Source organism: Nostoc sp. ChiSLP03a, assembly GCF_034531215.2.
In the GTDB taxonomy this organism is placed as follows: Bacteria; Cyanobacteriota; Cyanobacteriia; order Cyanobacteriales; family Nostocaceae; genus Nostoc.
In genome coordinates this window covers 57,672-104,170 of sequence record NZ_JAVRBQ020000140.1, presented here as the reverse complement: position 1 = coordinate 104,170, position 46,499 = coordinate 57,672, and the positions used below count along the sequence as shown (strand labels likewise).

The window sequence follows — 46,499 nt, the reverse complement described above, 5'->3', positions numbered from 1 at the left end:
TAATGTGAAGTTACACATATCTAGATCCCCCTAAATCCCCCTTTTTAAGGGGGACTTTGATATGTTTTTCTGGTTCCTCCCTTTATAAGGGGGGCTAGGGGGGATCGAATTCTATGCAGCTTTATAAAAAATTGGTATTAGGAGTAAAGAGTTATGAATTAAGAATTAGGAGTTAGGAGTGAAGAGTTATGAGTTATAAGTGAAACATTACGAACTCTTAACTTCTAACTCATAACTCCTAACTCTTAACTTTTAAAGCCCACTGAAGTTGTAACCAACTCCTAATAACAAGCCCACATCAGTTTGATCGAAAAATCCGGCATTGATAGCAGCTGTTGCCGTAAATTGAGAAGTTAGAGGCACATCAATACCACCAGACACCAAAAAGGCAAACTGCGAATCATCACCAGTTTTATAAGCTGCACCTACTCCGACGTAAGGTGCGATCGCTAATGGTTCGCTAAAAGCATCTGCTGGTTTAAAGGTAAAATCGTAGGTGATCGGAAGTAGAACTGTGGTGTTATCCCCAAATATGGCTGAGGGTCGTATTGATATAGAATTTGTCAGTCCGATTTTGCTAACTACCGCAAAGTTACCGTCGCCCAAAGACGTGTCACCACCACTCAAACCAATGTTAGCAGCGACGCCAAGATAGCTACTACCACCACGGGTAGTTCTACCTAAATCAATATCAGATTGCGCCACTTTGGTAGCAGATGGTTGAGCAGGAGTTTGAGAAGTCGGTTGTACGGGTTCAGAGGTTAGCGTTGCAGATGAGGTCGCCACTGTGCCTGGAATAGGTATCGGTGTTACATTGGCATTTTCTTGTATCGCACTGTTGGGCAATTGCTCTACCTTCGTTAAATTTGTGACTGCAAAAGTTTCAGTTGTTTCTGTAGAGAGATTTTGCCTAAACTCTTTGGGAGACGCTACGGTTGCGGAAGGTTCAGTTAATGCCCGATCGCTCAACTTGTTTACTGTCTGGGCGCTTGCAGATAAACCGCTACTCACGAATGCAAGAGTAGCTAAACTTGGCAACCAAAAAACACCTTGACGAAGAAAAATAGTATTCACGTTCACTCCTAAAACAATGTTGCCACGAAAAATAAAGGTTTTTGTTGATTTAAATCAACAAATTCGGGCAATATTCAAAATTTAACATCAAAAAATCGGTTTTACATCCTGAATTTCCTTGATTTCTCTAGTTAATATTTACTAGCAAAAAATTAAATTCTATAGTAATCCTGAATCACTCGCGAAAAACAGGATACCCAACAACTTTTACAAAATCGGGGATTTGTGGGTTGTAATTTTCACAAATTAAATAGAATTGATATATTTATTTGAAATATCCTGAATTTGATAGATGACAAATAGTCTTTTTGCTTAAAATCAAGATAGTGTTTATTAAGGAGGCGATGCCTACGGAGGGCTGCGCCAACGCGATTGCCATCTATTCCATGAACGAAAGAAGTTTGTTAGCAATAACTGCTTTGTTGCCAAAGGCAGTTAGATTGTGAAGTGATATTACAAAGCTTGCAAAAATATTTAGAAATTGCCTACAAGGCAAACATAGTTCTAACGTAGAACCTATTAGGAGAGACTTGAGGCAAATGTGATGAGCGAAAATAATATTCAAAAGTACCGGTTTGTCTGTACCCTGACTTTCGGTGATATCTACGGTCAAATAATTGTTTGGTTGATTACAATTACCCTAAGTTTGGCATCAGCTTTGGCGTTGATGGGTGCTAAACGGCCCGTGTACGCTTTAGCAACAGCGGGTCTCGTTGTTCTGCTATCGCTACCTTTCTTGTTGTTCGCGTTTGTCACTACCTTGTTAAATCATATTGAAGTCAGTCCTGTAGGGCCAGGAACTAAAATGGAACCCATACCAGGTAATGTCTCTCAGCAACAACCTGTACAAGCAACTAGTTAAAGAGTTAGGAGTTATGAGTAGAGACGCGATTAATCGCGTCTGTACAGGAGTTATGAGTCACTCTACCTGTGCCATAACTCTTTGTTTTTAACTTTTCACTCCTAATTTCAAAATTTGTTACAACCTCCCTGTATAGAAGCAGGGATTTTTTGTACAGATGTTATTGTTACAACGCACTAGCTGATTAATCACGTCTCTACAATAGAACAGCAGTGGTTTGCTATCAAAGGGCTAATTATGCTGGAACACGATGTGATTCTTGTCGGGGGCGGATTGGCGGGATGTCGCGCTGCTGTAGAAATTGCCCGCACTGACCCTAGTTTAAATATTGCTGTGGTTGCCAAAACCCACCCAATTCGTTCTCACTCAGTGGCGGCTCAAGGTGGTATGGCTGCATCGCTGAAAAATGTTGATTCCGAAGATAGTTGGGAAGCACACGCCTTTGATACTGTCAAGGGTTCTGATTACTTGGCAGACCAAGATGCTGTAGCGATTCTCGCCCAAGAAGCGCCAGATGTGGTAATTGACTTAGAACATCTCGGCGTTTTGTTCTCTCGCTTACCCGATGGGCGTATTGCCCAAAGAGCTTTTGGCGGACATTCTCACAACCGCACTTGTTACGCCGCTGACAAAACCGGTCACGCGATTTTGCACGAATTGGTTAACAATTTGCGGCGTTATGGGGTGCAAGTTTATGAAGAGTGGTACGTGATGCGTCTCATTTTAGAAGAAAATGAGGCCAAGGGTGTGGTCATGTTCCATCTTTTGGATGGACACATACAGGTGGTGCGGGCTAAGGCGGTGATGTTTGCCACCGGGGGCTATGGTCGCGTTTATAACACTACCTCCAATGATTACGCTTCTTCGGGTGATGGTTTGGCAATGACTGCGATCGCAGGTTTGCCCCTGGAAGATATGGAATTTGTGCAGTTTCATCCCACTGGCTTATATCCGGTAGGAGTGCTGATTTCGGAAGCGGTACGGGGTGAAGGGGCGTATCTAATTAACAGTGAAGGCGATCGCTTTATGGCGAACTATGCGCCCAGTCGGATGGAACTAGCTCCTCGTGATATCACCTCACGAGCGATCGCTTACGAAATTCGCGCCGGACGTGGTATTCATCTCAATGGCAGTGCTGGTGGCCCCTTTGTCTATCTGGATCTACGCCATCTGGGCAAAGAAAAAATTATGAGTCGCGTTCCCTTCTGTTGGGAAGAAGCTCATCGTTTGGTAGGCGTTGATGCCGTAACTCAACCGATGCCAGTCCGTCCGACAATTCACTATTGTATGGGTGGTATACCAGTTAACACCGATGGTCAAGTTCGCAGTAGTGGTGATGGTTTAGTTGACGCTTTCTTTGCTGCGGGTGAAACATCTTGTGTTTCCGTACATGGGGCGAATCGTTTGGGGAGTAATTCACTATTGGAATGTGTAGTTTATGGTAAAAGAACTGGGGCTGCGATCGCCAAATTTGTGCAAAAACGTAAGTTACCTTCTGTAGATGAGCAACGGTATCTAACAGAAGCCCAGCAACAAATTCAAGCTTTGCTAGAACAACCAGGACACTACCGCATTAACCAAGTCCGTGAAGCTTTTCAGGATTGTATGACTGAGTATTGTGGTGTTTTCCGCACTAAGGCATTAATGACTGAAGGTTTGCAGAAATTAGAAGAAATACAACAAAAATACCCACAAATTTATTTAGATGACAAAGGTAGTTGCTGGAATACAGAACTCGTGGAAGCTTTAGAATTGCGAAGTTTGATGGTAGTAGGGCAGACCATTTTGGCATCAGCCCTAAATCGCCAAGAAAGTCGTGGCGCTCATTTCCGCGAAGATTATTCCGAACGAGATGATACTAACTTTCTCAAACACACAATGGCTTACTATTCACCAGCGGGAATTGATATTCAATATCGACCGGTGGCGATTACTATGTTTGAGCCAAAAGAGCGGAAGTATTAGTAAAGGTAAATTTATATGAGAAATCGAGGTGATTACAAAAATTTTGTTCACCTCGATTAAAAATATGAAATTATTAAGTTATCAATCAGAACCTAATTGTTTCTGAATCACAGCAATTATTTTTTCTTCCCAAGCCGGATCGTTTAATTGTATTGCAGCATCACGATGACGAGATTTTCGTCTATCCATGTAAGCATAAAAGGCTTCCTTATCATCCTTGTGCGTGATAAAGTAACTTTTTAGCTCTTGGTCGCTCATTGCTGCATAGTTTACCTTATTCATAGTTCTACACTACATTCATGGTTCTATACTACCATCTAGCCTAATTTCTAGCTCTATTCCTTCATTTTGCCCAGCTAATATAAATATATTAAGCGATCGTTCATCTAATCGCACGATATAAATTGGCTGAAACATTACATTTGTAAGTTGATGGCAAAGTCTATACAAGGATTGTAGCTGTTCTACTCTTGGTTGTAGCTCGTCCATGAATTTTCCTCTTTATAAATGTATATGTAACAAAATTAGTAATATAAACATTAAGTGATGCTCTCATAGTTGTGATTTTCACATCCTATTTAGCATTCCAAATGAACTTCCCTTTCTCACCGGGATACGCTGCTCCCTCTTTGTCGCGCCACTCGAAGTATATTTCAATTGGCATTTTCAAATTCTTCATTAAGTGCAAAGTGTTACGCCATGCTAGATTTGAATCTACACCCTGTATCGAAATGTTTACCTCTGGCAAGTAGTGAAAACCAGAATTTATTTTTTCACCCTTAACGATATGAGATAGAGTTAGTTTGATCAGATACTCTACAGAAAATCCTTGTTGAATAGCAATTTCGTGCGCTGCATCAACGATTTTGTTCCAGTTCGGTTGATAAATTTCCTGACCACCAATGACGGCTCGAAGCACTCTGGTATGGTGCAAATTGCTTACAGCATCAGGTTCAAGAACTCTATAATTTTCAGTTTCAGAAACTTGCTGAGGCTGATAACGTGCCTCATATTCATTCAATAACTTCTCAATAACAGTGATGGGTGTATCCTCGAAAGGGACAGCCAGGGCTTGGAGCCTTTTGTAAATGGGATCGGGTATTCTGATAACTGGCATCATATATCCTTGTGTATTTACTTCTTTTTATACAGTTGTAACATATATATATAATGCCAACTACTTTTTAATCTGTATCAGTCCATCCAGATTTTCTGCTACGGCCAAAAGATAGCGAATTAACAGAGAAAATCTTTTCAGTGTAGAGTTAGCTAAAGAAACGATCCTCAAGCATCTAAGATATTATTGATCCGTAAAAAACTGATTATACGATTACACTTGCTAAATCCCAGATTCAGCAAGTGCGAAGATATTTTCTGTATGGCGTAAAATTCTTACTATAAAAACAAGATTTTTATTTAAAATATGAGCAATTCACAAACTTGGTACATTGTCAAGCGTTCTGCTGGAAACTGTGAAATTATCCCCAGCGACCAAGTTGGCGACGATAATTTAGAAATTATAGAACAGTGGGGGCCTTTTAGTTCGCAAGAAGAAGCGATCGCTCGACGTGTCGGACTCATTAGGGCTGGGAAGTGCCAACCGGTTTAAGTTAGGAGTTAGAAGTTATAAGTTGACAATGATAGTTTTTATTTTTAACTCCTCACTATTCACTCCTAACTTTATTCCTAACTCTTCATTTTTCTGCTGTAGATGTGCCCTGAACAGCAATTTTTTTACCTATCACTTCCACCGCTTTAGCAAATTGAGGGTCTGCAAGAGTCGCGAGTTTGTCACGTTCATGCAGCCACAAATCCTCCATCTGCTTTTTGCTCAAATCCACTTTCACATCTGGCGAAATGCCTTTGTGATTGATATCTGTACCATTAGGGGTATAGTAATGAGCAATTGTCACCGCTAATCCTGAACCATCTTCTAGGGGACGCACCGATTGCACTAGTCCCTTACCAAAGGTTTGAGTACCGACCAAAGTAGCACGCTTATTATCCTGCAAAGCCCCTGAGAGGATTTCACTGGCACTAGCGGAACCTTTATCTACCAGCACCACCAACGGTTTATTTGTCAAGGCTTTTCCGTTTGCCTCTTCCTTTTCTGCCTCTCCTTGGCGTTCAACAGTGGAGACAATCTTACCTTTATCTATCCACATCCGAGCAATATCGACACTGGAGAAGAGTAAGCCGCCTGGATTTCCACGCAGATCGAGAATATATCCAGCTACCTTTTTGTTTTCTAAATTTTTGATAGCGGTTTGCATTTCTTTACCAGCATTGGCACTGAACTGGTTCAAGCGAATGTAACCAAGATTGCCTGCTGGAGTTTTCTTTTCAGAAAACTTAACTGGATGGATTTCAATTCGCGCCCGTGTAATATCAAATTGTTTTATTTGCTTGTCGCGTTGAATAGTCAAGCTGACTTTCGATCCTGCTTCACCTCTAATCAAAGACACTGCCTGATTAGTATCCATCCCCTTAGTATCTTTGCCGTCAATTTTGAGGATGATATCTTTTGCTAAAACACCAGCTTTAAAGGCTGGTGTATCTTCGATTGGCGCAATTACAACCAATTGCTTGGTTTTTTCATCCTGACTAATGGTGATCCCAATCCCTGTCAATTCTCCAGAGGTATCCACCTGCATATTCTTGAATTCCTCTGGACTCATAAACCGGGTGTATGGGTCATCTAGCTTTTTCAGCATTTCCCGAATGGACTTATATGCATCCTGCGGATTACTGTAGGACTTGCTCAAGTATTCCTTACGAACAGCTTGCCAATCTACCTGATTAAAAGTACCGTCGACATATTGGCGCTGAACAATTTGCCAAACTTCATCTACTAATTCTTTAGGACTTGCTTTAAATAAAGCCTGACCTCGCGAATGAATGCCAAGGCTAGTAACAGCGATCGTGGAGAGTGTAACTGCCGTAGCACCCAAAACAAGCCTATTTTTTGTAATCACCATAATGACAGCTGCGTCAGAGGGAAAATAATATAGTCAGTATGCTCAATCTAACACAGGCTACCACTGTACAGACCGAGTATGTATCCTTAATTTAAACAAAATACTTGACAATCCGGCGACCTTGATGGTTAAAAGATACAAAGTTTTTGGGGATTGGGTATGGGGCATTGGGCATTGGGCATTGGGCATTGAGAAGAGACAAGGTAGACAAGGAAGAAGGGGAAGATAAGGAGAGACTTGTTCAATAATTCCCCGTTGTCCCCCCTTGCCTCCCCTGCTCCTCTGCTCCCCTGCTCCCTTTAAGGTTCTACCCAGCGTTCATCTGCCTTAATGAGGTTAATTAATTCCTCTACACCTTTATCTTCTGGGACTTTTTTAATTTCTTCTCGACCACGATACAAAGAAATATAACCAGGTGTTTTGCCAACATACCCATAGTCGGCATCTGCCATTTCTCCGGGGCCATTGACAATACAACCCATCACTGCAATATCTAGTCCAGTTAAGTGTTTAGTGGCTTCCCGGACTTTGTGCAGTACTTCCTCTAGATTAAACAAAGTGCGTCCACAGGAAGGACAAGCGACGTACTCCACCATCGTTTTTCGCAATCCCAAAGCTTGGAGAATGCTGTAACAGACGGGAATTTCTTTTTCCGGTGCTTCTGTTAGTGAGACACGAATTGTATCGCCAATGCCATCAGCAAGTAAGGTAGCAATACCAGCAGTAGATTTAATTCGCCCGTATTCGCCATCACCGGCTTCCGTAACGCCTAAATGTAACGGGTAATCCATACCCAGTTCATCCATGCGCTTGGCGATGAGGCGATAGGCGGCCACCATCACCGGGACTCGTGAGGCTTTCATGGAAACTACCAAGTTGCGGAAATCCAAAGATTCACAGATGCGGATGAATTCTATGGCAGATTCCACCATTCCTTCGGGGGTATCACCGTAAGTAAATAGCATTCTTTCAGCCAGAGAACCGTGATTTACCCCAATCCGCATCGATTTTCCTTGATCGCGCAAAGAAACTACTAGAGGTTCTAAGGTTTCGCGGATTTTATCGCCAATTTCGTCAAATTCGCTTTTAGTATACTCAGTGCGATTAATGTTTGGCTTTTCAAACACATACAAGCCTGGATTAATCCGTACTTTCTCTATGTGCTTGGCAACTTCCACGGCGATTTTCAGTCCGTTGTGATGGACATCAGCCACAATCGGTACGTCTTGGTAAGTTTTAATTAATTTTTGTTTAATTTCTCCTAAAGCTTTAGCATGAGCCATACTTGGCACTGTGACGCGGACAATTTCGCAGCCTATTTCGTGCAGACGACGAATAGCAGCCACGGAACCATCAATATCAAGAGTGTCTTCGTTAATCATTGACTGCACTACAATGGGGTAGCCACCGCCAATAGTGACATTTCCCACCTTTACAGGGCGGGTTTTACGCCGCTTGATTGTTGTATCAAAGGTGGCTTGAGGTGATGTGATGCTTGAAGTGTTTACTGTGGGCAGAGTTTGCATAACCTGATTAGGTAAATTTGCTGTTGCTCAAATATCAGATTTAATAAATCTCTGTTTCCCAGATTGCCACAGCTAGCGCTTTTTTGGACGATTAATATAGAAAAAAATGGAGAATCAAAAAGGTGAAGAAATAAACAGCAATTGAGGAGTTTTGCTCTTTTGTAAAGATATATTGCCTAAAAATCTTTTTAACTACTGAGTAGCTTGAGTGCAATCGCTTTAACCCGCCTAAGTTGCGTTGCTCCTAAATTTACACACACCAGATACTATTCGCTTTGACTATACCTCCGTATTCATGGAAAACATATTGACCAGATTCTAAACCAGTGGCATATTCCTCTAGCCAGTTCTGAAAACTTGAAGCGACGGTTGGTGATGTTGCGAAGTTGGGATGAGAGCGATCGCTAAATTTATGTTTTTATAATACAAATATACTATTTAATTTAGATTTGAGAAAATTTGGGGATTGAAATTGTAGATGTTATTACAGAATAAAAGCGGCTGTAATTATGAACACTCAAATAACACCCCAACTACCAATTCCCCCACACTTTAAGCTTGAAGAAGTGGGCAAAGTCTGGCGCGTACCTTACCAAGAACGTGCTGCTGAAGCTGAAATCTGGGCAAAACAACACGATATCAAACCTACATCTTTAGATAAAACTCATATTTGCTTACTGTTAATTGATGTCCAAAACACCTTCTGTATCCCTGGCTTTGAACTATTTGTAGGTGGAAAATCTGGTAATGCGGCGGTGGATGATAACGTCAGATTGTGTGAGTTTATCTATCGAAACTTGGGAATAATCACGAAAATTGTACCAACTCTAGATACCCACACAGCAACGCAAATTTTCCATCCGATCTTTTGGGTGAACGCTGCGGGAGAACATCCCATTACAGCCGCGACTAGCATTACACCAGCAGATGTTGAACAAGGTATCTGGAAAGTTAACCCAGCAGTTGCTAACAGTGTTACCAATGGGGATTATGAATTATTAGAAAAACACGCTTACCATTACCTTAAAAAACTCAGTCAAGACGGTAAATATCCCCTTACTGTTTGGCCTTATCATTCTATGTTGGGTGGTATTGGTCATGCTCTAGTTTCATCAGTAGAAGAAGCGATATTTTTCCACGGCATTGCGCGTCAGAGTCAGACGCAATTTGAAATTAAAGGTGAAAATCCCTTAACAGAAAACTATTCTATTTTGCGTCCAGAGGTGTTGGAAGATTTTGATCAACGTCCACTCGCTCAAAAGAACATGCGCCTGATTAAACAACTTTTAGAATATGATGCAGTAATTATTGGTGGTCAAGCTAAAAGTCACTGCGTCGCTTGGACAATTGACGATTTATTAACAGAAATTAAACAGGTAGATGCCACCCTGGCGAAAAAAATTTATTTGCTAGAAGATTGCACTTCCCCCGTTGTTGTCCCCAATGTTGTGGACTACACAGAACAGGCAGATGCAGCATTTGCAAGATTTGCAGAGGCAGGAATGCACATTGTAAAATCTAGTGAATTTGGGAATTGGGCATAGGGCATGGGGCATTGGGTTTAGTAGTTTCCTGTTTCCTCATCCTTTATTCGCTATTCCCTGCTCTCCATTCTCTCATTTCTTCAAATAGCCCTTTGGATCTTGCGCTACCCAACCCAGAGATGAGCTAGAACGCACTTCAAAATGGAGATGCGGTTGAGCGGAACTTGGTTTTCCACTAGTGCCTACTGTTCCCAGTAAGTCTCCTTTTTTTACTTGCTGACCGACAGCAACTTTGATGCTGTCAAGTTGGGCGTAGCGGCTTTGAAGTCCGCCACTGTGGTTAATAATGACCAATTTGCCATAAGAACCTTGATCGCTGGCAAAGGCTACAGTTCCAGAGGCGATCGCTAGCACATTACTACCAACTGGTGCTAATAAGTCAACACCACTATGGAAGAAAACTTCACCTGTGGCAGGATTTATTTGCCAGCCGTAAGCTAATCCGACATTTGCTACTTGTGCTAAGGGATATCCAGACAAAGATGCACGGTTTGGTGTACCTGCATCAGTAGGTAAAGGGGACTTAGTTACAACACCATTAGGCGACCAATTTACCCCCGGAACAAACACGATTCTGGGGTTTTGTTGGCAGCCATTAACCTCAAACAGGCTATCAGCGCGAACTTTGTATTGTGCCGCCACTTGTCGCCAAGTTTGACCGCGAGGCACTTCGACTACAATCCCATTGTAGGGAGGAATCTGAAGCACACTGCCAACAGCGGCAGTTGCACCATTCTGTAAAGCTGGATTCATACCAATAATAGTTGTCGGAATGAGATTATAGCGCTGCGCTATGCTCTCCAAAGTTTCGCCACGAACAACTTTATGGCGTTGGAAGCGAGATAGGGCTGGAGTTGAGCAACCATTTACAGCAGCGTTAGCACTGTTTGAGTATGGCAGTATGCTTACTAGGCCCAAGGCGCTTAAGCTACAGAGAAATAGTTGACGAAAGGGTAAAGTCATGTATAAAGGTCAATAGCGCATTAACTTTAGATTTTAGATGGGAAGAATGGGAATTGGGGAGCAGGGGAGACTTGGGGGGCAAGGGGGACAAGGGGGAATTATTGAAAATCTCTCCCAAGTCTCCCCTTCTTTCTTGTCTTTTTTGTCTCTTGTCCATGCTCAATGCCCAATCCCCAATGCCCAATGCTCAATCCCCAATGCTCAATCCCCAATGCTTAATCCCCAATGCTTAATCCCCAATGACAAATGCCCAATCCCTAATTTCTCGTAAATTGATCTGTCCACTTGCCGTTCGCTTGACTACACTTAGAAATTAGCAACTGCATTGCTGTTCTTGAGCAAAACAATTATGAAGTTATCCTTAAAGCAACTGGCGGTTTATGTGTTTTTACTGGTAATTGGCGGTGGTGCAGGTTTGTTTGGCAGTCGCTATTTCATTCCCCAAAATCGCTCGTTCCAACAGCTAAAAAATGTAACAATGGCTTCGCCTCCAGAATCCGTAGTTCCGAATTCTCCTAACGGAGCTATTGGGCTTACTGGTGGCGACAACGTGAATTTTATTGCGACGGCAGTGCAAAAAGTTGGCCCGGCTGTAGTACGAATTAATGCGACTCGCAAAGTAGCCAATCCTATCTCTGACGCTTTGAAAAATCCCATCTTGCGGCGATTCTTCGGAGAGGATGACCAACCAATTCCTCAAGAACGCATTGAGCGCGGTACAGGATCGGGATTTATTTTGAGCGATGATGGAGAATTACTCACCAACGCTCATGTAGTAGCAGATACAGATACAGTGCAAGTTACCCTCAAAGATGGTCGCAGTTTAGAGGGGAAAGTGGTAGGAGTTGATTCTGTGACAGATGTGGCGGTAGTGAAAATAAAAGCGAATGATTTGCCGACGGTAAAACTGGGCAATTCGCAAAACCTGATCCCAGGGCAATGGGCGATCGCTATTGGCAATCCTCTAGGTTTAGATAATACTGTCACTATCGGTATCATCAGCGCTACCGATCGCACTAGTACTCAAGTTGGTGTCCCCGATAAGCGAGTCAGCTTTATCCAAACTGATGCCGCAATTAACCCTGGTAATTCTGGTGGCCCCTTATTAAACGCTCAAGGCGAAGTCATTGGGATTAACACAGCCATCCGCGCTGATGCTCAAGGACTCGGTTTCGCCATCCCCATTGAAACCGCCGCCCGCATCGCTAATGAACTTTTTACTAAAGGGCGTGTTGAACATCCTTTCTTGGGTGTTGAAATGGCAGACCTTTCTCCCATCAGAAAACAGCAGATTAATCAAGAAAATCAACTGAATATTCAGCAGGATGCTGGAATTGTGATTAAGGGAGTTACAGATGATTCCCCAGCCAAGCGTGGAGGACTGCTTCCTGGAGACGTGATTCAAAAAATTAACGGGAAACCAGTCAAAACTTCAGCCCAAGTTCAGAGGCTGGTAGAATCGAGCAAAGTTGGAGACATAATAGCGATCGAAGTCAATCGCAGCGGTAAAGTTCAAACCTTCAAAGTACAATCAGGAGCTTATCCTGAAAAGAAGTAGTCAAAATAATTCGTAATTCATAGAGAACGTCATTTTGAATTACGAATTAGTCATTATTTGGTCGATAGTCCCAGAATCTTTGACTACTGACTATTAATTATTGACCATTAGACAAATGCTCTAACTGCATTCTTTGTTCCATCTGGCGCAGAAAATACCCCGTCATCATTGCCGACGCTAGAAGTCCAGCTAAATTCTCCCGATCTGTTGTGATTTGCACATTGAAATTTTCTGCCGGGAGCATTCCCACTAGCCCTTGGACATTTTGCGAGATGATTTGTTTAATTTCGGGGCTGGCGGACTGAGCAACCCTAGCTAAAACATCAGGAGACTGATGCTGTAGATATTTGAGTAACTGATTAGGGTATTCCTCAGAGTGGTCGGAAAGAAGTTGATTAGGGTGTTCCTCGGAGTTGTCATTCAAAAAATCAGGATTAAACACCATTGGCAGTTTTATTTAGCTTAATTGCTAACTCTACTCTAAACCATAGTACAAGAGTAGCGCATTCACCACGGGTATAAGTCTAGAGGAGGGGAGTAGGGTAGAGGAGGCAGGGGGTAGGGGGAAAAGAGGTTATTTTTATTCTTCCCCGTGCTTCCTATTCTCTACTTGCCACTGCCTTTAGTTCTAGTTCTAGTTCTAGTTGTTCTTCCTTCTGACTTGTAGAAAGTATTTGTGGAAGTTGTTCGATTTGGAAATACTGATGGAATTTTGGGGTTACTTGGAGTGAGTAAGAGCGAGAATCGCTGTCTCGGCGTTTGCGGATGAAACCAAGTTCAACGAGTTCTGGGACGTGCTGATATACTCCTGAACCGCGTAGGTTAATCAAGTCGCTTTGGAGTATGGGACTATTAAGGGCGATCGCTGCCAAAGTTCGCAATGCACCTACACCCAATTCTACTGGTATCATCGTTTGCACTAAATCATGAAAGTCAGACCGGAGTTGCAAACTGTAACCATCTGGAGTTTCTACTACCTCTAGGGCACTATCTCGGTGGGCATAGTTGTCCATTAGTTCAATTATGCCTTCTTTGACAGTGGCGCGATCGCACGCGGCATACTCGGCGATTTCGCCGAGCGACAAGGGTTTACCCTTTAAATACAGAATTGCTTCTATCTTCGTCGCTGTGGCTGTAATCATTTAGTCATTGGTCATTAGTCATTGGTCATTGGTCATTAGTACATGACAACTAACAATCAATAAGTGTGTGGCATTATATCGTAACTTGTCAAAGTATTTTTTAAAATTGGGCATGGCGAAAGGGAAAGGGGTAAGGGGAAAAGGGGAAAGATTAAATTCATTCCTTTTCCCTTTAACCTTTAACCTTTTCCCCTGCTCCCTTGTCCCCCAGTCCCCAGTCCCCAGTCCCTAATCCCCAGTCCCTCTATTTGTGAGAATAAATTCTGCGATCGCTAAATCTTGTGGAGTGGTCACTTTTAAATTTGTCTCTTCTCCCTCGACAATTCGGACTTCGATGCCACACTTTTCAAATAAAGCAGCGTCGTCTGTTACTTCCCAACCTTGACGGACTCCTTCAGCATGGCATTGTTTCAACAACTTGACATCAAATCCTTGGGGAGTTTGTGCCGCCCATAGTTGTCGTCTGTCGGGTGTCTCTTGAATTATGCTTTGTTCATTAACAATTTTGATGGTGTCTTTGACGGGTACACCAGCAATTAAGCCGGGACAGTGGCGAATGGCCTCGGCACAAGAGTTAAATAAGTCTGGTGTTACCAGGCATCTAGCACCATCGTGAATCAACACTTGTTCTGCGGCTATTGGCAGAGATTGCAAGCCATTGTAAACAGATTCTTGGCGGGTGGAGCCGCCTTGAATTAATTCTACTGGTTTAGTCAGCTTTAGATCGGCAATAATTGCTTTGAACTCTGGCCAATCGCTAGACTGAGAAATAATCCCGATCCAACTGATTGTACTGGCGGCTTCTGCGGCTAATAAAGTCCAAGCAATAATTGGTTGCGATCGCACTTCTAGAAGGAGTTTATTGCGGTTACTCCCCATTCTTTTTCCGATTCCCGCAGCTGGAATTAGTAAATACACAGAATTCCTCAATCTTTAAGCTATATATTTTCCCCTAAAATAGGGAGCGAGTAAGCGTCAATAAATATTATGCGAGTAGTAGCCCTTGTACCTGGCGGAATTGGCGACCAAATTCTCTTCTTTCCGACTCTAGATGACCTGAAGCGCCATTACCCTGACGCTCAAATAGATGTTGTTGTTGAACCCCGGTCAAAGGCTGCCTACCGAGTGAGCAAGTCAGTTCACGAGGTGCTGAACTTTGATTTTAATGACCGTAACAGCCTGGCAGATTGGGGTAATTTAGTTGGGACGATTCGCGATCGCGAATACGATGTTGCCATTGCTGTTGAGCAAAATTGGTTGGTAGGTCTTTTACTCTGGTTGACGGGAATTCCTATACGTATTGGCTACCAAGGCAAAGGATCGGGTTTTCTTACCCATACTGTGCCGTTTAAACCATCCCAGTATGTCGCAGCAGCATATCATGACTTGCTGCAACCGTTGGAAATAAATAGCCCTGTCCCAGAGTTAGCAGTAAATGTACCAAAACCAGATATTGAGTGGGCACAAAAGGAACAAAAACGTTTAGGGGTTCATGAAACAGGCTATATTTTGATTTATGGCGGTTCTGGCCAGTTATTACAGGCTAAAGAACTAGATAAACTCTACCCTGTCGAGAATTGGCAGCAAATTATTCAAGCCTTCCAACAAAAACAGCCCGATCTACCTGTGGTGGTTATTAAGGGGCTTGATGATGAGCTGTTTGTGCGATCGCTTCTGGAGTCTTCTCCAGATATCAAGGTAACTGCCCCAGATGATATTGGTAAGTTAACTGCCATAATTGCTGGGGCAAATTTGATGTTATCTACTGATAGCGCGGCACTACAACTGAGTGTTGCAGTCCAAACTTATACCATTGCCATCTTTGGACCCAGCAATCCAGCTAAGTTGTTGCCGAAAAACGATAAATTCTTAGCTATTGAATCCCTTACGGGAAAAACGGCGGATATTTCACCAAACACAGTTTTAGAGAAAATTTGGGGTGGCTAAACCAGTAGTTTTCCCAAACTTAGATACCTAGAACAGACAGTAAACCTCAAAACCTCTCTCTTTACAGGAGAGAGGTGAATGTATATTGCATACAAATGAAAAACTCTATAATTTATCACTCAGCCGTTGTCACAAGTTGGGAACGGCTTTCAGTTTTTATTTAGATAAATCGATCTATTTTAGAAAAGCATCCCAATGCAAGCCAAAAGACACAGAACTGCTACAAAAAGTCTGTACAAACCTCTTTCCTTTGCGTCCTTCTCCAAGGGGAGACGCTAACGCGAATGCGGTTCGTTATTTCATTCTTTGCCTAAGCCCAAATGCTGTATAAAAATAAACTTGCGCATTTGGGATGCTCCCTTTATTAATTAGAGGCAAGCAATAAATGTCCAGCTTGCCATATATGTTCCCACAAATATACTAGGATAATCAGCATTACTATCGGAAACAAACCAGTCAGGAGTGGCTTTCTGCTGTCGAACCCTGTTTTCCAACCCAATTTGTAAAGATATATTCTCGTGAACAATTTTTGCATTAGCAATTTCTAGCATTTTCTCTATTGACTGTTGTAGCCACTCTGCTCGAACAAACAAAGTGTGAGATGGATGATCGCCGTAGCAAAAAGGTACTATGAGAACAAGATATCCTTTGTCGTTTAGTATTTTATTCAGACAAAATTGAATAATTTCTTGATCGTCTTTTTTTTCTTGGGTATCTTTGTTAATGCTATGAAATAACAAACCTGCTAGCACTACTGCATCAAATTTTTGATTATCTTCAACAAGTTCAGACAAGAAAAGCGATAAATCTTTGGTAACAAACTTTCTATTTGGATAGAGTTTTAAACATTGTTCAATAGCCAATTCACTGTGATCGACTCCTAGATAGTCACATCGAGTCGGAAGATATTTGCTTAAAGCCCCATTACCGCATCCTAAATCTAATAAAGAGAATGACTTTTCTGGAAAAGCGTTACTTAAAAAACCACCTGTAGGTGTGTATCGGGTGATATTCTCTGGGGATTCAAAGTAGGAATAATAGTCATCTTGAAAACGTTCTTCTTCAGATGTTGCGCGTTCAGGTACTAAATTTGTCATTCTAAAACCCTCCTTTTTTCAAGCTTGTTTGATTACAAAATTGCTCTTTCACATCTGGCGAACTACTGAAAGCGCTTTAATCAAACAGTATAAAATAAAACCTGTTATTTTACTGTATAAGAAACAGGTTTCTACTCTCAGCATATTTGCTATAGTTAATTTAAAAAATATCTTTTTAGATAGAGAAAAATTTCATCCTTAGAGGATGTTTTAAATATTGCAAAATATAGTATGTATCAATACGATTCAGTTAAGTTTTTGGTATTGATTTCGGCAAATAGAGACCCGAAATTATACTTTGTGTCGAGGCGCTAACGCTTCTCTACAAAGGATTTAGGGCTTAACTGAACAATATTGCAATCTCAGAAGAATAACCTCACACAGTCCACTCAAACGAAGAAAATTTTCTCAAAAATCTTCCATGACCTATTAGCTATTTAAAATATTTCAAAAAAAGCATCATCTAATTCATAACCTAGAATTTGCGCCATAGACTTTAGGCGCGAGAGGCTGGGTATGTTTTGTTGTTTGAGCCAATCACCTAAAATAAAGATTTTGTGCATCAAAAATATCTCTAAGGCTTCAGGATTATACTGAATACCTTCTTGGGAACTAAACTGGTGTGGTACAAGCATGGCGGCATAACGAGCAAATTCCCCAGCTTTCCAATCTAGTAAAAATGGCAACCAGGGATATTTGGCATCTAGACGCACAAACCACAGGCGCACCTCTGGAATTTCTGAGAGTTCCCGTGGATCTCCAGGTTGGAGATCGTAATTGACATCAAAGCTTAGCTGCTGTTCGTGGGATGCAACCCCATCTTGCAGCATTTTTTCAATCACCGTTGATGCCGGGGACAGATCCAGATTGTTAATGAAGTCATTATTAAGTGCGATCGCAATTGTCATTGATTTAGCAGCCACCTTTTTGATGCTCAACTGTAGGATCGAGAATATACAGTAGCAGCTTTCAGGGATTGACGCTACATAGACTTTGGATCGCACAAAGTCTTTTTCATAAATCAATTAGTATTTACTGATACTTTTTGCTGATAATCTCGTCAACCCATACAAGGTTTAAACACAAGTCTGACATTGCTCAAATTTATTTGATACTTTTGCTTAATTTTCGGTGATTTTAACAAATATACATCTAATTACTAGCTTTGATATGAGCCACTGGCTATCGCTATTCACTTCACTGATTTTTACTAAAATTAAATGTTACTTTGATCGTTGCTATAATTACTCGCATCTAATTAAAGAATTACTACACGATTAATATGGTACGCCATTAGAATTAGCCTACTTGGGTAAGGCAATGGCTGCCCCAAGGTGGACATTTACAGCAATTTTAAGTTAAAGTTGTAATGAGTTTGTTTTAGATTAAGGTCTGACAAAGTAGCCGTTAACAAGCAAAAAAAATCCTAATCGCCACCTGTCACTTTCACAGCATCAAAAGCCAAAACATAAGTACAGGTGAGACAGCGGTGTGCAATATCATTGCATATATTAAATAACCAATAAACATTTAGACGGGAAAATTCCCCCAACAGTTAACAAGCTGTAATATGCAAAAACAAACAATTACTACAAGACCAATTCGTTCCTTAGAAGATGCACTTGAGCGCTGTCAAATCCTGGGTATGCGCGTCAGTCGTCAGCGTCGCTTTATTCTGGAATTACTTTGGCAAGCCAATGAACATCTTGCTGCAAGAGAGATTTACGATCGCTTGAACCAACAAGGCAAAGAGATCGGTCATACCTCTGTTTATCAAAATTTAGAAGCATTATCCAGTCAAGGAATCATTGAGTGTATTGAACGTTGTGATGGGCGTTTGTACGGCAACATTAGTGACTCTCACAGTCACATAAACTGTGTGGATACAAATCAAATTCTTGATGTTCATGTGGAACTACCAGAAGATTTGATCCGCAAAATTGAAGAAGAAACAGGAGTGCGGATTACTGACTACAGTATTAACTTTTTTGGCTACCGTAATCCGGAGGAGGGCTAGGCAGCAGGGAGCAGGGGAGCAGGGAGCAGGGAGCAGGGGAGAAATCAATTCAAAATTCACTCATTCAAACATTTTAGAACTTCTGCCTCCTCTTTCCTAATGCCCCATGCCCCATGCCCTATTCTCCAATCGAATTCTTGCCAAAAACTGTCTCATCATCGGCATCATCATCATCTAAATCTACTGATAAAATTGCGCCTTCACAGCTTTCAATTAGTCCGATCGCAGGGGTTTCGTTCCAATTAACGTTTGTGTTTGGCGTGATTTTCACAGTGTTTAAAAAGCGCTGCTGCGATGCTTGCGGCGGTAAACTACGCAAATGTTTCAGTTTTTGAAACAACTCTTTAGAGAACAAGGCTCCATTATCAGCAGCCAATTTTTTGTCACTCGCAGCAAGGATGGCGTCAAATAAGCAGGCGTTGGTGAGATCGGCAGAATTAAGATTTGTCCCCATCAGGTTTGCCTGTTGCAGGTTTGCACCTGTGAGATTTGCCTGTTGTAGATTCGCACCTGCGAGATTTGCGTGTTGTAAGTTCGCGCCTGCGAGGTTCGCCTGTTGCAAATTGGCTCCAACCAAATTCGCACCTGTTAACTCCGCATTAGATAAATTTGTTTGCTCAAGATTTACCCCAGTTAACATCACTTGCGATAAGGAGGCTCCCGATAAATTGAGTCCAGCCAGAGACTTGATTCGGGTTGCAAAAGCGCTTTTATGCAAAACCGTTGTCCTAGCAATTAGCACACTCAGCACTTCTGGGTTGAATTCTATTAAATTGACTGGATTTCCACAAGGCCAAAATGGAACTTTTGTTTCTCGGTAGCAAGCACAAAGCAATAAAAATACATTCAGTCCCACCGCAGCATTTACCTGTTCAACATTCACAGGATTTTGCAGTGCATGAAAATTAGTCAAAGCGTTGTGGGCTATCCCCTCATCTAACCAACGTCCTTGACAGTAAGCACGCCAGAAAGATAAAAGACTTTGAAATAAAACTTCAAACGAAAATTTGTGCTTTTGCTGGCGACGCAATCCGGTGATCGCTAGTTCTTCTATTTCTTGGCTAAGTATCCCGTAACCTAGTAAATTATAAATATTCTGGGCCACGCTAGTGGACGTACCATAAGCCTCATCTTGGTACTGAGTCAGAAATTTAAGTTGGGCAGCAATAGCATCTGCACAAAGAGATTCTCCTAACTTGAGATGCGAAAACTCAATTAAACTACTTTTTGCTGTGCTTTCGCCTGAGCTTTCTACATCCCAAATTTTAAAATAAAATGCTGGTAAACTATTAAACTCACCAGTTAGATTAATTTGATGGCGTTGCGAGTGTAAAATTTTGAGAGCGATCGCTTGCATCCGATCGAGTAAATCTTGGGGATGACGATTAGCGAGTAAATTAGCGATCGCTTCTGGAGTCCGATGAATATGAGCTGTACCCGAACGCAGTAACATCGTCTTGATTCCACCAATTAGCGGATAACCCAACAACCATCGACTCAGACGATGATGAATTTCCCATAACAGAAAAGACTTTTGGGTATTAGCAGCTAACTGCAATAGTTCATCATCTAGCAATCCCTCGCGGTGCAAGATGCCCAACAAATGCAGCATTAAGGGTTGACGGATAAGGGCAGATAATTCGCTTAACTTTGATTGGCTGTTAAATAACCCTGCCTGTTTTAACAATGTAAAGAAATTTTGAGCAATGGGTAATGATTGCAGTTTTGCCCACTGTTGAAACCATTGCTTGAATTCGTCCACATCCAATGGCTGAATAATAATTCGCCTCAATAATAGCGGTACTTCCGAGACGATTTCTGGTAACGTCGTTGAACGACTTGTCAACACAACTTTGTGGCGGTGCTGAGATTGAAAGTTCAGTAATTGCTGAATAAAAATTGCTTGTGCCCTGATACCCTGGACAGAATGGGGCAGTTCATCCAAACCATCCAACAGCAACAGACAAGGGAGATTTTCTTGCTCTAACCAAGTTGAAAGATTAACACCAAAGGCAGAATTTAAAGTTTCGATTAAAGTTTTACCGTATTTTACATCTCGCAACCTAATTACTATAGGCATCCAAGTAGGGTACAATTCCTGTGCTACCTGTGCTGCCCAAAGTTGGCAAAAACTAGTTTTTCCATAACCCGGTTCTGATTCAATAACAGCGATCGTTTCTAAATCAGTTAACTGTTGCTGCGCCCATGTTTTTAAATCAACTGGTTTAACAGCTTTTTTATCTTGCTCAGAAATATTTTCCTCTATTGGTAAGCCTTTTAGTGGCACATAGATATCCTTAAGAGCAAAGGATTCCATTAGCAAAGGGATACTGAGATTTTTAATCAAACTTGCACGGTAATGTTCTCGGTGCAAATCAATTTTTTCACTGACTGTAGAACCAACTTCTGGGCTGATGAAACTGGGAGATAATGAAATCCCCAAACGGAAAAATTTTTGCAGTTGGGCTAAAGGAGCAGCATTCTCGGTGACGACTACTAGTATGTCACCAGGAAGTGAGTTGACCAAGCGCTGTGTTAGAAGTTTCGCTTCCGGTTCCTCTGCACCATTGGCAATTAACCAAACGATCGCAGCACTATTTATTTGTTGCACCAGCAATGAATCTGCAACCGAAGACAGTGCTTGTTCAGCTTGAGTATCAGTCAATTTACCTGGGCTGAGAGTTTTTAGCAATCCTTGTAGTTGCGGATCTTGGAGGATAAATTTACCTACGTCCTCTTTAAGTATGTGTGCTTGTATGGGTATAATTGCTCGGTCTAACCACGGTTTTTGTAAGCTTGCTTCCTGCTCTAGAATTGCTTGCAAAGCTTGGAGATAGGCAATTTGAAACGCTAGCCACGTTCCTTCGTTACGTTTTAACGGTTTTTTTTGGCTGAGACTACGCAATAGTTTTTTTGTCAACAGGGAAATGACACTGATTTCTTCCCAAACAATACTTAAGGGCAGTTCTAAAACTTCTACCAAGGTACAAATATCAAAAGGTATGAGGCTTTTGAGTTCCATATCCTGAACAATACGGTAGGCAATACCTGCCAATTGCCCCTCAGAAAACCCTCTGATTTGATTGATGGCGATATGGCGTTCTGCCAACCAGTGCCGAATACTCAGGTTCATTTAATCACACAGTGAAAGCTGTTTATGGCAATTACGATCGATTTATCAGTTTGCGAAAACAGGTGACAATGGGGAAGACAAAGTTTTATATCAAAGTTGTTTTCTGATTGGTAAAAAACAGTGCCGATCTAATTGAGTGGACTATGAGCGATCGCCCTTTAAAATTATTGTTAATCGACCAAGACCCAATTTTTCGTCTGGGATTACGGATAGCCCTAGAAGCGATTCCTAACCTAGAAGCGATCGCAGTTGTAGAAACTGATACCATTGCCTTGCAGATTCTAGCAGAAATTGCCGACAAAGACCCTAACCAGGTAAATTTGGTAGTTTTAGAATTTGGCAATGGTCGCTCTACCACCAGTCAACAGCTAGGTTTACAATTCTGTCGGCAACTCAGAGCCTTATATCCCAACCTACCAATCCTGCTCCTCAGTTCTATTCAAGAACAAGGACTGCTATTAGCTGCAAAATCTGTTGGTATCAATGGCTACTGCTCCAAAGGTACACCACTTCCTGAGTTAGTCGCCGCCATACAAGAAGTTGCAGATGGTGGTTTTTACTGGTTCCAGGATACAGAAGCAGTAATAACTCCTAACTCCTGTACAGACGCGATTAATCGCGTCTCTACTCCTAACTCCTTACTCCCCTTCTTTAAACTGCGAAATAATTTACGTTTGTCAGGAATCGCTAACATTGATGCTACCCTAGCCGCCGTAACAGCACAATTACAAACTCCTGGACTGCCAGTACTAGATCGAGCCATTCTAGCTGGACAGCGGCGAGAACTGCTAGCGGCTCGTTGGTTGCTAAATCGGTTGTTGGTTTCACCACAAGAAAGGCAAGAGGAACAGATTCCACTTGCTGATGAGCCGCCTGTGATTCCTTCATTGAGTAGTGCCATTCAGCAACGGCAAACTGTATCACCTTTACTGAGTCCGGGAACACTACAATCTGCCTTGTTTACATCTTGTGTTGCTAAACTTCAATTTTCTTTACGAAATGTCACAGATATACCTTTAGAAATTGATATCTTTCGTGAAGATAAAAAACGGGAATTACTTTATCTAATCCTACAAAAATTAGCTGGACAGTTGGATGAACTGCGTACTTCTCAAATAGAGATTAATCAATTATATGAACTAAAAAATACTTTACTATGTGATTTATGGCAAGCAGCAATTACAGATTTTTTTGGGAAATTTTCTCGAATAAAAATAGTTAATCAAAATATAGAAATTGTTAATTTATTGCTGCAAAATACAGAGATTGTACAGAGAGAGATTATCAATAAAATTCCGCTAGTTTGTGAGTTGTATTCTTATCTTTTATTTCAAACAGAATTGAACATTGATAATACCTCCTATCCAGTAGTAAGTGCCGAAGCTAAGTCTCAAGCATTAATGATTTTAGAGAACTTATTGATTCAAGTAGCGAATGGAGTAGTGCAACCACTATTAAATTATTTAGCAGATGTAGAAGAGATTAAGCAAAACTTTTATGGACGCCAATTGATTTCTACAAGAGAAATTGAACGATTTAGAAATGATTTGTCGTGGAAATATAGATTAAAAAATTATATAAACGAGCCAAAAGCAGTTTTTGAAAGTCGGTATGAACTATTTGTAATTGCGCCTCGTGGCATTGCCAATACTTCAGTTTATGCCCCTCGAAATCAGGAGTTAGTAAAACTTTCTAATATTCCCTTAGTAGTGACATTGCTCCTAGAATTTAGTGATGCGATCGCACCGCGTTTAAAATCACTATTAGCCGTTTTCGGTAGCGGTATAGTTTTTATCCTTACCCAAATAGTTGGTCGGGGTTTAGGTTTAATCGGTCGTGGTATTCTTCAAGGTATTGGTAGCGTTTCGTCAGTAGAAAAGAACTTTAAACGAAATAGCGATCGATCTAAGTGAACCAGCAGGCGGGAATGAGAGGGAGGGGACAAGGGGAACAGGGGGAGAAATCAATTCAAAATTCAAAATTCAAAATTCAAAATTAAAGAACTTCTGTCTCCTGCCTTCTGCCTTCTGTCCCTTCTTTCCCAATGCCCAATGACAAACGACAAACGACAAATGACAAATGACTTTATTGGACTAGCAATTTCTTATGTTTACGCTATCAGTCTGCTTGTGATTGGCGAGGGACTACGTAGGCTATTTGGTGTAAAGCCGGATTTGACCCGCAAAGTAATTCATATTGGTGCAGGGATGTGGGCTTTCGGAGTCCTGCTACTGTTTAAGAATTGGGAAATCGGAATTATACCTTTTGCTACCTTTATCGGACTTAACTACTTGTTTTACCGCTACCGAATCATCGGCGCAATGGATACTCAGGATAGCTCACCTGGTACGGTTTATTTTGCGATCTCAGTGACACTACTGTTCGGGCTACTGTGGCGACCAGATGGGCCAGTGGATAGCGTTGCGATCGCCGTAGCTGGGATAATGGCAATGACCTGGGGTGACGCACTAGCAGCATTAATCGGTAAACGTTTTGGGCAACATAAATACCAAGTGGGAAGTTCTGTGCGTTCCTGGGAAGGTTCAGCAGCAATGTTTATAGTAAGTACATTAGTGATTTTCTTAGTGCTGTTACTGTTACCTGGTTCTTTGCTAAGTCCCCTAGCAACGCCTTTAAGTTTCGGATGGGCATTGTTGACGGCGGTGGTAACTGCTACTTTTGCAACCCTAGTAGAGGCAGTCTCGCCCCACGGCACAGATAACCTCAGCGTACCTTTAACAGCGGCGGGAGTAGTTTGGATTTTCATGCAGGGTTTTTAAGGCATTTCCAATTACCTCGTTCCCAGTCTACGACTAGAATTTCAGCCACTAATATAGATTCTCAATAAAAACAGCTATTTCACTGCGATATCTGCGGCAGGCTATGACGCTTGACGGCTCACTAACGCTGCGCTATCGGTATCGCACTATTAATTCGGCGATTTATACCCCTAATTTTTAGCACCTAACTTTGGAGTACTGCTACTTCATACTACAATACTACTATTTTGAAATTGGCAGTGTTCGTAAACACAAAATGTCTGTGATCGAGAACACATATTTTTTGATTGAGACAACTATATGATCTTCCCCACATGGACATACAGCAAGAATACATCTTGTAGCCTGATTTCCATCTTGTTTCTCTTAACTCCAGCGATACACTGTTATGCTTCATTTTCTGATTGAGCAGAAATTGTCAAAGCATACCTGAAAGGATTTCCCACAATTGAAGAAGGCAGAAGCCTGTAAGTATCAATCAAAACTTTAGTTGTGGGTGATTGCCCATTACTAGAACAAGATTGTGTCGAGATATGTAACAGCAAATACAAAGCATTCTTGCTTCAATCTCATGCTTTTAAGCGTGGGATTAAAGCAAAAATGCCTTCATCCCTCGTACCTTCTGGCTTCTGAATGCATTTTTCATCAAAAAACAACTCTAGCAACATAGGTACAATCAATATGAACTTTAAACAATTTGGTGTATTACTGTCTATATCTACAATTCTTGGAATCAACGCGATCGCGACTAAGGTTTTGGCTGATGAGCCTAGTATTACTTTTGGAGATGCAATCGGGTCTGGTGGATGTAAGGTTGCCGATCAGCTTGTTGGAGAGGATGGTAGAACCTTATCGCTCATCTTGGATAACTTTAGTGCATTCAGTGGTGACCGTAAAAAGTGTATTTTACGCGTTCAAAGTTTTATTCCAAGTGGTTTCATCGTCCAAAATGTACAAGTACTGTACCAAGGAACTACTGATATTAATAGCAAGAGTAAAGGTACCAGCTTAAGCAGAACTTATAGCTTTAGTGGTGGTGCTCTTGGTCAAGCCGTAGCTCCCCCTAAAACTAGCAAGTTTACATCTAGTAAGGCATTTGCGGAGCAAGATGAGATTACTGTTCTAGCTGCTACAGGTTTATGTAGTGGTGGTGGACAAGGATTATTAGGTATTAATCTGACTGCACAATCCTCAGCAGGAAGTTCTATTTTTGTTGATACAGCCGATCTCAATGCTGGGGATGTGATACTTTCTTTTGACCTAAAGCGTTGTTAGTAGTTGCTTTTAGCGATTCTGTGGATAGATGGTGATACACGCACCAAATTCCAAATTTAGTGGTCTTCAATGAGTGGTGAGTCTAAATCCCCCACTCATTGAATCTACCAAATGTATTCTTCTTTCAAATTACAAATTTCTATTGATGGAGAGGAAGTTATGTTGAAATTGAGTGATGCACGTAATTTTTTCATATTAATGTGCTTGTTTTTTTTCTGTTATGATGCCAATTCATCTAGCACTGCTACTCCAGTAAACAACCAGCCACGATTTTCGGTTAACAGAGGATGTAATATAAGCTTCAATCCGCAAATAAATCAGTTTACGCTTCGCGCTCCTATAACTGTAAAGGCACAATCATCAAGGGCTAGATGTATCATTAGAATTGATACCTCTAATACTCAAAAACAATTTAGACTCGTGCCTTTAGCTGTAAAAGGTGTAGTCAAGAAAGCACCAGCACAAGTAGCTATCACATCATTTTTACTTGGCGATAAACCAACTCCATATCAAATAAGATATGGAAGTACTATAAATTTTGATTTGACCAAGCAAATACTTCCAACTAACTATACAACTACAGGAAAAAGTATTTTAGGCATTAATTTAGTATTAACAACAACTGGAGGAGAACTAGAGTTGACAGATTTAAAATTTGCACTTCAACAAAAATAATAAGCTCAATTTTGAGGGATGCTCCCAATTCTGATGATGTTGCGTTTGCGATCGAGGTGCTGTCAATATTAGCAAAGGCAGCGAGAACTGCAAAGTCAGTAATGATATAGGACTAATATCTGATTTTTGAACGAGATTTTAGATAAAACCTTAGAAAACGGGCTTTTCAGTCTCAAAATGTTTTCAGAAATCAAATTGGAGTCCTATATCAATACCTTGTTTAAGTTATTATAGTGACAACTCCGTACGTAAGTGCTAATTCCAATTGCGGCGAAAATGGAAGAAGCCTTCTAAAAACTCTTGCAAAGGAATGTTAGTATTTAACTTTTGCTTACTCCACTCTCTTGCAGTTCGTTCCAGAATTTCTGAGAAACTGGGATAGGCAGGAGATAAATTTGCTAGGTGTTTAACTTTAATTTTTTGTGATATTGCCAAGGCAATCAAATTAATTAATTCTCCAGCTTCTGCCCCCAATATCGAAGCCCCTAAAATTTCTCCATTGCGTAGCACAATTAATTTACACATACCAGTGGTTTCATCCCGAAGTTGGGCTGCTGCCACTGTTTTAAAATACTGTCGCAAAACTAAAACTTCATCTCGACGAAATTGGCGTTTTGCCTGTTCCTCTGTCAAACCCACTTGCGCCAGCATCGGCGCAGAAAATATCACCCAAGGAATTGAGGAATAATTTACTCGTAATCTAGGGAAAAATAGTGCATTGTTCAGGGCAATTTTTGCTTCATAATTAGCGATATTGGCAAAGTCGTAACCACCAATTACATCACCACAAGCATAAATGCGGTGGTTAGTGGTTTGCAGTTTATCATTTACTACTAAGCTACGCCGATGCCATTTCACACCTACTGTTGCCAAATTTAGAAATTCAAGATTCGGCTGTTGGCCAGTCGCCACTAAAATTTCATCAGTTTCAATGGCCTTATCTCCTGCTTGAATCCACTTTTTATTTTCAATTACCCTCACCTGAGTTACTGGTTTTTCGGTGAGTACGCGCACACCTTCGACTTCTAGCTGCGCTTGAAGCAATGTAGCTATCTCAGGGTCTAGATATGGAAGAACATAAGGATGCTTGACTACCAGCGTCACACTGCAACCAAACCTTGCTAAAGTTTGAGCAATTTCAATACTTTGGGGAATTCCACCGATAATTACCCAATTTTTGGGTAATGTCGCTCCCCGGAAAGATTGCCAAATATTAGAAAGGGTTAGATAGCCAGTGGCTTGTAATCCTGCAATCTCTGGAATTTCTGGATGCGAACCACTGGCTAGCAAATAAGTACGGGCACGTAGTAGGCGATTGTTAACGGCAAAAGCCAATTGAGGTGAAGATTGAAACTGACCACTGCCAACGATCGCATCGACTCCCTGCGCAGCTAAAATGGCTGGGGAATACTGTTCTTGGAGATTTGAAGCGACGCATTGAGCATACAGCATCGCTTCTTGCCATGCCATAGATATCTGGCATTCTTTTGAGGTATCAGTGTGTGTGGCATAAATACCAAAACCAGCCGCATCCTTCAACTTCTGCGCTAGTTTACCAATTTCGGTAAGAGCATAGTCATGAGTAAACCCGTAGTCTACTTTGGGTTGTACCAGGGCAACTGTAGCACGTAATTGGGTTGCAGCAAGTGCAGCATAGTATCCAGCAAGACTGCCACCAATAATTACAACATCGTAGTCAACGGTCACGTGAATTTAGATTAAAGTTAGGAGTTAGCAGTTAGGAGTTAAGAGTTAAGAGTTAGGAATTAGGAGTTAGGAGTTAAGAGTTAGGAATTAACAGTTAAAAATTAAAACCTTTTTTAAGTTATAACTCCTAACTTATAACTTATAACTCCTAACTCTCTTTGAGCGCTGTTAGTAAGCGTTGGTTATCGGACTCTTGACGTACAGCAACCCGGAAAAAGCGATCGCCTAGTTCTTTAAAACTAAGGCAATCGCGGATTAAAATCTGATGGGACTTGAGTAATTGTTGCTGTAACTGGGAAGTAGATTCTTGGGACTCAACCAGTAAAAAGTTAGCAGCACTTGCTTGGGGTTGCAATCCTGGGATTTCAGCTAAACCCTGAAACAGTTGGTTTCGTGCAGGTGGTAGCCATGCCCAGGTTTGCTGCTGAAACTCTGTATCTTGGAGTGCCGCAATTGCCGCTGCTGCCGCTAGCGTGTTTACAGGCCAAGGATCTCGCCATAGCTGCCATTTAGCTAGGCAGTCAGGATGTGCGATCGCATATCCCAATCGCAGTCCTGGGAGACTGTAAAATTTGGTCAGCGATCGCAATACTACTAAATTTGGATATTCCTGCACCACCGGAATCAGGCTTTGTTCCTCATTAGGCGGCACAAAATCCATAAATGCTTCATCCACCACAACCAAAGCAAATTGCTCCAGGTAGGGCAAAATAGAGTCCCGTGTAAATAGTTTTCCAGTTGGGTTGTGCGGATTATTCAGCAATAGTCCTTTGTCCTTTGTCCTTTGTCCTTTGTCCTTTGTCAACGACCAATGACCAATGACCAATGACAAAGGACACTCCAGCACATTAGCGTTGTACCCTGCCAAGGTTCGGTAGTAGTCGCCAAAGGCTGGAGTGATTAAAATTGTCGCGGCTAATTGAGCTAATTCCCTACCGATTAAAGTGAGTAATTCTGCGGAGCCGTTACCCGGCAGAATCCACTCTGACGGCAATTGATGGAAGTGACTGAGAGCTAGTCTCAGTTCACTATAGTTTGGGTCTGGATAGTGCTTAAGATTACCAATTTGGGACTTAATAGCAGCGATCGCGCTGTTTGGAGGCCCCAACGGGCTGATGCTAGCAGAAAAATCCAGAATAGCATTAGGGGGACAGCCAGCCAGTGCTGCTGCCCAGGCTAAATTTCCCCCGTGTGCAGGTTGCCGCATTAAAAAAGGGTTCCCGAAGACAGAACCTATGCTTTTGGGGGTGCTACCTTTTCTCTAAACAGTTTTCCTGCGGAGAAGGCAGGAACCCTTGTCGCTGGAATTTCCATTTTTTCATTTGTTTTCGGGTTGCGACCTTCACGGGCTTTACGTTCCCGCGATTCAAATGAGCCAAATCCCACCAACGTTACCTTATCACCAGAGGAAACCGCTTCAATAATCGTTTCCAAAGCGGCAGTTAAAACTGCATCCGCTTGTTTCTTGGTAACACTAGCCTTTTCAGCTACGGCATCAACTAATTCACCTTTGTTCATGTCAAACTCCTGAAGGTTTACTTGAGATTTGAGTACGGATGCACATTAATACATCCGTACTCAAATCTTTGTTCGCGGAAATACAAAAATCATCCTTTGGGAGTATTTTTTCTCAAAACGGCTGTACATCCCATCGGCTCGACTTTTCAATGAATCATTCTAAGGTGTTGTAGCCTGATGTGGATAGATGAAACCATTAATTTATATAGATTTCAGGATTTTTTGTAATTTTAGGGTACTTGTTTCACTAAAAACCACCCTAAAAGTAGGAAAAAATACTTAGTAAATCCTGCAATTGCCAAGAAAACATGGGAGAGATGGTCAATGTTTGTTGGCATTCATTACCGATGTTGAAGAGTTATTGCTGAGATTAACCAATTTTTATGGAAATTGAAGGCTCAGATTCCCGATTTCTCTAAAAAATCGTAGATTTTGCTCACTTTTTATCTGATATGGAAAATCCAATGCGAAATTTAACTCATAGCAAGCTTCTTTAGTAGCGAAGAGGGAAAACTTAAAGCTTCTCCCCTAGAAGGTTATCCATTAGTCACATGTTTCTTAACATTTGTGGGGCGATGCCTACGACGGTAAACTACGCTGCAAAAACTTTTTCTGGTGCATCCATTACGCGTAGCTTACCGTAGGGGTACAACGAACGTAGGCACTTAACAAACCTATTCCCTAGCAGAAATTTTCTGTTGCACCCAAGCCCGAAAAGCACGGGTAGTAGCAATTTCCCCATTCTTCTTAGCTTCTTGGATAAACTGAGGAATCTCCTTGACCGACACAGGTGCAAAAGTAGGGCTGGTTTCGACTTCTGAGTATTGCCCACCTGCAAGCGTGTATACTCGCAACACACTGCCGTTATAGCGCCAAAATTCAGGGACTTCCATCGCAGCATAAAGCCTCAGCTTGTCTATTGCAGACCTAGAATATTCCACTTCCAGCACCAGGTCAGGGGGCGGGTCGATAGCTATGTCAATATTTTCTTTATCTCGAACTAGCGCTTCATTTTGGATGTAATAGCTACTATCTGGTTCGGCTCCCCGCTGCAAATCATCCCGCATTAAAGTTAATGAACCAGCGCGTCTAATTTCCCAGCCCAACTCTTCGCACAACACGCCAACAAAAACCTCTATTAAGCGATTTGAGTTCTCATGCGGCATTTGTGGGGTCATAATTTCTACGGTTCCATTGTCATAAGCAAATCGGGAGTTACGATTTGAACCCATTTCAGCCAGCATGGTTTTAAATGTCTGCCAGCTGATATTTTGAAGTAAAACCCTATTTTCTGCGGATGTTGTTATTGCCACCATAGTTCAGTTCTTTGCAACAAACCTTTTTCCAGTACTGTATCCCTACGAACCTTTTACCAAATTCGTTGTATATTGAGTACAAAATCAGGTAAAACATTTTCGCCAGAAATAGTTTGAGGGCATTTTAAAACTTCCACATCTTGTCCTGGACGATAAATTTCTACTTCCTGTTTTTTTCGGTTAATCAACCAACCTAGACGACAACCATTTTCGATATACTCTTGCATCTTGTTCTGAGTTTTTTTCAAGCTGTCATTAGGCGAAAGTATCTCAATCACAAAATCAGGACATAAAGGAATAAATTTTTCTTTTTGTTCTTTAGTCAAAGCATCCCAACGAGATTTTTCCACCCAAGAAACATCTGGAGAACGGTCAGCCCCGGATGGTAAAGTAAATCCAGTTGATGAATCAAAAACTTCGCCCAATTTATTTTGGTCGTTCCAAAACCATATTTGAGCGTTAATAGTAGAATTACTTTTTCCTGTTTCTCCTCCCGTAGGTGGTATTATAATCAACTCTCCTTGGGCATTACGTTCTAATTTTAAATCTGGGTTTTCTTCACACAATTGATAAAATTGCTCTCTTGTCAGTTGAATTACAGAATTGAGGTTTAATGTAAGTGCTGTCATCAGAGTATTTACCTTTTTGTTAGCTGACTGGCTACAAATCTTCAGTTAAAGTTTTTTAACAAAAATTATAAATAACATTTTCACAATGGGGTTTTATTTGCAAAGTTTTTCAAACAAAGAAATTCAACAAAATCTAAAGCTTCCTCTTGTTTATCTTGTGGAAGAAAGTGCCACTTTGTTAATAACTCTTATTCTGAAATCATTAGTATTTACCCCCTACTATTACTTTTATTGTAATTGGGTATTTTTATTGTAGAATAACGTTTAAATTTAATCCTACTTGCGAACAAGAAGATCCCCGACTTCTTAAAAAAGTCGGGGATCTGAGCCTTTAGCAGAAATGACTCACTTACTCGTTATCTTTAATTATCTGCCAGGAACCTTCAACCCCCGACGCTCAAGGATTTGCCGCACTTCTGGGCTAGGGGCGTAGTTATAGCCGTATGAGGAGTTTTCAGAGTCGTCCATGATTTGAGGTGTGAGCAATACAATCACCTCATTGCGCTGATTCTGTCTGTTTGTATTTCTAAACAGCGAACCAATCAGCGGAAGATCACCCAAAATTGGAATCTTAGAGACAGTTGTCCGGTCTGCATCTTGAATGATGCCTGAAAGAATTAGTGTTTGACCATCTCTCAAGCGAATCGAGCCAGAATTAAGAGAACGCTCAGATACCAAGAATATTTGTTGGCTACCACCTCCTCCAACATTGATGGTAGCTGGAGCTTGGGGTGCTTTGACAACAGGAGCTACCGATAGAGAGACAAAACCGTTATCATCAATCCGCTCAATTTTGACAGCTAGGGTTAAACCTACTCGGTCTTTTTCCGCTGAAATCGTTTCTGTAGCAAGATTCGCATCGCGAACGATTTCCCTTTTAATATTGCCTACCACTTCCTGAGTCAGGTTGACATTAGCGGTTTGACCTTCCTGCACAATTAAGGTCGGGTCTGTCAAAATCTTGGCGTTGCCATTTTGGACTTGAGCCTGCAAGCTAGCGAGAAGACGTTTAGGGAACTGAAATAAACTTGGCAAAGACGCAACAGCTGAACCAAGAGTACCTTGTGCAATACTTGATGTGCCATCGGCGTTCCTTGTAATAATGTTATCGGTTGCTGGGGTGATACTAGAAAAACCTGGTTGTAGGGGGTTGCCAGTAGGCGCAACAGGTTGATAAAATAGTCCAGCTCCTGAATTTTGAACTCTAAAGAGATTGCCATTCGCGTCTACTACAGTCGTACCTGGGGTAGTTCCTGGAATAGCTACGTTTGTGTTGGGGTCAACGAAAGGCGTTCCCGTAATGGGATTCGGGATGACAGGTGTACTAGTCACACTGGTTGATGCTTCAGCTCTTGTAGCTGGTCTCGAACCACCAAAATTCAGAGATGCTGCACCGCCATCATTTGTAAAGTAATTGTTGCCAACCCCAAAAGAAAAGCTAGTGTTCTGGTCTTGGGTGTTCAACAGGTTAACATCAATAATCTTGACGTTAACTACGACTTGACGACGGCGGATATCAAGCTGAGTTAGTTGAGCCATCGCCATCTCAACTAGCCGAGGAGGGCCAATCAAGGTTAGAGAATTAGTACGCTCATCCCCTAATGCCTGTAAACCTCTAAGTAAAGGGTTAGAGTCTGTAAAAGTAACACGTTGAGTTTCAACTCTGGTTTCTGTGGTCGTCTGAGTTTGGGTGATAGGCGCAGCTCCAGCTCCAACAGGCACAGCATTAACGCTGGTAACTTGTCGTTCGCGGCTGACGGCACTTTCTGCTCCCAAGCCGACCAAAAAGTTTAGGGCGACTCCTACTGTTACCTGATTGAGTCGCAGGCTACGCATAACCATGTCACGGGTGGAATTAGGTAGTTTAGGCCCAACAAAAACCGTGCGATTACTGCGGTTAGCTTCCAAACCACTCAGGCGTAAGACGTAGTTAAACACATCTTGCACTGGCTCGTTTTCTATATCTAACGAGATTGTTTGAGAAACTGCTGGTGCATTAGCAGCACCTTGTTCACCTCCGATATAAGCCAGGTTCAAATTAGCAGCACGGGCAAGCAGTGACAAAACCTCACGCACCGGCGCATCTCGCAGTACTAGACGAGGTACACGTTCCTGAGTTGCTAAGTCAACAGTGCTAGGAGAAGCATCAGTATTAGAGATAGCAATATCTCCCACTGGTGGGGCGACGGCTCGAGGTAAGAACGGTGGAGCCTGACTCAGAGGTTGACCTGGGCCAGCAGCTTGTGCAGGTTGTCCGTCAATGGTGACTTGCGGGTTAGGAACGAGAACACCTGGATTTTGACCAGGTTGGGCTGGAGTTGTAACAGGTGGCGCTGTGGATGTTGGGGTTGTTGGGGCTGTTGGCGTTGGCGCTGATGCTGTAGTGCCTGTTGAAGGGCTAAAGCTGAGTGTAATTCCATTTGGCGATCGCATCACGGGTTGACTGCCAGGTGCATTGTTGCTCCCAATTACCGTCACCCGAATACTATTAGCATCAAGCTGACTAACCTCAACAGAGGCAATTCCTGGTGCTGGGTTATCTTGACGAAAGCTATTACCTTGTGGTAATCGTAATTGAGTGTTGATAACATCAGCAATTAAAGCCTTGCCTCTTTTTGTAGTGAAAACTTGGGGGCGCGACCCGGAAGAAGTTTTCAAAGCGACGTTAATTCCACCATTAACTGGATTTAACTGGACATCAGTAACTTGACTAATTTGTGCCGAAACTGGTTGAGCTGCCAAAAATACAAAAGCAGCAGTAGCTAAAATAAAACTATTACCGTGAAGCTGTTTCACAGTTCATTCCTCACCTTATAAAACCTTGTTTACAAACAATTTTGAGTAGGCGCTTAGAAACCACACGCCAATTGCTTATGGGGTTTCCCCATTGGCGCTAGCCTCTCTTTTTTGAAGAAGACCGCGTTGGCTTAACTACACGAGACTTTGCCCACCTACCCTGCAAAAAGACCAAGGGCGAAAGTGAGTTTCAAAATCCTCAATTATCGCAACAGTCAAGGTAGTTAGGACATCAACAGACGATAAAACTTAGACACAAAAAGGCTTTTCACCCAGTCCCCAGTCCCCAGTCCCCAGTCCCCAGTCCCCAGTCCCTTGCTATATTTCCTTAGTGTGTGGGAAGAGTTTGTCTACGCTTGTGTAGCCGCGAAATTCTATTCGTCCTAGCTCTAATTTGACTACTTTTTCGGGGCAGCTTTTGCTGCTGCCGCTATTTCTTCTGGACTAAGTGGCATCAATACCTGTAACTGGAATGATGTATTAATCGCTGCTGGGCCTACCTGCATCGGCGTTTTATCTAATGGGGATCTTGTCTCTACTGGAGCCAAAGTTGCTTGATAATCTTTAACTATTAACAAAGGCTGTAACCGCTCAATGTTACGAATTATCGATTGTGTTTGTTCATAAGTTGCTGTAATCTCAGCGCTGATAGTACTGCGTTGCAGCTTGCCGTCAACCCCTAGTCCTAGACTTCCATCGGTAATCGGTTCTGGTTTTTGGGAAATCGGCACATATCTCTTCAGTTTGGCTCTGACTGCATTAATAGAAGTTGCACTATTGCCAGACTCAATTAAGCGGTTCAAATCCAACAGTAATGTATCTAAGGTTTTTTCGTTAGCAAATAAACTTAAAACCTGAACTTTTTGCTGCTTTGCCTGTGCTAGTTCGTCTTTAACTTTGTCAATCTGTTTGATATTGGCTTTTTTTTGCTCAATTTGCGCTTGCAGTTCAAAGCTTTTGGCTTGCTGCTGCTGATAGCTTTCCCAAGCTGGCATCAGCAGGTTTAAAAATATATAAGCTGCTCCCGCTAAACCAACTACCCCTACCAAGATCCCAATAATTTTTGGTGTGAAGGCAATACCAAATACTACGGGTGCGGCTGGCGTTGCCTGATCGAATTCCCCACCTTGTTCGGAAAAATTTAAATCATCACTCAGCGTCATTTTGAAATGACTCCTGTTTGTTGCATATTACGAATTCGAGTTACTAACCCCACTGTGCCTTTTTTTTCCAACTCTCGAATTAATTCCGACGCTGGAACGTCGTTCATGCTCGATTGAATAGTGTATTTAACTACTTGAGGTGGCTTAATTACGACATTATTAGAAGATTGACTCGCACTTGATGTTAAGGGAGCATCTACTAACGCTGCTGTCAGAATTCTGGTTTCTGTGGGCTTCAAAAACTGAGATTGTTGTAAACTCAATAAGAAATCATTGACATCATTAAAGGAACGAGCCAATCCGTTAATTTCTAATCCCCCTGCGGGATTATTTGGTGGCTGACCTGCCGCTACTGCAATGGGTGGGATTTGCTTGATATTTTCGATTTGCACTGCCGTTGGGATGCGATCGCGCAAATCTTGCAGCATTGCTGACCAAGGTCGAATTTGGTCAAATACAGTTACTAAAGCTTGGGTTTCCCCTTTAATTGCCTTTGTCTCGTCTTTGATTTTATTAATATTTCCTATTTCTGTATCTAACCTCTTGCTTTCTTGATCTAGTTGTGCAATCTGACCATCTAATTCAACAATCTTCCCTTGCAGCAACCACCAACCAACTCCAAATAAAACCGGAAGACCTATACCTACTGCAACTCCTACATACAGTAATGTCAAATCCCCCGTAGGAAGTTTTAGGGCTATTCCTCGTTGTTTCTCTGGCTTTTTCTGGTATGCTGGGCGGTCTTTAAGAAAGTTAACATCTAGGCTGTACATTTTATTACACCTCCCGCATTCCTAGACCTAGTACAATCGCCAAGCCAGAACGTTGTACCTGTGGATATTTATCAGTGTCAACTTCCAAAGATAAAGACCCAATTGGATCTATTTGGGTAGTTGGCAAACTCAATCGTTGGGTAAAAAATTCATCTAGCTGTTGAAGTCCACCTCCTGGCCCGGCTAATAAAATCTGCGCTACCTCCAAATTTTCACTTTGATTCAGGTAAAAATCGATGGAACGGCGCAGTTCATCCGTTAGTTCCCCCAAGACTCTCAATATGGCAGCCATGCCAGGATCGAGTTCGGTAACGCCAGTTTTGCCGCCGTCTATAGGAGTTGCAGGAATAAGCATTCCGTGTAACAGTTCCATATCTCGGGATGTAGGTAAGCTCATTGCCCTTGCTAAGGCAGTTTGCATTTGATAAGTCCCGATGGGGACTGTGCGCGAAAATTGCGGCACTCCGTTAACGATGATGGCAATTTCTGTACTATCGAACTCGATATCAACTAGTACTGCTGCTTCTTGCGGCCCAAATTGTCGCAGTTGTTCGCGAATAGTCCGAATTAGAGCAAAACTGTTAATTTCTAAAACATCAATTTGTAATCCTGCCTGCTCGAAGGTACTTATATAGGTATCTGTAATCTCCTTGCGGGTGGCAACTAGGAGTACGTGTACTTTTTCAATGCCATCTTCATCTACAAAATACCCAAGTTTCTGATAATCTACATCAGCCTCTTCACGAGGATAAGGTAAATACAAACCTGCTTCATGGTTCAGCACCATTTCTCGCAGTTCTTTATCATCTAACTCTGCTGGCACTGGTATAATCCGAACGATAGAATCTCGTCCTGGGACACCAGTAGCAACGCGAGAAGTTTTGATTTTGCTCTCAGCTAGCGCTTGCTGAATTAATTGCGCCATTGCTGGAGGGTCGCTGATTTGACCATCGATAACTATCCCTTCTGGAACTGCTACCGATGTACAGATTTCTAGTTTCAAGCCTTGACCCTGCTTGCGTAGCTGAACTACATTCACCCGTTCGGGAGCAAGCTCAATGCCTACTCCTTTTTTCGATTTGCCAAACAGACTATTGAAGCTTTTTACCACAGTTGTGCCCGCTGGACTGCTAAATTGAAAATTTAAATTTGTTGCAGTAAAGGCGTTATATATTACGTCTTTACGGGTAATTTATTTAGCCTATAATCTCAACAATTCTGTCTAAGCTTTTCACACCGATCAAGCGTAAAAATACTGGGAAAATGATTCAATTGCGAAAATTTAAACAACTTGTTGCTTTGGTACTGCTTGGCTTAATAACCAGTTGGGTTATAAGTTGCAGCACAGGTAATGTTAATACAAGTACAAAACAAGCTACTTCAGGAGCGGGAACTGTTGAGTTTTGGACAATGCAACTCCAACCTCAATTTACCGACTACTTCAAAAGCCTAATTGCGAATTTTGAATCGCAAAATCCAGGTATAAAGATTAACTGGGTTGATGTACCTTGGGCAGCAATGGAGAACAAAATATTAACAGCTGTCTCCGCAAAAACGCCACCTGATGTAGTTAACTTGAATCCGGGTTTTGCTTCTCAGCTTGCCGGACGAAATGCTTGGTTAGATTTGGATGCGAAAGTCCCGAATGATATACGTTCCTCCTATCTGCCGAATATCTGGAAAGCAAGCACACTTAATGGCAAGAGTTTTGGGATTCCCTGGTATCTCACCACACGGTTAACCATTTATAACACTGATTTATTAAAACAGGCAGGTATCAATAAAGTCCCCGTAACCTACGCAGAATTAGCACAAGCAGCGCAACAAATTAAAGACAAGACGGGAAAATATGCCTTTTTTGTAACTTTCGTACCGCAAGATTCTGGTGAAGTGCTGGAATCTTTCGTGCAAATGGGAGTCACCTTAATAGATGCTGAGGGGAAAGCAGCGTTTAATTCAGCGCCAGGGAAAGCCGCGTTTCAGTATTGGGTAGACTTGTATAAAAAAGGTTTGCTTCCTAAAGAGGCTTTAACTCAAGGACATCGCCACGCGATCGATTTATACCAATCTGGAGAGACTGCGTTTCTAGCTTCTGGGCCAGAGTTCCTAAAAACGATCGCTAATAATGCCCCCAAAATTGCTCAAGCTTCGGAAATAGCACCTCAACTCACTGGTGACACAGGCAAGAAAAATGTCGCGGTGATGAACATAGTTATTCCTCGCGATAGCAAACAACCAGATGGCGCTGTGAAGTTTGCTTTATTTGTCACCAATGACGAAAATCAGTTAGCCTTTGCTAAAGCTGCAAATGTTCTGCCTTCTACAATCAAAGCATTGTCTGATAGTTACTTTAAAGATGTTCCAGCTAATGCTTCAACAATAGAAAAAGCACGGGTTATCACTGCCCAACAACTACAACAGGCAGAAATATTAACCCCGACATTGAAGGATTTTAATAAACTGCAAAAGGCAGTTTACGAAAACTTGCAAGCAGCAATGTTAGGGCAGAAAACTGTAGATAAAGCTGTAGAAGATGCGGCGCAGGAGTGGAATCAAAGATAAATTTGGGCATTGGGCATTGAGAAAGAGGAAGCAGGAGGCAGGAGGCAGTTCTTGCTGGAGGCAGAAGTTCTAAAATGTTTGAATGCGTGAATTTTGAATTGATTTCTCCCCTGCTCCCTCATCTCCCTATTTCCTATTCCTCATTTGTAAAAAGTCGCCGATTAAATAAAGGGAACCACACAAAACGATTAAATCGTCTGTGGTAGTGGTTGAGGTTGCAGTCTCTAATGCTGTGAATAAATCTGGATGGATTTGGCGATCGCTTAATTCGGGACAGAGGCTGTAAGCTAGATTTGATAAGTAGTCTAGATCCGCAGAAGTTCTTCCGGGCCAGGGTTCTACTGGTATTGGCACTAAATAAAGGCGATCGCCTGGTCGCAGTAATGTGGTAAAAATATCAGCATGATCCTTATCGGCAAACATTCCCACAATCCAATTGACGGGCTTATGGTTAACTGCGTCTAAGCTATCAACATATTGGCGAAGAACTTGAGCGGCGGCGGTATTATGAGCGCCATCAAGTAATAATTTATGGTTGTTCCAAGTAATCCATTGCATCCGCCCTGGCCATTTAGTTTTAGCCATACCGTTAATTATGGCTTCTTGTGAAATCTGCCAACCCTGTTGTTGGAGAATTTCTAAAGCAGCTATTGCCAAAGCCGAATTAGTTAACTGAATTTGTCCTGCTAACGGCAACGGATATTTAATTAAATTAGAATTTTGAATAGTTTGATATTCTGCCCATCCTGTAGCGATTTCACGGGCGGGTTGAGGCGTAAAAATTGGGCATTGTAATTCTAAGGCGCGCGATCGCACCACTTGGTCTGCCTCTGGTGGTAATAGTCCAACCACAACGGGACATCTAGGTTTAAGAATACCTGCTTTTTCTCTAGCAATGTCAGCGACAGTAGGCCCAAGTTGTTGCCAGTGTTCCCGGCTAATGGAAGTAATGAGTGTAACCAAAGGTTCCAAGCAGACATTGGTTGCATCTAAGCGCCCTCCCAGTCCCACTTCTACCACAGCCACATCAACTTGCTGCCGAGCAAAATATAACCAAGCAGCCGCCGTAATTACTTCAAACTGAGTTGCCGATTCGTCCTGATGACGAATAACCGCTTGGACTTTTTCTAATAATTGACTCAATTCCTCAGAGGAAATTTGCTGTTCGTTCAGACAAATACGTTCCGTCCAATCAACTAGATGGGGTGAAGTGTAGCGTCCTGTACGATAACCAGCCTCTGTGAGTACTGAGGAAATATAGGCACAGACTGAACCTTTGCCATTAGTGCCAGCAACATGAATTACCGGGACTTGGTGATGGGGATTGCCGAGATTTGCCAATAGGTTGACAATGCGATCGAGTCCCAAATGGACACCAAAGCGTTGTAGGGGTTGTATTACAGAATCGATATCCAAGGAATGGGAGTGGGAGAAATCAATTCAAAATTCAAGTTGCGCTTCTAGCGCACCAAAGGTGCGACTCAAAATTCAAAATTGAATAAAAAGATTGGGAAAGATGTAGCTTTAGCTTCTTACAGGGTAAGACACAAGCGGATAGGGGGACAAGGGGGACTACTAAACCCAATGCCCAATGCCTAATGTCCCCATGCCCCATTAATGAATTTAAGCTTCTCTATCGAAAAAGCCTTGAAATTGTCTTAAAGCCGCAGCGCCAATATTAAACACTGCCCAACTAGCAGCAATGACTACTGGTGCTAAAACGATCGCTATACGAAAATCGATATCCATATCTAAGAACCCCTCTTTTAAGTAGAAATTAAAGTTTTGTCAACAGCTCTCATTTTTATTTTTAGCTGAAGTGGGCAATTTTTCCAAATCCAAAATGTAAAGAATGTTTAAATTATGGGGCATTGGGCATTGGGCATTGGGCATTGGTTATTAATTCTTCTCCCCCTGCCTCCCCTGCCTCCCCTGCCTCGCCTGCTCCCCTGCCCCCCTGCCTCCCTACTCCATACTTTCTAAGCCTTGCTAAAACCAATATCAGTACCCTTACCAGCATGAACTAAAGCTAACTTTTGGTAACGTTTAGCGTGTTCAATCAGTTCTGCGGCTTCAACATCTGTTACTTGCCGTAATACTTTACCTGGAATACCGACAACTAATGACAAAGGCGGTACATTTTTAGTTACCACTGCGCCAGCACCAATAATGCTTCCAGCGCCCACTCGTACCCCATCTAAAATCACTGCGCCAATGCCAATCAAACTTCCACGTTCAATGTAAGCAGAATGTACTACAGCGCGATGCCCTACGGTAACATGATCTTCTAAGATTGTTGGAAAACCAGCATCACCATGTAAAATTGCACCATCCTGAATATTTGTGCATTCGCCAATTTCAATTTGTTCTACATCTCCCCTCACCACTGCTCCATACCAAATGCTCACTCCTGTTGCTATATTTACCGAACCCATAACAACAGCATTGCCCGCAATGAAGGCAGCTTGAGAAAAATCAGGAGATGTCCAGTAAGAAGCGGTAGACACGATAGAATATGAATATGGTACCCAGGAACACTGGAGAAACTCCAACCTTTGAGGCTGGTTGCACAACCAGGATATCACAGCGTTAAGCCTCTATGCTGAGGAAAACACTAGTGAACAATGTTCCTGCCGCAACACCGTGTCTATGCAGCAGCGAGCAAGTAACCCAAAGTGGTTGAGCCGAAGTGTATAATCCAACCCACTAGTGCTGGTGAAGACAAAACTATGTTTGTACGCACTTCATGATGAATCCAGGTTTGCAGTACCCAATGTTTGGGCCGGAAATACAGTGTCCCCATTGTCGCCAGACTATTCCGGCGTTGACACTCACAGATACCTATCTGTGTCCGCGTCATGGCGCGTTTGAAGCTAATCCGAAAAATGGAGAGTTAATCCATTTGCAATCGGGGCGTCATTGGCGGAGGTGGAATAATGAATGGTATAGACAACATACTCATCCTGATGGTATTCGCTTTGAAATTCACGAAGCATTAGACAAGCTCTATACCCAAGGTTTTCGAGCAACACGAGTAATTATTGCTCGACGCTATCAGGAATTGATGAGTGGCTACTTAGAACGTAGCACGCCTTGGCGTTCTGGACAATCAGAAGCTACTGCGGCGCGTTTGTACGGTTTACCCGTGGAGTTTAGCCCCGATAGCTCAGATGATGCCTGTTGGGAAGTGATTAATTTTGACTTGGAAAAAGAGCCTGGTGTCCCTGTACGCTACCCTTATTTCAGGTTGTTTGAGTAATGGTCATTTGTCATTAGTCATTTGTCATTAGTGAATAACAAAGGACAAATGACTAAGGACTAAGGACTAAGGATTAATATGCACCACACTTCTATTCGGACTGCGAATATTCATCGAGCGATCGCTTTCTACGAACTTCTAGGGTTTACAATCTCAGAACGCTTTACCACAGGCTACACCTTAGCTTGCTGGATGGAAGGATTGGGCGGCAGAATTGAACTGATCCAAATTCCCGAACCAAAGCCAGCCCCAGACGCGTTTGCTGACGAACATTATGTAGGGTATTATCATCTCTCGTTCGATTTAACTGAGATTACACCAGATTTACCTAGCTGGTTGACAAATTTGCAAAAATGTGTATCAGCAGCTGTTGAGAGTCAAACCGAAGGATTAGAACCATTGAAGGTGCTTTTAGAACCGACACAACAGCAAATAGGCGATCGCATTTACGAAGTGGCTTTCATCGCCGATACTGATGGCTTACCTCTGGAATTCATTCGGATTTTAGCAAAAATCGCGTAATTTAGCTTTTTTATTAGCTTTGTTGCTAATATATTGTTTTTCTGTATTGTTACTGAAGTCACAGATTTTTTCGTCAGATTAGAGTGTAGTCATTATTCAAAATAACTATGTAACTTAATTTACAGATAAATCCGCTAAATACATGTATGGATTTTCCAAATTTTATTCTAAATTTTATAAATATCCCTTGCCGTTATTACTTTTAAGTTTATGGCTAGTAGCTGTTTTTTTGTTGAGCGATCAACCTGCTCATAGCCAACATCCAGTTATATTTACTAACAAAGAAAAATATCAGTTAACCTTGCTAGCAAAAAGAATAATGCCCTCAACACTGACAGAAAATGTCCGCAAGACAGTACTAGAGAATGGTCTAACTGTCCTGACAAAGGAAGTGCATACTGCGCCAGTGGTGACGGTGCAGGTGTGGTACAAGGTTGGCTCGCGTAACGAAGAACCAGGCGTGAATGGCATTGCCCACCAATTGGAACACATGATGTTTAAAGGCACTCGAAACCGTCCGATTCAATTTGGACGTTTGTTTAGTGCTTTAGGTAGTGATTCTAATGCTTTTACCAGCTATGACCAAACTGCATATTATGGTACTGTGGAACGAAACAAGCTGAAAGCGCTCTTGGTGCTAGAAGCAGACAGAATGCGAAATTCCCAGATTGAGCCGGAGCAATTAGCCAGTGAAAAGCGAGTAGTAATTTCCGAGTTGCAGGGTTACGAAAATAGTCCAGAATATCGCCTCAACCGCGCTGTCATGCAAGCGGCGTTTCCCAATCATGCTTATGGGTTGCCTGTAGGTGGCACCAAAGCTGATGTCGAGAAATTTGAAGTCGAGGAAGTAGAAAAATATTACCGCAATTTTTACAGTCCCGATAATGCTGTCTTAGTGATTGTGGGAGATTTTCAAACTGCAAATACTCTTGAAACAATTAAAGAAGTGTTTGGTAAATTACCAAAAAAAGTTAGGAGTGAGGAGCTAGGAGTTAGCAGTAAAAATACTTTTACCCCATCTACCTCACTCAGCACTCCCATTGTATTGCGAGAACCGGGAGCAGGGCGGCTGTTACAAGTTGTGTATCCGTTACCGGATGCAAATCAACCGGATGTCCCGGCGCTGGATGTGATGGATTACATCTTGACAGAGGGACGGAATTCTAGACTTTATCAGGCATTGGTGGAATCAGGTTTAGCTAGTGAACTTACAGCATCCGTCACCAGTTTGCGAGAATCTGGCTGGTATGAGTTGTTGGTAACGGCTGGAGCTAAACAAGATTTGAAAAAAATTGACTCAATGTTGAGTAGTGCGATCGCTAATGTAGCAGAAAAAGGGGTGACATCTGAGGAAGTAGAACGAGCCAAAACTCAATTAACAGCAGATGTAATTTTGAGTAACCGTGATATCACCTCTCAAGCAATGCGATTGGGAACTGATGAGACAACTGTTGGTGATTATCGCTACACAGACCGCTATTTGGCAGCTGTTCGTTTGGTGAAGCCGACGGATGTTGTTGCTGTGATTAACAAATACTTGACAAAAGAAGCGCGGACAGTAGGCTTTTTTGAACCAACCCAGAAGCGGATAACAGAAGTTGCTGACAAACCACACTCAGCCCAAACTACAGAAAATTTCTCTCCTGGCGCACCTGTGCTTTTTTCTGAGGTGATGAAATACTTACCGTCGGTGGATTTGGCTACAGATACGATTGCCCAAGTCTTACCCCAGGAATTTAAATTGACTAACGGATTGCGGATATTACTGTTAAGAGATCGGAGTACTCCCACTGTTACCTTGAGCGGTTATATTCAAGCTGGGACAGAATTCGATCCAGAGAGCAAAGCTGGATTGGCTGCTTTTGTGGCAGATAATTTGCTAAATGGCACTAAGAGCAAGGATGTTTTAACTATTGCTAAAGTCTTAGGAGAACGAGGGGCAAGTTTAGACTTTCAAATCTACCGCGAAGGTGTACATATTGAAGGTGATAGTTTAGCAGAAGACGTACCAATACTCGTGGAGATACTAGCAGATGTTATTAAAAATAGTACCTTTCCAGCAAAAGAGTTGGAACTGCATCGCGAACAAACTTTAACTGAGCTGCAACAGGAATTAGATGAGCCATCAGAAGTAGCTAGAAGAGTATTTGTTCAGTCAATTTATCCGAAAAAACACCCCTTACATACCTTCCCCACAGAGGAGAGTTTACAGCAGATTCAGCGCCGGGATGTGATTGATTTCAAAACTAAACATTATCGCCCAGATACAACAGTGCTAGCGCTGGTGGGAGATTTCGATCTAGACAAAGTGCGATCGCTGATTAAAAATAAGTTTGAAGACTGGGAAGTTAGCGGTCAAGCACCCACATTAAAATATCCCCCGGTGGCAATGCCAGAGAAAATAGTGAGTGTCAACCCAGTTTTACCAGATAAAGCCCAAGCTGTAACTTATATGGGTTACACAGGCATTAACCGTTACGATCCTCGATTTCATGCAGCCTTAGTATTGAACCAGATATTGGGAGGCGATACCTTATCTAGTAGACTGGGAGCAGAAGTGCGCGATCGCCAAGGTTTGAGCTATGGAATTTATAGCTCCTTCCAAGTTGGGAAGAATGTAGGGACATTTTTGATCGAGATGCAGACTAGTCCTGAAGATAGCAGTAAAGCGATCGCTAGTACCCGCCAAATACTACAACAAATCCATCAACAAGGTGTCACGGCACTGGAAGTTGAAACAGCTAAACACACCCTTATCAGCAACTACAACGTTTCCCTCGCAAACCCAGAGGAATTAACAGATAGAATTCTGATGAATGAAGTGTACGGACTAGATAAAGTAGAATTGCACTCCTTCACTGATAAAATCCAGAAAGTTACTCTTGCCCAAGTTAACCAAGCGGCTCGTGAGTTACTCCACCCAGATCAAATCGTAGTCGTTACTGCTGGGCCATCTGTGTTAGCAGAGAAAAGTATTAGGTAGAAATAGGCACTGGGCATGGATAATATAAAGAATAGGTAAAGTGGTTTTCCCCGTTACTTATTAATTGTTATTGCTCATCAGCATTGCCTTTTGAGAATTAGTGATGAAAATCTATAACTATTTTTACGAAATTGTCATTAAATCCCTTAGTTTCACAACTCCTACCTTGGTACAAATATTACGGCGTAACTACGTGATATTAACGTTACTTCTAGCTCTAAATTTCATTACTGCTACTCCAGCAATGGCGGCGAATAAGTCTTTTGATTTGCTCAAGCAACCAGCTACAGAAATTATAGTTAGCTTAGGTAATGCGGCTAACGAACTCAAATTTGAGCCAAATCATTTGGAATTTGAGGTTGGCAAACGCTATCAACTACGGCTTACTAATCCCAGCCAACTGAAACACTATTTCACCGCTAAAGATTTTGCCGATGCTATCTGGACACAAAAAGTTGAAGCAGGCAAAGTAGAAATCAAAGGAGCCATTCACGAACTAGAACTCAAACCCAGTGCTGAAGCCGAATGGGTATTTGTGCCCCTGAAATCTGGTACTTATGGCTTACGTTGTACAATACTAGGACATACAGAAGCAGGTATGACTGGAGAGATTGCCATCAAAAATTAAAAATAATTGAGCTAAATACAACATTTAATTAAGATGATTAAATTCTCTGCGTAACTTTGCGCCCTTTGCGTTTAAATTTCAACCCTCAATTCATCACAATTTTAGAC

41 protein-coding genes are annotated in these 46,499 nt (G+C 42.0%); 16 read left to right on the top strand and 25 right to left on the bottom strand.

Annotated features, from left to right (window positions below):
- Positions 1 to 252 precede the first annotated feature (252 nt).
- The gene (locus tag RMY32_RS23295) at positions 253 to 1,074 is read right to left on the bottom strand and encodes a hypothetical protein (RefSeq protein ID WP_322710674.1); all 822 of its coding nucleotides are present in this window, start codon (positions 1,072 to 1,074) and stop codon (positions 253 to 255) included.
- 544 nt (positions 1,075 to 1,618) lie between these two features.
- Here RMY32_RS23295 and RMY32_RS23290 point away from each other — a divergent pair.
- Both RMY32_RS23290 and RMY32_RS23285 read left to right on the top strand, forming a co-directional pair.
- Positions 1,619 to 1,936: a hypothetical protein gene (locus tag RMY32_RS23290; RefSeq protein ID WP_099102821.1), complete on the top strand. Its 318-nt coding sequence runs from the start codon at positions 1,619 to 1,621 to the stop codon at positions 1,934 to 1,936.
- A gap of 237 nt (positions 1,937 to 2,173) precedes the next feature.
- Positions 2,174 to 3,901 carry a succinate dehydrogenase/fumarate reductase flavoprotein subunit gene (locus RMY32_RS23285; RefSeq protein WP_322710673.1) on the top strand — a complete coding sequence of 576 codons (1,728 nt, stop codon included), beginning with the start codon at positions 2,174 to 2,176 and terminating at the stop codon, positions 3,899 to 3,901.
- Positions 3,902 to 3,982: 81 nt separating this feature from the next.
- Here the strand turns inward: RMY32_RS23285 and RMY32_RS23280 are convergent, their stop codons facing one another.
- The 3 genes from RMY32_RS23280 to RMY32_RS23270 form a co-directional block, all read right to left on the bottom strand.
- Positions 3,983 to 4,183, bottom strand: coding sequence for a DUF6887 family protein (locus RMY32_RS23280; RefSeq protein WP_322689459.1), 201 nt, complete (start codon positions 4,181 to 4,183; stop codon positions 3,983 to 3,985).
- 15 nt (positions 4,184 to 4,198) lie between these two features.
- Positions 4,199 to 4,390 (bottom strand): DUF6888 family protein, encoded by a 192-nt coding sequence (locus RMY32_RS23275; RefSeq protein WP_322710672.1) that lies wholly within the window; start codon positions 4,388 to 4,390, stop codon positions 4,199 to 4,201.
- A gap of 85 nt (positions 4,391 to 4,475) precedes the next feature.
- Positions 4,476 to 5,021 (bottom strand): T4SS efffector SepA family protein, encoded by a 546-nt coding sequence (locus RMY32_RS23270; RefSeq protein WP_322710671.1) that lies wholly within the window; start codon positions 5,019 to 5,021, stop codon positions 4,476 to 4,478.
- Between the two features lie 303 nt (positions 5,022 to 5,324).
- Between RMY32_RS23270 and RMY32_RS23265 the strand changes: the two genes are divergently transcribed.
- Positions 5,325 to 5,510, top strand: coding sequence for a DDE transposase family protein (locus RMY32_RS23265; protein WP_322660196.1), 186 nt, complete (start codon positions 5,325 to 5,327; stop codon positions 5,508 to 5,510).
- 85 nt (positions 5,511 to 5,595) lie between these two features.
- Here the strand turns inward: RMY32_RS23265 and ctpC are convergent, their stop codons facing one another.
- Together ctpC and ispG are read right to left on the bottom strand one after the other, a co-directional pair.
- Positions 5,596 to 6,879, bottom strand: a complete 1,284-nt coding sequence (gene ctpC, locus RMY32_RS23260; protein ID WP_322710670.1) for a carboxyl-terminal processing protease CtpC — start codon at positions 6,877 to 6,879, stop codon at positions 5,596 to 5,598.
- 299 nt (positions 6,880 to 7,178) lie between these two features.
- The gene (ispG, locus tag RMY32_RS23255; RefSeq protein ID WP_322710669.1) at positions 7,179 to 8,405 is read right to left on the bottom strand and encodes a (E)-4-hydroxy-3-methylbut-2-enyl-diphosphate synthase; all 1,227 of its coding nucleotides are present in this window, start codon (positions 8,403 to 8,405) and stop codon (positions 7,179 to 7,181) included.
- 509 nt (positions 8,406 to 8,914) lie between these two features.
- On the opposite strand from ispG, the gene RMY32_RS23250 reads away from it, so the two are divergent.
- On the top strand, positions 8,915 to 9,949 hold the full coding sequence (locus tag RMY32_RS23250) for an isochorismatase (protein WP_322710668.1): 1,035 nt from the start codon (positions 8,915 to 8,917) through the stop codon (positions 9,947 to 9,949).
- Positions 9,950 to 10,021: 72 nt separating this feature from the next.
- Here RMY32_RS23250 and RMY32_RS23245 read toward each other — a convergent pair whose 3' ends face one another.
- Positions 10,022 to 10,912: a M23 family metallopeptidase gene (locus RMY32_RS23245; protein WP_322710667.1), complete on the bottom strand. Its 891-nt coding sequence runs from the start codon at positions 10,910 to 10,912 to the stop codon at positions 10,022 to 10,024.
- A 349-nt stretch (positions 10,913 to 11,261) separates the two neighbouring features.
- Here RMY32_RS23245 and RMY32_RS23240 point away from each other — a divergent pair, with 349 nt between their 5' ends.
- Positions 11,262 to 12,470, top strand: a complete 1,209-nt coding sequence (locus tag RMY32_RS23240; protein WP_322710666.1) for an HhoA/HhoB/HtrA family serine endopeptidase — start codon at positions 11,262 to 11,264, stop codon at positions 12,468 to 12,470.
- 97 nt (positions 12,471 to 12,567) lie between these two features.
- On the opposite strand, the gene RMY32_RS23235 is transcribed toward RMY32_RS23240, so the two are convergent.
- From RMY32_RS23235 to ispD, 3 genes are all read right to left on the bottom strand, one after another.
- Positions 12,568 to 12,915 carry a DUF760 domain-containing protein gene (locus RMY32_RS23235; RefSeq protein ID WP_094347414.1) on the bottom strand — a complete coding sequence of 116 codons (348 nt, stop codon included), beginning with the start codon at positions 12,913 to 12,915 and terminating at the stop codon, positions 12,568 to 12,570.
- 154 nt (positions 12,916 to 13,069) lie between these two features.
- Complete coding sequence (scpB, locus tag RMY32_RS23230; protein ID WP_322710665.1) at positions 13,070 to 13,612, bottom strand: SMC-Scp complex subunit ScpB; 543 nt, start codon at positions 13,610 to 13,612, stop codon at positions 13,070 to 13,072.
- A gap of 228 nt (positions 13,613 to 13,840) precedes the next feature.
- Positions 13,841 to 14,530, bottom strand: a complete 690-nt coding sequence (gene ispD, locus RMY32_RS23225; RefSeq protein WP_322710664.1) for a 2-C-methyl-D-erythritol 4-phosphate cytidylyltransferase — start codon at positions 14,528 to 14,530, stop codon at positions 13,841 to 13,843.
- 69 nt (positions 14,531 to 14,599) lie between these two features.
- On the opposite strand from ispD, the gene RMY32_RS23220 reads away from it, so the two are divergent.
- On the top strand, positions 14,600 to 15,559 hold the full coding sequence (locus tag RMY32_RS23220) for a glycosyltransferase family 9 protein (RefSeq protein ID WP_322710663.1): 960 nt from the start codon (positions 14,600 to 14,602) through the stop codon (positions 15,557 to 15,559).
- A 368-nt stretch (positions 15,560 to 15,927) separates the two neighbouring features.
- On the opposite strand, the gene RMY32_RS23215 is transcribed toward RMY32_RS23220, so the two are convergent.
- Positions 15,928 to 16,656: a class I SAM-dependent methyltransferase gene (locus RMY32_RS23215; RefSeq protein ID WP_322710662.1), complete on the bottom strand. Its 729-nt coding sequence runs from the start codon at positions 16,654 to 16,656 to the stop codon at positions 15,928 to 15,930.
- A gap of 437 nt (positions 16,657 to 17,093) precedes the next feature.
- Complete coding sequence (locus RMY32_RS23210) at positions 17,094 to 17,564, bottom strand: CRR6 family NdhI maturation factor (RefSeq protein ID WP_322710676.1); 471 nt, start codon at positions 17,562 to 17,564, stop codon at positions 17,094 to 17,096.
- 662 nt (positions 17,565 to 18,226) lie between these two features.
- Here RMY32_RS23210 and RMY32_RS23205 point away from each other — a divergent pair.
- The gene (locus tag RMY32_RS23205) at positions 18,227 to 18,673 is read left to right on the top strand and encodes a Fur family transcriptional regulator (RefSeq protein WP_322710661.1); all 447 of its coding nucleotides are present in this window, start codon (positions 18,227 to 18,229) and stop codon (positions 18,671 to 18,673) included.
- Positions 18,674 to 18,791: 118 nt separating this feature from the next.
- Here RMY32_RS23205 and RMY32_RS23200 read toward each other — a convergent pair whose 3' ends face one another.
- The gene (locus RMY32_RS23200) at positions 18,792 to 21,806 is read right to left on the bottom strand and encodes a pentapeptide repeat-containing protein (RefSeq protein WP_322710660.1); all 3,015 of its coding nucleotides are present in this window, start codon (positions 21,804 to 21,806) and stop codon (positions 18,792 to 18,794) included.
- Between the two features lie 143 nt (positions 21,807 to 21,949).
- On the opposite strand from RMY32_RS23200, the gene RMY32_RS23195 reads away from it, so the two are divergent.
- The 4 genes from RMY32_RS23195 (at position 21,950) to RMY32_RS23180 (ending at position 26,536) form a co-directional block, all read left to right on the top strand.
- Positions 21,950 to 23,719 (top strand): DUF3685 domain-containing protein, encoded by a 1,770-nt coding sequence (locus RMY32_RS23195; protein WP_322710675.1) that lies wholly within the window; start codon positions 21,950 to 21,952, stop codon positions 23,717 to 23,719.
- A 159-nt stretch (positions 23,720 to 23,878) separates the two neighbouring features.
- Complete coding sequence (locus tag RMY32_RS23190; RefSeq protein ID WP_322710659.1) at positions 23,879 to 24,586, top strand: phosphatidate cytidylyltransferase; 708 nt, start codon at positions 23,879 to 23,881, stop codon at positions 24,584 to 24,586.
- Positions 24,587 to 25,267: 681 nt separating this feature from the next.
- Positions 25,268 to 25,861 (top strand): DUF4360 domain-containing protein, encoded by a 594-nt coding sequence (locus RMY32_RS23185; protein ID WP_322702834.1) that lies wholly within the window; start codon positions 25,268 to 25,270, stop codon positions 25,859 to 25,861.
- Between the two features lie 111 nt (positions 25,862 to 25,972).
- Complete coding sequence (locus tag RMY32_RS23180; RefSeq protein ID WP_322710658.1) at positions 25,973 to 26,536, top strand: hypothetical protein; 564 nt, start codon at positions 25,973 to 25,975, stop codon at positions 26,534 to 26,536.
- A gap of 255 nt (positions 26,537 to 26,791) precedes the next feature.
- Here the strand turns inward: RMY32_RS23180 and RMY32_RS23175 are convergent, their stop codons facing one another.
- From RMY32_RS23175 to RMY32_RS23135, 9 genes are all read right to left on the bottom strand, one after another.
- Complete coding sequence (locus RMY32_RS23175) at positions 26,792 to 28,243, bottom strand: NAD(P)/FAD-dependent oxidoreductase (protein ID WP_322710657.1); 1,452 nt, start codon at positions 28,241 to 28,243, stop codon at positions 26,792 to 26,794.
- 148 nt (positions 28,244 to 28,391) lie between these two features.
- Positions 28,392 to 29,450, bottom strand: coding sequence for a threonine-phosphate decarboxylase CobD (gene cobD / locus RMY32_RS23170; protein WP_322710656.1), 1,059 nt, complete (start codon positions 29,448 to 29,450; stop codon positions 28,392 to 28,394).
- A gap of 26 nt (positions 29,451 to 29,476) precedes the next feature.
- Positions 29,477 to 29,761: an HU family DNA-binding protein gene (locus tag RMY32_RS23165; RefSeq protein ID WP_010998076.1), complete on the bottom strand. Its 285-nt coding sequence runs from the start codon at positions 29,759 to 29,761 to the stop codon at positions 29,477 to 29,479.
- A gap of 674 nt (positions 29,762 to 30,435) precedes the next feature.
- The gene (locus tag RMY32_RS23160) at positions 30,436 to 31,077 is read right to left on the bottom strand and encodes a Uma2 family endonuclease (RefSeq protein WP_322710655.1); all 642 of its coding nucleotides are present in this window, start codon (positions 31,075 to 31,077) and stop codon (positions 30,436 to 30,438) included.
- A gap of 53 nt (positions 31,078 to 31,130) precedes the next feature.
- Complete coding sequence (locus RMY32_RS23155; RefSeq protein WP_322710654.1) at positions 31,131 to 31,706, bottom strand: Uma2 family endonuclease; 576 nt, start codon at positions 31,704 to 31,706, stop codon at positions 31,131 to 31,133.
- A 366-nt stretch (positions 31,707 to 32,072) separates the two neighbouring features.
- Entirely contained in the window at positions 32,073 to 34,502 is a 2,430-nt protein-coding gene (locus RMY32_RS23150; protein ID WP_322710653.1) for an AMIN domain-containing protein, read from the bottom strand.
- Positions 34,503 to 34,900: 398 nt separating this feature from the next.
- Positions 34,901 to 35,665, bottom strand: a complete 765-nt coding sequence (locus RMY32_RS23145; protein ID WP_322710652.1) for a pilus assembly protein PilO — start codon at positions 35,663 to 35,665, stop codon at positions 34,901 to 34,903.
- Entirely contained in the window at positions 35,662 to 36,438 is a 777-nt protein-coding gene (locus RMY32_RS23140) for a PilN domain-containing protein (protein ID WP_322710651.1), read from the bottom strand. Before RMY32_RS23140 ends, RMY32_RS23145 begins: the two co-directional genes overlap by 4 nt.
- Positions 36,439 to 36,442: 4 nt before the next feature.
- A complete protein-coding gene (locus RMY32_RS23135; RefSeq protein WP_322710650.1) occupies positions 36,443 to 37,549 on the bottom strand; it encodes a type IV pilus biogenesis protein PilM in 1,107 nt (368 codons plus the stop codon).
- Between the two features lie 152 nt (positions 37,550 to 37,701).
- Here RMY32_RS23135 and RMY32_RS23130 point away from each other — a divergent pair, with 152 nt between their 5' ends.
- Positions 37,702 to 39,000, top strand: coding sequence for a sugar ABC transporter substrate-binding protein (locus RMY32_RS23130; RefSeq protein WP_322710649.1), 1,299 nt, complete (start codon positions 37,702 to 37,704; stop codon positions 38,998 to 39,000).
- A 126-nt stretch (positions 39,001 to 39,126) separates the two neighbouring features.
- Here RMY32_RS23130 and RMY32_RS23125 read toward each other — a convergent pair whose 3' ends face one another.
- The 3 genes from RMY32_RS23125 to RMY32_RS23115 all read right to left on the bottom strand — a co-directional run bounded on the left by RMY32_RS23125 (position 39,127) and on the right by RMY32_RS23115 (position 41,507).
- Positions 39,127 to 40,416 (bottom strand): folylpolyglutamate synthase/dihydrofolate synthase family protein, encoded by a 1,290-nt coding sequence (locus RMY32_RS23125; protein WP_322710648.1) that lies wholly within the window; start codon positions 40,414 to 40,416, stop codon positions 39,127 to 39,129.
- Positions 40,417 to 40,623: 207 nt separating this feature from the next.
- Positions 40,624 to 40,749 (bottom strand): photosystem II protein Y, encoded by a 126-nt coding sequence (locus RMY32_RS23120; RefSeq protein WP_322671746.1) that lies wholly within the window; start codon positions 40,747 to 40,749, stop codon positions 40,624 to 40,626.
- 230 nt (positions 40,750 to 40,979) lie between these two features.
- Positions 40,980 to 41,507, bottom strand: a complete 528-nt coding sequence (locus RMY32_RS23115; protein WP_322710647.1) for a gamma carbonic anhydrase family protein — start codon at positions 41,505 to 41,507, stop codon at positions 40,980 to 40,982.
- Between the two features lie 239 nt (positions 41,508 to 41,746).
- Between RMY32_RS23115 and RMY32_RS23110 the strand changes: the two genes are divergently transcribed.
- The 4 genes from RMY32_RS23110 (at position 41,747) to RMY32_RS23095 (ending at position 46,392) form a co-directional block, all read left to right on the top strand.
- Entirely contained in the window at positions 41,747 to 42,259 is a 513-nt protein-coding gene (locus RMY32_RS23110; RefSeq protein WP_322693537.1) for a TIGR02652 family protein, read from the top strand.
- 78 nt (positions 42,260 to 42,337) lie between these two features.
- Complete coding sequence (locus RMY32_RS23105; protein WP_322710646.1) at positions 42,338 to 42,781, top strand: VOC family protein; 444 nt, start codon at positions 42,338 to 42,340, stop codon at positions 42,779 to 42,781.
- Positions 42,782 to 43,100: 319 nt separating this feature from the next.
- Positions 43,101 to 45,764 carry a M16 family metallopeptidase gene (locus RMY32_RS23100; protein ID WP_409883796.1) on the top strand — a complete coding sequence of 888 codons (2,664 nt, stop codon included), beginning with the start codon at positions 43,101 to 43,103 and terminating at the stop codon, positions 45,762 to 45,764.
- A gap of 103 nt (positions 45,765 to 45,867) precedes the next feature.
- Complete coding sequence (locus RMY32_RS23095; protein ID WP_322710644.1) at positions 45,868 to 46,392, top strand: copper-binding protein; 525 nt, start codon at positions 45,868 to 45,870, stop codon at positions 46,390 to 46,392.
- Positions 46,393 to 46,499: the final 107 nt, after the last annotated feature.

Coding starts and splice junctions, on each gene's coding strand:
- RMY32_RS23210 (WP_322710676.1), bottom strand. CDS start 17,564: ATGACAATTGCGATCGCACTTAATAATGACTTCATTAACAATCTGGAT.
- RMY32_RS23250 (WP_322710668.1), top strand. CDS start 8,915: ATGAACACTCAAATAACACCCCAACTACCAATTCCCCCACACTTTAAG.
- RMY32_RS23105 (WP_322710646.1), top strand. CDS start 42,338: ATGCACCACACTTCTATTCGGACTGCGAATATTCATCGAGCGATCGCT.
- scpB (WP_322710665.1), bottom strand. CDS start 13,612: ATGATTACAGCCACAGCGACGAAGATAGAAGCAATTCTGTATTTAAAG.
- RMY32_RS23195 (WP_322710675.1), top strand. CDS start 21,950: ATGAGCGATCGCCCTTTAAAATTATTGTTAATCGACCAAGACCCAATT.
- RMY32_RS23165 (WP_010998076.1), bottom strand. CDS start 29,761: ATGAACAAAGGTGAATTAGTTGATGCCGTAGCTGAAAAGGCTAGTGTT.
- ispG (WP_322710669.1), bottom strand. CDS start 8,405: ATGCAAACTCTGCCCACAGTAAACACTTCAAGCATCACATCACCTCAA.
- RMY32_RS23145 (WP_322710652.1), bottom strand. CDS start 35,665: ATGACGCTGAGTGATGATTTAAATTTTTCCGAACAAGGTGGGGAATTC.
- RMY32_RS23215 (WP_322710662.1), bottom strand. CDS start 16,656: ATGACAAATTTAGTACCTGAACGCGCAACATCTGAAGAAGAACGTTTT.
- ctpC (WP_322710670.1), bottom strand. CDS start 6,879: ATGGTGATTACAAAAAATAGGCTTGTTTTGGGTGCTACGGCAGTTACA.
- cobD (WP_322710656.1), bottom strand. CDS start 29,450: ATGCGGCAACCTGCACACGGGGGAAATTTAGCCTGGGCAGCAGCACTG.
- RMY32_RS23190 (WP_322710659.1), top strand. CDS start 23,879: ATGACAAATGACTTTATTGGACTAGCAATTTCTTATGTTTACGCTATC.
- RMY32_RS23270 (WP_322710671.1), bottom strand. CDS start 5,021: ATGATGCCAGTTATCAGAATACCCGATCCCATTTACAAAAGGCTCCAA.
- RMY32_RS23235 (WP_094347414.1), bottom strand. CDS start 12,915: ATGGTGTTTAATCCTGATTTTTTGAATGACAACTCCGAGGAACACCCT.
- RMY32_RS23160 (WP_322710655.1), bottom strand. CDS start 31,077: ATGGTGGCAATAACAACATCCGCAGAAAATAGGGTTTTACTTCAAAAT.
- RMY32_RS23120 (WP_322671746.1), bottom strand. CDS start 40,749: ATGGATATCGATTTTCGTATAGCGATCGTTTTAGCACCAGTAGTCATT.
- RMY32_RS23285 (WP_322710673.1), top strand. CDS start 2,174: ATGCTGGAACACGATGTGATTCTTGTCGGGGGCGGATTGGCGGGATGT.
- RMY32_RS23130 (WP_322710649.1), top strand. CDS start 37,702: ATGATTCAATTGCGAAAATTTAAACAACTTGTTGCTTTGGTACTGCTT.
- RMY32_RS23280 (WP_322689459.1), bottom strand. CDS start 4,183: ATGAATAAGGTAAACTATGCAGCAATGAGCGACCAAGAGCTAAAAAGT.
- RMY32_RS23200 (WP_322710660.1), bottom strand. CDS start 21,806: ATGAACCTGAGTATTCGGCACTGGTTGGCAGAACGCCATATCGCCATC.
- RMY32_RS23140 (WP_322710651.1), bottom strand. CDS start 36,438: ATGTACAGCCTAGATGTTAACTTTCTTAAAGACCGCCCAGCATACCAG.
- RMY32_RS23110 (WP_322693537.1), top strand. CDS start 41,747: ATGATGAATCCAGGTTTGCAGTACCCAATGTTTGGGCCGGAAATACAG.
- RMY32_RS23290 (WP_099102821.1), top strand. CDS start 1,619: ATGAGCGAAAATAATATTCAAAAGTACCGGTTTGTCTGTACCCTGACT.
- RMY32_RS23180 (WP_322710658.1), top strand. CDS start 25,973: ATGTATTCTTCTTTCAAATTACAAATTTCTATTGATGGAGAGGAAGTT.
- RMY32_RS23275 (WP_322710672.1), bottom strand. CDS start 4,390: ATGGACGAGCTACAACCAAGAGTAGAACAGCTACAATCCTTGTATAGA.
- RMY32_RS23095 (WP_322710644.1), top strand. CDS start 45,868: ATGAAAATCTATAACTATTTTTACGAAATTGTCATTAAATCCCTTAGT.
- RMY32_RS23220 (WP_322710663.1), top strand. CDS start 14,600: ATGCGAGTAGTAGCCCTTGTACCTGGCGGAATTGGCGACCAAATTCTC.
- RMY32_RS23205 (WP_322710661.1), top strand. CDS start 18,227: ATGCAAAAACAAACAATTACTACAAGACCAATTCGTTCCTTAGAAGAT.
- RMY32_RS23100 (WP_409883796.1), top strand. CDS start 43,101: ATGCCCTCAACACTGACAGAAAATGTCCGCAAGACAGTACTAGAGAAT.
- RMY32_RS23245 (WP_322710667.1), bottom strand. CDS start 10,912: ATGACTTTACCCTTTCGTCAACTATTTCTCTGTAGCTTAAGCGCCTTG.
- RMY32_RS23155 (WP_322710654.1), bottom strand. CDS start 31,706: ATGACAGCACTTACATTAAACCTCAATTCTGTAATTCAACTGACAAGA.
- RMY32_RS23240 (WP_322710666.1), top strand. CDS start 11,262: ATGAAGTTATCCTTAAAGCAACTGGCGGTTTATGTGTTTTTACTGGTA.
- RMY32_RS23185 (WP_322702834.1), top strand. CDS start 25,268: ATGAACTTTAAACAATTTGGTGTATTACTGTCTATATCTACAATTCTT.
- RMY32_RS23265 (WP_322660196.1), top strand. CDS start 5,325: ATGAGCAATTCACAAACTTGGTACATTGTCAAGCGTTCTGCTGGAAAC.